Consider the following 57671-nt stretch of genomic DNA (forward strand, 5'->3'; position numbering starts at 1 on the left):
AGGCTAAAAGCTGGGTGGGATGAAAAATATTTATCAAAACTTTTACAGGATAATGATTTTTAATGCGTCTGCCCTGTGTAGTGAACAGGCCTGTGCACTGTAGTGGAACGATTGGTATGCTCTTTCAAAGATACGACATTATTAGGTGAAAAACAAGTAATTAACTAGTTGTTTGCATGAAAGAAATAGCTAGATGTTTTGTAAGATAAGCTTGGTGGATAAATAGGAGAATAGCTGTAACTGACTATGAGAAATACCCTGAAATAGTATGAGAAATAGCGTTTTTTTGAAGAAAATCGATGAGGGCAGTATGAGAAATGCCTATTTTAAAAACGTTTCTCATAATGTACTTCTTTGATTATATGTGCTTTATCTTAAATCTATGAGAATATGAGAAATGAAATTGAAAAATCTTTTCTAGTAGAGAGGTGTAGTAAGTATTTCCGGAAAAGTTGTTTGTATGTAATATTTACAGTATCTTTGTATCATAATAATCGCCCTACAAACACATGCAGGACAAATAAATGAAGTAATGAGAATAACACTGGTAAGAGACGATGGCAAGGTGAACACTATGCGTACGTTAAGAATTGAACAGCTCGTGGAGCAAATGAAAGTGGAAACCAAAGCACAGCCTGTCTCAAAAATGAGAGAAGTCCTGTCTTTTATGCTTCCGGGTGATAAAAATGACTATGTACAGAATGTACCGAAGTTGATACCCGCAGCCGCCTTTTTTCGCAAAGGTGGTATCACGACGATGAGTGAATACAACGGAATTGTGATGATTCAGGTCAACAACTTGTCCGGGCACATGGAGGCGGATGAAGTGAAAGAACGGGTAAAGGAACTTCCGCAGACTTACTTAGCTTTCACCGGTTCTTCCGGAAAGTCTGTGAAAGTATGGGTACGTTTTACTTATCCCAATGATCTTCTGCCGACAACTAGTGAGGAAGCAGAGCTTTTTCATGCGCATGCCTATCGGTTGGCAGTGAAATATTATCAGCCACAACTCCCTTATGATATTGAACTGAAAGTGCCTTCGTTGGAGCAATATTGTCGTTTAACTTTTGACCCGAACTTGTATTTTAATCCCAATGCAATGCCTATTTATATGAAGCAGCCTGCGGCTATGCCGGGTGAGGTGACTTATCGCGAACGGGTGCAAACGGAAACTTCGCCGTTGCAACGGCTTGCGCCGGGATATGAAAAATGTAATGCGCTTTCTGTACTTTTCGAAGCTGCTTTTGCACGTGCGCTGGATGAAGAGACTGATTATCAATCGGAAGGAGACAAACAATCGCTTTTGATTAACCTTGCGGGACATTGTTTCCGTGCCGGTATTCCTGAAGAAGATACAGTACGATGGTCTCGTGCCCATTATCGCTTGCCGAAGGACGATACATTGGTTCGGGAAACCGTACGAAATGTATACCGCACTTGTGAGGGATTTGCGAGTAAGAGTAGTCTCTTGCCGGAACAATTATTTGTCATGCAGATGGACGAGTTTATGAAACGGCGTTATGATTTTCGTTTCAACCAACTGACATCACAAGTGGAATGTCGCGAACGGAATAGCTTTAATTTTTATTTTCGTCCGGTGGATAAACGGTTGATGGCAAGCATTACAATGAATGCACAATATGAGGGACTTAAACTTTGGGATAAAGATGTCGTGCGTTACCTGAATTCGGATCATGTGCCGCTCTATCAGCCAGTCGAAGAATTTCTTTATGACCTTCCTCGCTGGAACGGCAAAGATTATATTGGTAATCTTGCCAAACGGGTTCCTTGTGATCATCCTTATTGGACTCAATTGTTTCGTCGCTGGTTTCTTAGTATGGTTGCACACTGGCGTGGGATGGGTAAGAATCACGCGAACAGTACTTCGCCAATATTAATCGGTCCGCAAGCCTATCGTAAATCTACATTTTGCCGATTGATCTTGCCCCCGTGTTTGCAGGCGTATTATACGGACAGTATTGATTTCAGCCGGAAACGGGATGCCGAACTGTATTTGAATCGTTTTCTATTGATTAATATGGATGAGTTTGATCAGATTGGCATCAATCAGCAGTCTTTTCTCAAGCATATTCTGCAAAAGCCTGTTGTCAATACGCGACGTCCGAATGCTTCGGCAGTGGAGGAGCTTCGCCGGTACGCTTCTTTTATAGGTACGAGTAATCATAAAGATTTGCTGACGGATACTTCCGGCAGTCGTCGTTTTATCGGTGTCGAGGTGACGGGAGTGATTGATGTGGTCCACCCTATTGATTATGAACAATTGTATGCGCAGGCAATGGCACTGCTGCGTAGTAATGAACGCTACTGGTTTGATGAGAAGGAAGAGGCTATCATGACGGAAGCTAATCGGGAATTTGAACAGTCTCCGGTGATTGAACAATTGTTTCAGGTATATTACCGGGCAGCGGAAGAGGAAGAAGAGGGAGAGTGGTTGCTTGCTGCAGATATCCTTCAGCGGATACAAAAAGCAAGTAAAATGAAATTTTCTTCCGGGCAAGTTAATTATTTCGGGCGTATCTTGCAGAGATTGGGAGTAAAGTCGTTCAGGAAAACGCGCGGGGTTTATTATCATGTGGTGCCTGTTGAGTAAGGATGATGATGAAATAATGTATAGTAGATAGCTTTTATTATTTTATAATAATTATCTTTGCGTAATAACGTGAGATGTATGAAGACTATGATAAGGAATCCTTTTATAACAAGCGGATATGTCTCTGCTGATTATTTTTGCGATCGCCGTTTTGAGAGCGAACAGTTGGTGCGCGAGGTGATGAATGGGAATAATTTGGCTCTTGTCTCTACCCGGCGAATGGGAAAGACAGGGCTGATCCGTCATTGCTTTCAGTTTCCTGAAATTAAACAGGGTTACTATACCTTTTTTATTGATATATATGATAGCCGTTCATTGCGTGATTTGGTCTTTGCACTTAGTAAGGAGATTCTGGAAGTGCTGAAACCTGTGGGGAAGAAAGCTTTGCAGAGCTTTTGGGAATGTGTGAAATCTTTGCAAGCCAGTATCTCTTTTGATGTGAATGGTATGCCTTCTTTGAATTTGGGGCTAGGGGATATACAAGCTCCGGCTACTACACTCGATGAAATCTTTCGGTATTTGGAACAGGCGGATAAGCCTTGTCTGGTTGCAATTGATGAATTCCAGCAGATTTCCGGATATGTAGAGAAAAATGTGGAAGCTACTCTTCGGACCTATGTGCAACATTGTAATAATGCACGTTTCATTTTTGCAGGGAGTCAGCGGCATGTGATGGGAAATATGTTTTTAACGCCTTCCCGGCCTTTTTATCAAAGTGTATCAATGATGCATTTGGAAAGTATTCCTTTAGAAGAATATATTCGTTTTGCAGGTACTCATTTCAAGCGTGCGGGCAAAGAAATAGAAGAAAACGCTATTATTTCGATTTATCAACAGTTTGAGGGAATCACATGGTATATACAAAAAGTGTTGAATACGCTTTATGACATGACTCCGGAACAGGGAGTCTGTAGCGTTGAAATGGTACCAGGCGCTATTCGGCAGATTATTGATTCATTCAGATATACTTATTCGGAGATTCTTTTTCGTTTGCCGGAAAAACAAAAGGAGTTGCTGATTGCTATCACTAAAGAGGGAAAGGCTAAAGCTGTCACTTCCGGTGCTTTCATTAGAAAATACAGACTGGCTTCTGCTAGTTCAGTCCAAGCAGCACTAAAAGGGTTACTGGAAAAGGATTTCGTGACTCAGGAAATGGGAATCTGTCAGATATATGATCGTTTTTTGGGAATTTGGCTGAAAGAGAGTTATTAAGTCATTTTTCATTTATTGAAGTGAAGAACGCTTTTCGATAAATCGCGTTAATAATTAGCTGAAACTGCTGTCTGTTAATCAGTTTTATTGTATCTTTGCGGTCTTAACTTTTTTAATGGTAAATAATGAAGGAATTTCTACAACTAATGCGACGTTTTGTGTCGCCTTATAAGAAGTATATCGGCTGGGCTGTTTTGCTGAATATTTTGTCTGCTGTATTCAATGTATTCTCATTTACTTTTTTGATTCCTATCTTGAGTATTCTGTTTAAAACAGAAGGAGCGGATAAAGTGTACCATTTTATGGAATGGGGTAGTGGAGATTTAGCGGATGTTGCCAAGAATAACTTCTATTATTACATATCTCAGATGATCGTGGATAATGGTCCCACTATGGCTCTTATATTCTTGGGACTGTTCCTGATGGTAATGACATTGTTTAAAACTGGTTGTTACTTTGCTTCTTCAGCCGTGATGATTCCATTGCGTACAGGAGTGGTACGTGATATTCGTATTATGGTGTATGCTAAGGTTATGCGTCTGCCGATGTCTTTCTTTTCGGAAGAAAGAAAGGGAGATATTATAGCTCGTATGAGTGGTGATGTGGGGGAAGTGGAAAATTCCATCACTAGCTCATTGGATATGTTGATGAAAAGTCCAATTCTGATTATTATATATTTTGTGACATTGGTTACGGTTAGTTGGCAGTTGACACTCTTTACTATCGTTGTATTGCCGGGAATGGGTTGGCTGATGGGAGTAGTCGGAAGAAAACTGAAACGCCAGTCATTGGAGGCGCAGTCGAAATGGAGTGATACGATGTCGCAATTGGAAGAAACACTGGGAGGCTTGCGCATCATCAAGGCTTTTATTGCGGAAGATAAAATGATTAACCGCTTCACCAAATGTAGCAACGAGCTCCGGGATGCGACAAACAAGGTTGCCATACGTCAGGCTATGGCTCATCCGATGAGTGAGTTTTTAGGAACAATCCTGATTGTAGCCGTATTGTGGTTTGGAGGTACATTGATTTTGGGACAGAATGCAAGCATCGATGCTCCTACATTCATCTTCTATATGGTTATCTTATATAGTGTAATCAATCCGTTGAAAGATTTTGCAAAAGCTGGATACAACATTCCGAAAGGTTTGGCTTCCATGGAACGTGTTGATAAAATCCTGAAGGCAGAGAATAAGATTAAGGAAATTCCGAATCCGAAACCGTTGAAAGGTTTGTTTGATAAAATAGAATTTAAAGATATCTCTTTCAGCTATGATGGTAAGAGAGAGGTGCTGAAACATGTAAACCTGACAGTTCCTAAAGGGAAGACGATTGCACTGGTTGGACAATCGGGATCCGGTAAATCCACATTAGTCGATTTGTTGCCGCGTTATCACGATGTGCAGGAGGGTGATATTACCATTGACGGAACAAGTATTCGTGATGTACGTATTGCAGATTTGCGCAGTTTGATTGGTAATGTAAACCAGGAGGCTATTCTGTTTAATGATACATTCTTCAATAACATTGCTTTTGGTGTGGAGAATGCGACAATGGAACAAGTTGTAGAAGCGGCAAAGATAGCCAATGCGCATGATTTCATCATGGAGAAACCGGAAGGATATAATATGAATATCGGTGACCGTGGTGGAAAATTGTCCGGTGGCCAGCGCCAGCGTATCAGTATCGCGCGTGCTATTCTGAAGAATCCTCCGATTCTGATTCTTGATGAGGCTACTTCTGCTTTGGATACCGAATCAGAACGTCTTGTGCAGGAAGCGTTGGAACGTTTGATGAAAACACGTACGACGATTGCTATTGCCCACCGTCTTTCTACAATTAAGAATGCAGATGAAATCTGTGTGCTGTATGAGGGTGAGATTGTGGAACGTGGTAAGCATGAAGAACTCATTGAGTTAAACGGTTACTATAAACGTCTGCATGATATGCAGCAGTTGTAATTCTTGATATTGCAATGATATTATTAAGTTTTGATACGGAAGAATTTGATGTACCTCGTGAGCATGGTGTAGACTTTCCGCTGGATGAAGCAATGAAAGTGTCAGTCTATGGTACGAACCGGATACTGGACTGCCTGAAAAACAACGGGGTGAAAGCTACTTTCTTTTGTACAAGCAATTTTGCAGAAAATGCGCCGGAAGTGATGCGGCGCATTATGGACGAGGGACATGAAGTTGCTGCGCACGGATGTGACCATTGGCGGCCACAGGCTTCGGATGTCAGTCGTTCAAAAGAAATTCTGGAACGCCTTACCGGCAGGACGATACAAGGCTATCGCCAGCCGCGTATGTTCCCCGTATCAGATACGGAACTTGAACGGATGGGGTATGTATATAACTCCTCATTGAATCCCGCATTTATCCCCGGAAGATATATGCATTTGTCGGAGCCGCGTACCTGCTTTATGACGGGTAAGTTACTTCAAATCCCGGCTTCTGTAACTCCGTGGATTCGCTTCCCGCTATTTTGGTTGTCTTGTCATAATCTGCCGATGTGGCTGTATCAACTCTTGGTAAACCGGGTATTGAAGCATGACGGATATTTTGTGACTTATTTCCACCCGTGGGAATTCTACCCGTTGGGTGAACATCCTGAATTTAAGATGCCTTTTATTATCCGCAATCATTCCGGTAAGGGAATGGAGGAACGTCTGGATAGGCTGATCCGCAAACTGAAAGAAAAAGGATATGCTTTTATGACTTACTCGGAATTTGCACAGATAAAACTGGCTGAACTGAATAAACCGGACGAAAAATGATAAAATTGGCTATTGTATCCCCCTGCTATAATGAGGAGGAAGTGTTGGAAGATTCGGCCGCCCGTTTGACAGCCTTGTTTGATGAACTGGTGGCGAAAGAGAAGATCAGTGCCGACAGCTTTGTGCTCTTTGTAAATGATGGCAGTAAAGATCGTACATGGAGCATCATTAAGAAACTGCACGGGACGAATCCTTATATAAAAGGAATGAATCTGGCACGGAACGTAGGACATCAGTATGCAATCATGGCGGGTATGATGACCGCTAAAGACTGGAGTGATGCCGTTATTACCATGGATGCCGATTTGCAGGATGATCTGAATGCGATTGAGGAGATGATCGATGCCTATACGGAAGGATATGATGTAGTATATGGGGTGAAAGTATCCCGTCAGGCAGACCCGATGCTGAAACGTCTTTCCGCAACTGCTTTTTATAAACTACAGCACCGGATGGGAGTAGAGACTATCTACAATCATGCGGATTTTCGTTTTCTAAGCCGGAGAGTGCTGGAACAGTTGTCTCATTATCAGGAACGCAATGTCTATCTGCGTGGTATTATCCCGTTGCTCGGCTTCCCTTCTACTACGGTAGATGATGTGATCCGGGAACGGACAGCCGGAACTTCCAAATATACAGTGAGAAAGATGTTCAGTCTGGCTTTGGACGGGATAACCTCTTTCTCGGTAAAGCCTATTTACGGAATTGTTTATCTGGGAGGTATCTTTGTTTTTATCAGTATTTTGATTGGAATCTATGTTCTTTACGCATTGATTTCGGGTACTGCGGAACATGGCTGGGCTTCTTTGATGTTATCAATCTGGTTTGTAGGCGGAGTTGTTTTATTATCCATAGGAGCTGTCGGACTGTATATTGGCAAGATTTATAAAGAGGTAAAACGTCGTCCGCTCTATAACGTGGAAGAAGTGTTGTACGATGATCAGAATAAGTAAGGCTATACTTGAGAAGCACCCGGATTGGCGGGATAAGTTCTGGCAGTTTGTTCGTTTTGGAGTTGTCGGCACTATATCTTCGGCCATTCATTACGGCGTATATTGCCTGGTCTTGTTGGTTGCGAATGCCAATATCTCCTTTACGGCCGGTTATGCTGTGGGATTTGTCTGCAACTACTTCCTGACAACTTTCTTTACCTTTCGTTCCAAGCCATCCTCGCATAATGCGATTGGCTTTGGTTTTAGTCATCTGATTAATTACCTGCTTGAGATCGGTTTGCTGAATCTCTTCCTTTGGATAGGCGCGGGTGAACTGCTTGCACCGATACTGGTAATGATTATCGTGGTGCCTGTCAATTTCCTGATTCTTCATTTCGTTTATATCTATAAAGGGAGGAAATAACACTATTCAACCCCTTTTATTTAATTCATAAAAAGAAAAGGCTATTATGAAACGTTTTCTAAATCTTGTTGTATATATACTTGCCATACATGTTTCGGCTTTGCTGGTCGCAGGACTGTTTCGCCTGGTACTTTTCATCTCATCTTATCATCAGTTGACCTCTGAAGCCTTGTCGGATAAGACACTTTCGATACTTGCTTTTGTGCATGGTGTCTGGTTTGACAATGTGATAGGCTGTTACATACTTCTGTTGCCTCTGGTAGTTGCAGTGGTGTGTGGAGTTTGCAACTATTATGGGAAAGCGTTGTTCCGTTTCTTTACGATCTTTTTCAGTGTCTTTTATGGATTGGTTTATTTAATCAGTGCGTCAGACATTCCTTATTTTGCCTATTTCTTTAAACATATCAATTCTTCCATATTCGAATGGTTCGGTTATGCGGGAACTACCGCCGGAATGATATTGGGTGAAAGTGCCTATTATCTGTCCATCGGATTATTTCTTCTCCTTCTGGGCGGATTCGTAGCTTGGCTTATCTATCTGGCGCGTTATTTCCATCATCGTAGCCTTACCATTTCCGCTCCGTTTCCTTATTGGAAGCGAGGAGGGGCGGTTCTGATCGGAGCCTGTTTAATCGGACTCTGCATCTTTGGAATCCGGGGACGTACAGGGTATAATCCGATCAAAGTGAGTGCGGCATATTTCTGTCAGGACGCTTTTCTCAATCAACTGGGAGTAAGCCCTACCTTTAATCTGCTGACAAGCGTGATGGATGATATGCGGCCTGAAAATAAATACTTGCATCTGATGGATGAACAGGAAGCAATCACTAAGGCGCAGGCTCTGCTCAACCGGCCGGGGGAAGCGAATGTGTCACCGCTGGCTGTTTATAGGCATCCTTCGATGACGGATAGCGTACAACGGCACCGTCCTAATGTTGTATTGATTATGATGGAGTCTATGTCCTGCAAGTTTATGAAGCATTTCGGGCAATCGGAGACCTTGACTCCTTTCCTGGATAGCCTGTATACCCGTTCTATCAGTTTCCGCAATTTCTATTCCGCAGGAATCCATACGAACCACGGTTTGTATGCTACCTTGTATTCTTTTCCCGCTATGATGAAACGGAACCTGATGAAAGGCTCTGTCATTCCCCGCTATTCGGGACTGCCTACCGTATTGAAAGAAAACGGCTATTACAACCTTTTCTTTATGACGCATGAAGGGCAGTATGATAATATGAACGCTTTCTTCCGGACAAACGGCTATGATGAAGTGTTCTCACAAGAAAACTATCCGGCTGATAAGGTGGTGAATAGCTTTGGAGTGCAGGATGATTTCTTGTATGACTACGCAATTCCGGTATTGAATCAGCGGGCTGCTACCGGACAACCGTTTTTTGCTACGTTACTGTCCATCAGTAATCATCCGCCGTATGTGATACCTCCTTTCTTCCATCCGAAAACAAGTGAACCGGAGACGCAGATCGTTGAGTATGCGGATTGGGCTTTGCGCCAGTTCTTTGAAGAGGCGCGTAAACAACCCTGGTTTGATAATACGATATTCGTATTGGAAGGGGATCATGGCAAACTGGTGGGAGACGCCGAATGTGAATTGCCGGAGTCTTATAACCATATTCCGCTGATGATTTACTCCAGCCGTATTCAGCCGGAAGAGAAAACTACATTTGGCGGTCAGGTAGATATACAGCCAACGATATTAGGGTTGTTGAATATTGATTATTTACAGAATAATTTTGGGGTAGACTTGTTGAAGGAAGAACGTCCCTGTATGTTCTATACTGCTGACAATATGGTGGTGGGACGCAATGATACGTTACTCTATCTTTATAATTACGAGACTCAGCAGGAACTTACTTATCATATAGGTAACGGCAAATTGAATGCTGTTCCGATGGATGATAGCTTTTTGCCTTTGAAAGAATATAGTTTTTCCATGCTCCAATCGGCGGAGTTCCTTGTGAAGCATGGAAAAACGCTTAATTCTATACCTTTCACTCAACAATAGGAGTAGTCGTTTCGGTATTTTCAGGCTGTTGTTTTTTAACGAACTTGTATACCTTGGCTATTTGCCGGAGTACTCGTTTGGGAGATTCATACACCTGCTCAAACTGATACCCTTCTTTCTCGAATTCGGGAAGATATTTCTCTGCATCATTCGTGCCGATTAACAAGAAACCTTCCGAAGGACGTTTCCGGTAGAAGTTGTCGAGACGGTTGCGCAGATAGAAGTTGAGTTCGAAGTAATGTACGGGGTCACCTGCTGCATGCAGACTTTCTTCAATGAACTCATACATAGTCCCTTCGTTTTCCGGCGCAACCTTTTCTATTTCTGCAGCGATGAATTTCACCGATTTCGAATTTAATGCCGCCGGTTGGTAAGCACCGTCCAGTGCAAGGTATAATCCCATTGTTAGCACAACGAGGGCATACAGGAAGCGGTTGCTTAATGCATTTTTCCGTTGATAGAACCACCAGTAGATACCGAGAATGGTAGGAATGGCAATCAGTATCAAGGCTCTTGCTCCGTTGATATTCTGTATGGCACGCATGAAATTAATGTTGTCTTGTGCGTGGCGACCGTGGAAAATCGTTTCGGGGATGAGTCCGCATTTTAATACGATGAAGCAGGTGAACAGTAACAGGCTGATTACTGCAAGAATACTTCCGTATACCTTGATGACTTTGGATTGCTTCTTAACCAGATAGAATAGATATTTGGCAAGGAAATAAGCAATGAAAGGATAGATCGGCATCAGATATACACTACGTTTGCTCTGCGGGATACAGTAGAAGACGAAGATTACGACGATGCTGGTGAAAGAGAATAAATCCACCGGGTCCATATTCTTTATCCATGTGGTGAAACGTTTCCACCACGCGGCAGGTTGGATGCTGAATTTATGGTAAGTCAGGCTGAACAGGGAGAGCACGACTAACAGTGTCCAGGGAACGTATCCGGCAAACAAGGTCACAAAATTATAATGCCAGGGGTTCACACATGAATCATAACTCATGGTATTGGTCATACGACCGAGATTTTCTTCCATAACCAATGCCAGAAATTCTTCTCCGCCTTGTTGGTAAGCAGCGACATACCAACAGAAAGGCAGGATGAGTGAAAGAATGGCCCAGGCGGAAAGTAACAGGAATGCTTTGAAGAAGTTGACACCCCGGAGTAATAAAAAGATGCCTACAACCAAACATGGAATGATAGTACCTACCGGCCCTTTAGTCAGTGTGCCGCAACTCATCAGGAGAATGGCCAGCCAGGGAATACCTTTAAGCCCCTTCTCATACCATTTGTAGAGACAATAAAGAGCGCCAACGGTGAGAGCTGTCAATACCATGTCTACCCGGCAGTTTGCTCCGGCCCGATGCAGTTCAAAATTAGTCAGGGTAATAAAGGCGGCTAACAGCGCCAGTTCCACTCCTTTTCTTTTGGCAAAGAACAGAAAGCCGCAGAGAGTCATGGCAATCAAGGCGATGGCAGACGGCAAGCGGGAGGTCATTTCTGTGACTTGCCCTCCGTTTACTGCTGCCGAGACAGCAGCAATGCTCCAGTGGAAGAAAGGCGGTTTGTAAGCCATTTCTCCTCCGTTGTTTCTGGGTAAAATCCAGTTTCCGCTATCCAGCATGGAGTAGGAGACGATAGATTCGCGAGGCTCCCCTTTGGTGTGGTACTCCGATAAACCGAGGAAAGGCAGGATGGTAACTACGCAAATGACTAGTAACAGCCAGAAAGCTTTGCTTGAAGTCAATGTTTTCATCTTTTTCTTATATTGAAATTTATGTTCTTTTATTTTCTGCCGAAGTCGGCCGGAATCTCTCCCCATTCTTTGGTTTCCCATTTCAGGATACGAGTAGTATACGTGTTTCCTTGCAACCATTTCTCCGCCCGTTCAATTAGTAGAAACAGTTCTTCTGTTTCCGGAGTCCGGGGAAGTTTGGTCTTGCACTTTTTCTGTCGCACCCAGCTGATGGCATTCACGCTGTCGCTGTAAATGGGCATATCGAAACCTTTCTTCTTCAACAAAGCCAAGCCGTGTACGATGGCTAGAAACTCACCGATATTATTTGTTCCCTTCATCGGGCCGAAATGAAAAATCTCCTGACGGCTGGCAATGTGTACGCCGCGATATTCCATCGGTCCCGGATTACCGCTACAGGCCGCATCGACAGCCAGGCTATTGTCGATCACACAAGAAGGTAAAGTATCTGAAGAAGGTTTGGGACCTCCTGATTTAGCCTTTGCGTTCTTGCCGATATAAGCATAGGGAGACATTGTCAACGCGCGTTCCGCTTCTTCGCGCGTGTCAAATGATTTGTATTTGGCAGCTTCATATCCTTTGATTTGAAGTTGGCAGTCTGTCCAGGAAGTATAAACTCCGGGTGTGACACCTTCCCATACTACATAAAATTTCTGTTTAGCCATTTTTTCCGACGATAATTTTAGATAGTCAATGAATTGACGCTGCGAAGGTACAAATATATTCTCTAACTGAACAAGTTAGGGGGGCTACTTGTTATAAAAAAAAGAGAGTTTTAAGAATATAAAATAAGAAAGGAACCATGATGGAAAGATCTTTTAGTGAAGCTTTGAAACAACGTCGAACTTACTATTCAATTACTAATCAGTCACCTATATCCGATCAGGAGATCGAATGTATCGTTAATATGACTGTGCGCCACGTGCCGTCGGCATTTAATTCGCAATCTACCCGTGTGGTACTTCTATTGGGAGAATCGCATCAGAAATTGTGGCAGATCGTGAAGGATGCATTGAAGAAGATTGTGCCGGCCGAAGCGTTTGTCAAGACAGAAGAGAAGATAGATCATTCGTTTGCCTGTGGTTATGGCACTGTGTTGTTTTTTGAGGATCAGAAGGTTGTGAAAGGGCTTCAGGAGGCTTTCCCGTCTTATCAGGAGAATTTCCCGGGATGGTCATTGCAGACTTCTGCCATGCACCAGTTAGCTATCTGGGTAATGCTTGAAGATGTAGGTTTCGGAGCATCGCTACAACACTATAACCCGTTGATTGATGAAGAAGTGCGCCGTGCATGGGATTTGCCGGAACATTGGCATCTGATTGCGGAAATGCCGTTCGGACTTCCTGTCGGCAAACCGGGTGAAAAAGAATTCCAGCCGCTTGAAGAACGGGTGAGAATCTTTAAATAAATCGGAAATAAAGAAGGAATAATGAAGAATTGGATGACATAATGGCTAAAATTCTTTATTCTTCATTCTTCATTCTTCATTAAATGATTAATTTTGTGAGCAAAATTAATCATTTATGGTTCGTATCTTCCTTACCGGCTATATGGGTGCCGGAAAAACGACGTTGGGTAAGGCTTTTGCCCGACATATGGATATACCGTTCATTGATCTGGACTGGTATATTGAAGAGCGTTTTCACAAAACCGTTGGAGAATTATTCATTGAACGAGGCGAAACAGGATTCAGAGAGCTGGAGAGAAATATGCTCCATGAAGTAGCCGAGTTTGAGAATGTGGTAATCTCGACGGGAGGTGGAGCGCCTTGTTTTTATGATAATATGGAGTTTATGAACCGGACCGGAAAGACGGTTTTTCTCGATGTGCATCCGGATGTGCTTTTCAGGCGTTTGCGTGTGGCTAAGCAGCAACGTCCTATTCTTCAAGGGAAAGAGGATGAAGAACTGAAAGCGTTTATTATTCAGGCACTGGAGAAGCGGGCTCCTTTTTATCACCAGGCTCAATATATCTTTAATGCAGACGAATTGGAAGACCGTTGGCAGATTGAAACATCGGTGCAACGGTTACGACAACTTTTGGAATTATAAAATAGGCACGGATTACACGGATTTCACGGTTCCTCTAAATATCTGTATGATAGAGTAACAGTGCAGTCCGCGTAATCCGTGCCTAAATAGTATATCAGTCTTATCTTTTTTAAGACTCTTGTTTGTGCATTCGGTCAATATTTGTACCTTGCACTCGTTATGAGATTTTTATTGACTAGTGACACAAAATTAAGGTAAAGTCTATATCATGAAAACTTTAAAAGAGAAATTTGGGGAGTTATCCGCTAAAATTAAAGCATCCGGACAACCTGCAAGGGGATGGTTTCCGCAGTATACACCGGCTTCATTATTAAGTGCGGAAAACTGGTGGGAAGCATTGGCTGTATGTGAATATGCTTTGGACACAAAAGAAGACGAGAAATTAACAGAAGATTTTTTTGAACTGATATTCAGTGCTTTTGACTGTAACGTAGAGGTCGGTCTCAATGCGGAAGAATATGAATTCTGGTGGGAAAAGGTGATGCAGGTATGCGACCGTGTAGCAGAGTTTAGCGGTGCGGGATGGGCGCAGAAAGGTGCACAATATTCTGAAGCCCGTTATGGAAAGCGGGATATGAGTTATTTGTTTCCATACTACGAGAAAGCTGCCGATATGGGGTGGGCTGAAGCGGAAGCAACTGTTGCCTATTGGCGATACATGGGATTTTATTGTGAACAAGATAAAGAAGAGGGGGAACGGCGTTTTGCCGCTCTCACTTCTCCCGAAGCTATTTGGTGGGGAAAGCATTATCGTGCTTTTGTCGAAGAATTTACAGGAGATAAAGCAAAGGCATTACAGATACGGAATGACCTGCTTGCCGAATTGCCTGAAGGTGAACGTTTGCGTGCTCATGTATATGCATCGTTGGGAGATGCGCTCGACAGGGCGGAAGGTAACGTGGCAGAGGAAGCTGCTTACTACGAAAAAGCTCTGGAAATTGTTCCCAATCTTTATAGTCTTAAAAATCTGGCTACGCTTTATTTCCGTTATCCGGAACTGAATAAACCGAAAGAACTGAGCTTCGAACTTTGGGAAAAGGCCTGGCATGCCGGTGTGTGGTCTGCCGCCAATTTCCTGGGATATAACTATCAGGAAGAGGAATGGCTGGATATGCCTAAGGCGATTGAGTGGCTGGAAAAGGGCATGCTTTATTGTGAACCATACAGTGCGTATGAACTGTCATTGATCTACCTGTATAATGATGAATATAAGGACGTGGAACGTGGACTGATGTGTCTGAACCGCTGCGTGGAGGATGATTACATACAAGGTATCGAAGGACTGGCCAATATCTATTTCAACGGTGATTTGGTGCCGGAAGACATGAATCGCGCGAAAGAGTTGTTGGAGAAAGCCATTGAATTGGGTTCGGGAAGTGCAGCTTATCGTTTGGGCTGGATGTATGAACGTGGCTTCTTGTCTGAAGAACCGGATTATGTGAAGGCATTGGAGTATTATGAAAAGGCGGCTTCGCTGAATAATGCCGATGGGTATTGCCGTGTGGCTCTTTATCTGGCTAATGGATATAGTGGTGTGAAGGACCCTGTAAAATCAAGGGAATATTATGAAAAAGCGGCCGAACTGGGTGCTTGCTTTGCCCTTGTGGAACTGGCATTCTTATATGAGAATGGCGATGGAGTGGAGAAGAACTATGAAAAGTCTTTTGAACTGATTAGCAAGGCGGCCGAACAGGGTTATCCTTATGCAATGTTCCGTGTAGGACTTTATATGGAAAAGGGTGTTCTTGGCGAAGTGAAACCGGAAGAGGCTTTCGCTTGGTATACAAAGGCGGCTGAAGCGGACGATAATGATGCGATCTTTGCTTTGGGACGTTGCTATAGAGAAGGTATCGGGACGGAAGAAAACTGGGATAAGGCACTCGAATGGTTTAGTAAAGGGGCGGAAAAGAATGAAGCCCGTTGTCTGACCGAATTGGGGATGGCTTATGAGAACGGCAATGGCGTGGAAGAGAATCCTCAAAAGGCAGTGGAATATATGATGAAGGCTGCCGAGCAGGACTATGGTTATGCGCAGTTTAAGATGGGAGATTATTATTTCTTCGGTTGCGGTCCCTGTCTGGAAGATAATAAAACGGCTGTGGAATGGTATGACAAGGCGGTGGCTAATGAGATTCCGATGGCTATGTTGCGTATGGGTGAGTATTATCTGTATGATTATGACAGCCTGAATGAGTCGGAAAAGGCTTTTGCTTATTTCAAGAAAGCTGCCGAGTATGAATGGTACAGTGAAGGACTGGGTATCTGTTATGAAATGGGTATCGGAGTGGAAGATAATGAAACGGAGGCTTTTAAATATTATACACTGGCTGCGGATAATGGGAATACGATGAGTATGTATCGTACCGGACTTTGCTATTATAACGGAGTAGGTGTGAAGCAGAATTATGCCGAAGCTTATCGCTGGTTTACGGATGCGGCGGGGCATGAGAATATCGCTGCGACTTATTATCTGGGTAAGATGATGATGTATGGCGAAGGTTGTAACCCTGATCCGGAAGCTGCGGTGCAATGGTTGCTGAAAGCTGCCGAGAAAAACAACGATAAAGCACAATTTGAACTTGGAAATGCCTATCTGACAGGAAATGGTGTGGAAGAAAACGATGAAATAGCCATGGAGTGGTTCGAAAAGGCCGCAGAGAATGGCAATGAGAAAGCTCTTAAAATCACCGGAAGGAGGAGGAAGTAGAAGAGGAACATGGAAAAAGAAGGAAATAATCTGTTTCAGGTCAATCTTAAAGGTATGATTGCCCTGTTATCAGAGCACATTTATAGTAATCCGAATACTTTTGTTCGCGAACTGTTGCAGAATTGTGTAGATGCCATCACGGCACTACGCAATATTGACGAGAATTACAAAGGTCGCATCGATGTCTTTCTGAATGAGGACAAGACAGTGGTATTCCGGGATAATGGTATCGGACTGAAAGAGGAGGAAGTTTATCGTTTTCTGACTGTTATCGGGGAGAGTTCAAAGCGGGATACTCCCGATGCGGACGATTTTATCGGAAGGTTCGGTATCGGATTGTTGTCTTGTTTTGTGGTGACTAATGAAATCACCGTAGAGAGCCGTTCGGCAATGGGCGGACAACCTGTTTGCTGGTGTGGAAAAGTGGATGGGACGTATCAGTTGACTTTATCAGACGAAGAACGGCCCATCGGGTCGCAGGTGGTATTGCACCCGAAAGGAGACTGGATGCATCTTTTTGAATATGAAACGTTTAAGAAGATACTGGTGAGTTACGGGGAAGTGTTGCCGTATCCTATCTATCTGCATTATCAGGGGGAGGAGGAGTTGGTAAATACGCCTTCACCTGTATGGCTTGACCCGAAGGCGACTCGTAAGGAGTTGCTGGATTATGGGGCGAAAGTGTTTCAGTCGTCTGCTCTCGATGCTTTCCGGATCTATACTGAAAGCGGCAAAGTGGAAGGGGTGCTTTATGTCCTGCCTTTCCGTACGCAATTTTCAGTGCGTAACTCTCATAAGGTCTATCTCAAGCGTATGCTGTTGAGCGAGGATGATTGCAATCTGTTGCCGTCATGGGCTTTCTTTATCCGTTGTCTGGTGAATGCGGACGGGTTGCTGTCTACTGCTTCCCGGGAGTCTTTGGTGAGTAATGACCAGCTGAAGGATGCCCGAAAAGAAATCGGGGTGGCTATCAAGGATTATCTGCGGGGATTGGTGCAGAATGACCGTGCCATGTTCAACCGGATTCTGGATGTTCATCACTTTCATATCAAGGCGATTGCTTCGGAGGATAATGAATTGCTCCGTTTGTTTATGGATTACCTTCCTTTTGAAACCAATAAGGGGTTGCGTAGCTTTGGAAATATTCGTTCGGCAAGCAATGTGATATGTTATACCAAGAATCTGGAGGATTTCCGGCAAGTGCGGCGTATAGCCGGAGCACAGGGTTGGCTGGTCGTGAATGCTGCTTATACGTTTGATGAAACTTTGTTGAAAAAGTATGTCCGTCTGAATCCGGAACTTACTTTGGATGAAATATCTCCTTCACGGTTGCTGGAGCAGTTTGGTGAAGTGGAGGCGAACCAGGAATCTCAGGCTTTTGAGGTGAAAGCGAACGAACTGTTGAAACGGTTTGGCTGTATCTGTCGTCTGAAGCATTTTACTCCGGTAGATATTCCGGTTATTTTTGTGGCGGAGGAAAAGGAGAATGCCGCTAAAAGTGCTAATAACCCGTTGGCGGCTGTGTTGGGGGCTGTGAATACTGCAAAGCAGATTCCGCCGACACTCACTTTCAATGCGGATAATGAAATGGTGCAGACCTTATTGCAAATACAAGGAGACAATAAACTGTTCCGGCATGTGGTGCATATATTGTATGTACAGTCGCTTCTGCAAGGTAAATATCCGGTAAACAGCGAAGAAATGGAGCTTTTCAACCATTCGCTAAGTGAACTGATGACTTCGAAAATGAATGATTTTATAAATTTCCTGAATTAAAGAAAGAGAATGAGATACACACTTGAAATACAAAAATTGCTGTTGCAGACACAGAATAAGAACCTGCATCCCCGCGAAAAAGCCAATCTGTTGAAAGAAGCCATCCGTATCGCTGATGAGAACGAAGATGTGGAATGGGCTACGGAGATGAGACTGGATCTTATTTATGAACTGAATCTTCTCTCGGCGGATGCTGAGGAGATTACCGTGTTCTCTAAAATTCTGGATGATTACGAGAATCACAAGGATGTGATCAAGGAAGATGACTTGTTGTGGAAATATAAGTGGATATGGGCTTGTACGTTCGATCTTCCGGAGATTCCGATGGAACAGGTGCAGGCAGTCGGGGAGGATTATAAAACCCGTATCCTCCGGAACGGATATTCTTTGCGGAGCTATTATCACCGCTGGTCTGTGGAATGTGTCTGGATGCGGCAGTATGACAAGGCGAAAGAATACATTGATAAAATGTTGAATGAGAAGATAGACGATCAGTCGTGTGAGGCTTGTGAATTGAACTTTATGCTGGATTATTATCTGGAAACAGGACAGTTTGATGAGGCTTACAGCCGCGCGCAACCGTTGATTAATAAGCAGGTCACTTGTTATGAGGCTAATCTGCGGGCCTACTTGAAACTTTCTTATTATGCGCAGAAAGCAGGTAAACCGGAAATTGCCGCTGATATGTGTGCACGTGCCGAAGAAGCGTTGGTGGGAAGGGAGAAGGATGAATATCTTTTGCTCTATCTGGGATTGTTTATTGCCTATTATATGATGACGAAGCCGGAAAGGGCTTGGGAATATGTCGAACGGTGTATCGGTTGGAGTTTGCGTACGAATACGTTGAAGAGTTATCGTTTCTCCTGTGATATGGTAGAGGCTTTGAAGTATGAAACTCGTCCGGAAGTCTCGTTGTCTTTGCCGGAAGAGTTTCCTCTTTATCGTCCGGATGGAATTTATCAGGTAAACGAACTTCGCAATTATTTCTATCAACAGGCAGAGGAGCTGGCACATCGCTATGACGCCCGTAACGGAAATAGTGGTTATCTGGACCGTTTGAAAGATTTAATGTCTAATTAATTGCCAACATGTAGATTAATCCGTATTTTTGCCGTCCAATTATTTACTAAAAACACTGAATAACAGAAAATGAGAAAGTGGCGTATTGAAGATTCTGAGGAACTCTACAACATCACAGGTTGGGGCACCTCGTACTTTGGTATTAATGACAAGGGTCATGTTGTTGTTACACCTCGTAGAGACGGGGTGTCTGTCGATTTGAAAGAACTGGTCGATGAGTTACAATTGCGTGATGTGGCAGCTCCCATGCTGGTGCGTTTTCCGGATATTTTGGACAACCGTATTGAGAAGATGTCGTCCTGCTTTAAACAGGCAGCCGAGGAGTATGGTTATAAAGCCGAGAACTTTATTATCTATCCGATTAAAGTCAACCAGATGCGCCCCGTGGTGGAAGAGATTATCAGCCATGGAAAGAAGTTCAATCTCGGACTGGAAGCCGGTTCCAAACCGGAACTCCATGCGGTGATTGCTGTCAATACGGATTCTGACTCATTAATTGTATGTAACGGATATAAAGACGAAAGCTATATTGAACTGGCTTTGCTTGCCCAGAAAATGGGTAAACGTATTTTCCTCGTTGTAGAGAAGATGAACGAACTGAAGCTGATTGCAAAGATGGCAAAACAGCTGAATGTGCAGCCTAACATCGGCATACGTATCAAACTCGCTTCTTCCGGGAGCGGAAAGTGGGAAGAGTCGGGAGGGGATGCCAGCAAATTCGGCTTGACTTCCAGTGAACTTCTCGAAGCACTCGACTTTTTGGATAGCAAAGGGCTGAAGGATTGTCTGAAACTGATTCATTTCCATATCGGCAGTCAAGTGACAAAGATACGTCGTATCAAAACGGCTTTGCGTGAGGCTTCACAATTCTATGTGCAGCTGCATTCGATGGGATTCAACGTCGAATTTGTCGATATTGGTGGTGGACTGGGAGTGGATTATGACGGAACCCGTTCGTCTAATAGTGAAGGTAGCGTGAATTATTCCATTCAGGAATATGTAAACGACTCTATTTCTACTCTGGTGGACGTGAGCGATAAAAATGGCATCCCACACCCGAATATCATAACGGAGAGTGGACGTGCACTGACGGCACATCATTCCGTTCTTATCTTTGAGGTACTTGAAACTGCTACCTTGCCCGAATGGGATGACGAGGAAGAGATTGCTCCGGATGCTCATGAACTGGTGCAGGAACTGTATGGTATCTGGGATACACTGAATCAGAACAAGATGTTGGAAGCATGGCATGATGCGCAGCAGATCAGGGAGGAAGCGCTGGACTTGTTCAGTCATGGAATCGTAGATCTGAAAACCCGTGCACAAATTGAGCGTCTGTATTGGTCTATTACGCGTGAGATTAATCAGATTGCCGGTGGTTTGAAGCACGCGCCCGATGAATTCCGCGGACTGTCTAAATTGCTTGCCGATAAATATTTCTGTAACTTCTCGCTCTTTCAGTCGCTTCCCGACTCTTGGGCGATCGACCAGATATTCCCGATCATGCCTATCCAGCGACTGGATGAGAAACCGGAACGTTCGGCTACTTTGCAGGATATTACCTGTGATTCGGACGGTAAAATTGCTAATTTTATTTCTACCCGTAACGTTTCCCATTATCTGCCCGTACATACACTGAAAAAAACGGAGCCCTACTATGTAGCTGTGTTCCTGGTCGGTGCTTATCAGGAGATTCTGGGAGATATGCACAATTTGTTCGGTGATACGAATGCCGTGCATGTTTCGGTGAATGAGAAAGGATATAATATCGAACAGATTATTGACGGAGAAACGGTAGCGGAGGTGTTGGACTATGTACAGTACAATCCGAAGAAACTGGTACGTACACTCGAAACCTGGGTGACGAAGTCTGTGAAAGAGGGAAAGATTTCTTTGGAAGAAGGAAAAGAATTCCTCTCCAACTATCGTTCAGGGCTTTACGGATATACTTATTTGGAATAGATAAGTAGGCACGGATTACACGGATTTCACGGTTTTAGTTGTGTGAGAACGTAAAGCCACCGTGAAATTATGCGAAGCCACCGTGAAATCCGTGTAATCCGTGCCTAAAAATAAGAATAGGAAATGAGAGAAAAACTAACAGTTATTAAGGTGGGTGGCAAAATCGTAGAAGAGGAAGCCACCCTTCGTCAGTTGTTAAATGACTTTGCCGCTATCGCTGGGCATAAAGTATTGGTTCACGGCGGCGGCCGTTCGGCTACAAAGATTGCCGCACAACTGGGTATTGAAAGCAAAATGGTAAATGGTCGTCGGATTACCGATGCCGAAACCTTGAAGGTCGTAACGATGGTATACGGCGGATTAGTGAATAAAAATATTGTGGCAGGCCTGCAAGCGCGCGGAGTCAATGCACTCGGATTGACCGGAGCGGATATGAACGTGATCCGTTCGGTGAAACGCCCGGTGAAAGAGGTGGACTATGGTTTTGTGGGTGATGTGGAAAAGGTGGATGCTACTTTGTTGTCGGATTTGATACATAAGGGAGTGGTTCCGGTAATGGCTCCATTGACACATGACGGACACGGTAATATGCTGAACACGAATGCAGATACCATTGCCGGGGAGACAGCGAAAGCGTTGTCCACGCTGTTTGATGTGACATTGGTATATTGTTTTGAGAAGAAAGGCGTGTTGCGTGACGAGAATGATGATGACAGTGTGATTCCCCAAATCACCCGTGCCGAATTTGAACAATATGTAGCTGATGGCGTTATTCAGGGAGGTATGATTCCCAAGTTGGAGAATTCTTTTGAAGCAATAAATGCAGGAGTCTCTGAAGTGGTAATCACCTTAGCGTCAGCGATTAACGATACTGGTGGAACAAGAATAAAAAAATAATTCAAAAAAAAGTAGTGGGCGACTGTAACTTTTCATATCCTAGCCCGTCATTATTATAGAGATGCAAGAAATCAGCTTCCGAAACGATATTTTGCCGTTGAAGGATAAACTCTTTCGATTGGCTCTCAGAATCACCCTGGATAGGGCCGAAGCCGAGGATGTCGTTCAGGACACCATGATAAGAGTGTGGAAGATGCGTGATGAGTGGTCTCAAATTGAATCGGTCGAAGCTTATTGCCTGACAGTGGCAAAGAATCTGGCGATAGATCGAAGTCAAAAGAAAGAGGCTCAAAACGTGGAACTCACCCCCGAGATGGAGGAAGAACCTGATGCAAACAGTCCGTATGACCAGATGATTCATGATGAGAGAATGAACATTATTAATAGACTGGTAAACGAACTTCCCGAAAAACAGCGGCTTATCATGCAACTGAGGGACATTGAAGGTGAAAGCTATAAGAAAATTGCAGGGTTGCTGAATCTGACAGAGGAACAAGTCAAAGTGAACCTCTTCAGAGCCAGACAAAAAGTAAAACAAAGGTACTTAGAAATTGACGAATATGGATTATAAGGATATAGAACAGCTCCTGGAGCGATACTGGCAATGCGAAACTTCCGTTGAGGAGGAAGCAACATTGCGCGACTTCTTCGCAAAGGAGGAAGTTCCGGCTCATTTGCTTCGCTATAAAAACCTGTTTGTTTATCAACAGGTTCAGCAGGAAGTAGGACTGGGCGAAGACTTTGATGCACGTATTCTGGCAGAGGTGGAGCCTACGGTTGTAAAAGCGAAACGCTTGACGCTGGCCGGTCGTTTTATTCCTCTGTTCAAAGCCGCTGCCGTGATTGCAATCATCCTTTCTTTGGGGAATGTGGCACAACATTCTTTCTCCGGAGATGACGGAAGTGTATTGGCAACGGATACCATTGGTAAACAAGTAACTGCGCCGTCGGTCGCTATCTCGAATGATGTGAAAGCGGAACAGGTTTTAGCCGATAGTTTGGCGAAGATCAACCACAAGGTGCAAGTTATAAACGAATAGACATTTTCATTTGCTTTAAACATATAATATAGTTAGTGTGCTTAATTAAAACAACAACGAAGGCGAAACTGTGAAGTTTTCAATTCTCTCAAATTTTTAGATTAAAACTAACTAAATAAATGGGCTACCGCGCGATGCAGTAGCCCTTTTATGTGTTTTAGACTGTCTTTATTTGATTTGCCGTATGTTTTTCCGTGGAGCATCCACTTCTTGTGGATTGCCTTTATAGGCAATATCGCCACTTCCTTTCACGCGGGCAACCAGCTTCTGACTTGCATGGCAACTGATGTTTCCGGATCCACTGATGCTTGCATCCGTATTTTCTGCTTCTAAATCTGCAGCCTGAATGTTTCCCGATCCGCTAATAGAATATTTTGCTTGAATGGCTTTGCCTTTAAGATTGATGTTGCCCGAACCGGAAATTCCTGCCTGACATTCCTGACTCTCAATTTGTTGCAGTCTTACATCTCCCGATCCATTAATTGAAACAGCCATTCTTCGGCAGTTAAGTCCTTCTCCCTGAATGTTTCCCGAGCCGTTTATATGGAACTCGATATCTTTAGGAGTTTGTATTCCATTGATTAATTTTATATTTCCCGAACCATTGATCGTTAGCTTATTCAGTTCCGGAGCAAAAACTTTTATTTCCAGTTTCCCTTTCCGGATACTGACATTCTTCTTGAATTTAATAATTAATGTATTGCCGTCTACATACGTTTCTACAAGTGGTATAATGTTATCGGAGCCATGTATCTCAACGTGGCTGAGTGTATCTTGGTGATAACTGATATTGGCACTTCCCAATAGTTTGATTTCATTGAAGTGGTCGGCTTTTACTTCTTGGGAGATGTAGTTCTTGCTGCCTACTACGTGTTTTCCCTGCAAGCAAGAGCCGGCAGTAAGTACTAGAGACAATCCGGTGACTAATACGAGCAATAAACTTGTTTTCATAATTATGTTTTTCTATGATTGATATGGCAGTTAGACGGAAGAGTCTGATATAAAGTTGCATCTTACGCGAAGTTTTTCATTAGAATCTTCTTTTTTATTACTTTTGTGCCTGTTGATAGGAGGATTATAATGGATAAGATCATAGAAGATGACGAATTGGGACGTCTGATAGTGCGCGTCAATTCACGTGCGAGGAGTCTTGTATTCCGTACAAAGAGTGATGCTGTTTATGTTTCGGTTCCTCCCGGCACTACATTGAAAGAAGTGAAGCAGGCGGTCGAGAATCTGCGTGGTAAACTTCTGGCCTCCCGACAAAAACTAGCCCGGCCGTTGATTGATCTGAATTATAAAATTGATGCGGAGCACTTTAAACTATCCTTGGTTTCCGGTGAAAAAGATCAGTTTCTGGCTAATTCCCGGTTGGGAGTTATGGAAATAGTTTGTCCGCCTCATGCGGATTTTACGGATGAGAAACTGCAAAGCTGGTTGCATAAGGTAATCGAAGAATCGTTGAGGCGGAATGCGAAAAGTATCCTTCCTTCACGTTTGGCCTCCTTGTCCAAGCAATGCGGACTTCCCTATTCAAGTGTGAAAATAAACTCCAGTCAAGGCAGGTGGGGAAGTTGTTCGGCTCGAAAAGATATTAATTTATCCTATTATCTGATTTTACTGCCTTCTCATTTAATAGACTATGTGTTGTTGCACGAATTATGTCATACGCGTGAGATGAATCATAGCGAACGATTTTGGGCGTTGCTAAATCAGCTTACAGAAGGAAAAGCATTGGCTTTAAGGGGAGAATTAAGAAAGTACCGTACGGAAATTTAGAATGTTTCATTGCCGGATTAGTGGCATCGTATTGTCACACTTGTGCCACCACGTTGGCACAGTCGTGCCAATGCGATGGCATAGTTGTGCCAACGTGGTGGCACAAACTTAGTTAATATGCCCTTATTGTTTGGCTAATTGTTTAATTCCGTCTGATTCTTTTTCGAACTGATAAGTCCCTCCTTTTTCACTAAGATCAAACGTAGACACTAATTCTGTGTTATTATCTACAATCAGCAAGGCGCTCTGTTCGGCAAAACGTCCCACTTCTACTGTGTAAGGTTCTTCCGACATGGTTTTGTTGGAGATCAGACTGTCATTGACAAACAAAGAGATGGAATCTCCGGCAAACCCCTTTACCAGACTGATTGTATAGCTCTCGATAAAATGACGTTCTTCCTGCTTTTCCCGTTGTAGTCGCATGCTCATATAGACAAAAATAACTACGACAAAAATGACGGCAAAAGCAAGCAGCCCGTTACCTACCATGAACTGTTTATTTGTGTTGAGACGATGTGCCATAGTCGTTATTTTTTGAATTACGGCGTAAAGATACGAATATAGCACTGTTAATTCATACTTTTTTTCTTTAATGTTTTGTAGTCGAACAGATTATTTATATCTTTGCAACCGAAAACGGATGAAAGGTGGAGGGGCAATTAAGCTCCTTTTTTTGTTCTTATATAGCTAATAAATGATAGAAAAGAAAACTGTTTGTCAGATTGTAGAAGAGTGGCTGGAAGGAAAAGACTACTTTTTAGTAGAGGTAACCGTGAGCCCGGATGACAAGATTGTGGTTGAAATAGACCATGCAGAAGGTGTTTGGATCGAAGATTGCGTGGAGCTTAGCCGCTTCATAGAGTCGAAACTGAACCGCGAAGAGGAAGATTATGAACTGGAAGTAGGGTCGGCTGGGATCGGACAACCCTTTAAAGTTCTGCAACAGTATTATATCCACATCGGACAAGAGGTGGAAGTGCTGACCGGAGACGGACGGAAGTTGGCCGGCATACTGAAAGATGCCGATGAAGAGAAGTTTACGGTAGGCGTACAAAAGAAAGTAAAACCCGAAGGATCAAAGCGTCCGAAACTGGTAGAAGAGGACGAAACCTTCACTTATGAGCAAATAAAATATACTAAATACTTAATTAGCTTTAAATAGTTATGGCCAAAAAAGAAGAAACAATCAGCTTGATTGATACATTTTCGGAATTTAAGGAACTGAAGAATATCGATAGAACGACGATGGTTAGCGTACTCGAAGAGTCGTTCCGTAGCGTAATCGCGAAAATGTTTGGCACCGATGAAAATTACGACGTGATCGTGAACCCGGACAAGGGTGACTTCGAGATATGGCGTAACCGTGAAGTTGTGGCCGATGAAGATCTGACTAACCCGAATATGCAGATCTCGTTGAGCGAGGCACAGAAAATTGATGCTTCTTACGAAGAAGGTGAAGAGGTGACTGACGAGGTGATCTTTGCCAAGTTCGGACGTCGTGCGATCCTGAATCTTCGCCAGACGCTGGCTTCCAAGATTCTGGAACTCGAAAAAGACAGTATTTATAATAAATATATAGATAAGGTAGGTACTATCATCAATGCGGAAGTATATCAGATCTGGAAAAAAGAGATGTTGCTTTTAGACGATGAAGGAAACGAATTGCTGTTACCTAAGACCGAACAAATCCCGAGCGACTTTTATCGTAAAGGTGAGACGGCCCGTGCAGTAGTTGCCCGCGTGGATAACAAGAATAATAATCCTAAGATTATCTTGTCACGTACTTCTCCCGTTTTCCTGCAACGCCTGTTCGAGATGGAAGTACCCGAAATTAATGATGGTTTGATTACCATCAAGAAGATTGCCCGTATCCCCGGCGAACGTGCCAAGATCGCGGTGGAATCTTACGATGACAGAATCGACCCTGTAGGAGCCTGTGTAGGTGTAAAGGGAAGTCGTATTCATGGCATTGTTCGTGAACTTCGCAATGAGAACATCGACGTAATCAATTACACATCGAACATCTCATTGTTTATACAGCGCGCTTTAAGCCCGGCTAAGATTTCTTCTATTCGTCTGAACGAGGAAGAGAAGAAAGCAGAGGTATTCCTCAAACCGGAAGAAGTTTCGCTGGCTATCGGTAAAGGCGGTTTGAATATCAAACTGGCCAGTATGTTGACTGAGTACACTATCGACGTGTTCCGTGAGTTGGATGAGAATGTAGCTGACGAAGATATCTATCTCGACGAGTTCAGAGACGAAATCGACGGATGGGTGATCGACGCTATCAAAGCTATCGGCATCGATACAGCGAAGGCTGTGTTGAATGCTCCTCGTGAGATGTTGATTGAAAAGACGGACTTGGAAGAAGAGACAGTGGACGAGGTAATACGCATTTTGAAATCGGAGTTTGAAGAAGAAGATCCTTCTTCAATTGAAAATTAAAAATTAAAAATTAAAAATTTGCGATGCAATACAACGCAGCAGACTTTTATTTTTTAATTCTCAATTCTCAATTTTCAATTAAACAAGCTCCATTTATTCATTAATTTTAAAATATGACGATAAGGTTAAACAAAGTTACAAGAGATTTGAACGTAGGAATCGCGACGGTAGTTGAGTTCCTGCAAAAGAAAGGGCATACCGTTGAGGCTAATCCTAATACCAAAATTAGCGAGGAGCAATACGCTATACTCGTAAAGGAGTTTAGTACAGATAAGAACCTTAGACTTGAATCGGAGCGTTTCATACAGGAACGTCAGAATAAGGAACGTAATAAGGCGTCGGTATCGATTGAAGGCTTCGAAAAGCAGCCCGAAAAGCCGAAGTCGGAAGATGTGATTAAGACAGTCGTACCTGAGGATGCACGTCCGAAGTTTAAACCTGTCGGAAAAATTGATTTGGATAAATTGAACGGTCGTAAACCTGAAAAGGTGGAGAAAGCACCGGAACAGAAACAGGAAGAACCTGTTGTAGAACGGCCTGTCGTTAAACCCGAAGTGGAAAAGGAGCCCGAGAAGAGAGAACCCGAGGTGAAGAAGGAAGAGGTGGTGACACCTCCTGTTTCTGTTGTAGAGCCTGCTCCAGTGGTGGTTGAGCCCGTAGTAGTGCCGGAACCTGTAGTGGAGACGAAGCCGGTAGAAGTTGAAAAAGTAGTGGAAGTAGTGAAAAAAGAAGAGCCGAAGGTAGTAGCAACTGCACCTGTGAAGGCGGAAGAACATAAAGAAGAAAAAAAGGTGGAAACTGCACAGGCTGAAGTAACCCCGGTAGCGGAAAAGGCTCCGGAGGATGATGGTGTTTTCAAAATCCGTCAACCGGAATTAGGCGCAAAGATTAATGTGATCGGTCAGATCGACCTGGCTGCATTGAATCAGTCTACTCGCCCCAAGAAGAAATCGAAGGAAGAGAAACGTCGCGAACGTGAAGAAAAGGAAAAAATCCGTCAGGATCAGAAGAAGTTGATGAAGGAAGCTATCATCAAGGAAATCCGTAAGGATGATTCTAAATTGGCGAAGAGCGGACCTAAGGACAGTGCGGAAGCAGCTGCAAACAAGAAGAAACGGAACCGTATCAATAAAGAGAAGGTGGACGTTAACAATGTTGCAACTTCCAACTTTGCTGCTCCGAGACCTAATGTACAGGGTAAAGGCGGCAATGGTAACGGTCAGGGCGGTCAGGCCAACGGACAGGGAAATAACAACAGAAGAAATAACAACAATAAAGATCGCTTCAAGAAGCCGGTTATCAAACAGGAAGTGAGCGAGGAAGACGTAGCAAAACAGGTAAAAGAAACCCTTGCACGTCTGACAACCAAAGGTAAGAATAAAACGTCCAAATACCGTAAAGAGAAACGTGAAATGGCTTCCAACCGTATGCAGGAACTGGAAGATCAGGAAATGGCAGACAGCAAGGTATTGAAGTTGACCGAGTTCGTTACGGCTAACGAATTGGCAACGATGATGGATGTTTCGGTTAATCAGGTTATCGCTACTTGTATGAGTATTGGTATCATGGTTTCCATCAACCAGCGTTTGGATGCGGAAACCATCAATCTGGTGGCTGAAGAATTCGGATTCAAGACTGAATATGTAAGTGCGGAAGTGGCACAAGCTATTGTTGAAGAAGAAGATGCTCCGGAAGATTTGCAACCGCGTGCTCCGATTGTAACGGTGATGGGACACGTTGACCACGGTAAGACTTCTTTGCTCGACTATATCCGTAAGGCGAATGTAATTGCCGGTGAGGCCGGAGGTATTACCCAGCATATCGGTGCTTATAACGTGCAACTGGAAGACGGTCGTCGTATTACATTCCTCGATACTCCGGGTCACGAAGCGTTTACCGCTATGCGTGCTCGTGGTGCCAAAGTAACGGATATTGCTATCATTATTGTGGCTGCCGATGATAACGTGATGCCACAAACGAAAGAAGCGATCAATCACGCGATGGCTGCCGGTGTACCTATTGTATTTGCAATCAATAAGGTCGATAAACCGACTGCAAATCCGGATAAGATTAAAGAAGAACTGGCTGCGATGAATTACCTTGTTGAAGAATGGGGTGGTAAATATCAGTCACAAGATATCTCTGCCAAGAAAGGTATGGGTGTGGAAGACTTGCTGGAAAAAGTATTGCTCGAAGCAGAAATGCTCGACCTGAAGGCAAATCCGAACCGTAATGCTACGGGGTCCATCATCGAATCTTCACTGGATAAGGGACGTGGATATGTAGCTACTGTATTGGTATCTAACGGTACTCTGAAAGTGGGAGACATCGTATTGGCGGGAACCAGCTATGGACGTGTGAAGGCTATGTTCAACGAACGTAACCAACGCGTCAAGGAAGCAGGACCTTCCGAACCGGCATTGATCCTGGGATTGAATGGTGCTCCTGCTGCAGGTGACACATTCCATGTAGTCGAAAGCGATCAGGAAGCTCGTGAAATCACTAATAAACGTGAACAGCTGGCTCGTGAACAAGGTTTGCGTACGCAGAAGATCCTTACATTGGATGAGTTGGGTCGTCGTATCGCTTTGGGTAACTTCCAGGAATTGAACATCATCGTTAAGGGTGACGTGGATGGCTCTGTGGAAGCATTGAGCGATTCGTTGATTAAGTTGTCTACGGAACAAATTCAGGTAAATGTTATCCATAAGGGTGTAGGAGCTATTTCTGAATCTGATGTTTCTTTGGCTGCCGCTTCGGATGCGATTATTGTCGGATTCCAGGTACGTCCTTCGGGTGCTGCCGGTAAGATGGCCGATCAAGAGGGTGTTGACATCCGTAAGTATTCTGTCATCTACGATGCAATCGAAGAGGTAAAGGCTGCTATGGAAGGTATGTTGGCTCCGGAAGTAAAGGAACAGATTACTGCAACCATCGAAATCCGCGAAGTATTCAATATCACGAAAGTCGGTCTGGTAGCCGGAGCGATGGTGAAGACCGGAAAGGTGAAACGCAGCGACAAGGCTCGTTTGATCCGCGATGGTATCGTAATCTTTACCGGAAATATCAACGCATTGAAACGTTTCAAGGACGATGTGAAGGAAGTAGGTACAAACTTCGAGTGTGGTATCAGTCTGGTGAACTGCAACGACATGAAGGTAGGCGATATGATCGAGACATTCGAAGAAATAGAAGTGAAACAGACACTGTAATAGGCAGTGCTGAATCAATATCAGGCACGGATTACGCGGATTTCACGGTTCTTTAATAAATCCGTGTAATCCGTGAAATCCGTGCCTGAATTATATCATAGAATAGAAGAATATGGCAACGATTGATATAATTATCCTTATTGTAATAGGCGCCGGAGCGATTGTAGGTTTTGTAAAAGGCTTCATTCGTCAGTTGGCTTCTATTTTGGGGTTGATAGTCGGTCTGATGGCAGCGAAAGCCCTGTATGCCTCTTTGGCGGAGAAGCTTTGCCCGACAGTGACGGATTCAATGACAGTTGCGCAAGTGTTGGCTTTTATCATGATCTGGATTGCCGTACCATTGATCTTTGTATTGATCGCCTCGCTATTGACAAAAGCAATGCAGGCTATTTCGCTGAACTGGCTGAATCGCTGGTTAGGAAGTGGGCTGGGAGCACTTAAGTTTCTGTTGTTAACGAGTGTAGTGATTGGTGCGATAGAGTTTGTGGACAGCGATAATAAGTTAATTAGTGCAACAAAAAAGGAGGAATCTTTGTTATATTATCCGATGGAAACGTTTGCGGGGATCTTTTTCCCTGCTGCGAAGAATATGACGCAACAATATATATTAGAGAATAAAGATAAAGATGCAACAAGAACCCAATAAAATGAAACCCAATCAGAAAGACGAACTTGAAAAGAAGACTGATAATGAGTTTGTCCGGAAATTTGCGGAGGAGAAATATAAATACGGCTTCACCACAGAGGTGCATACGGACATCATTGAGCGTGGACTTAATGAAGATGTCATTCGTCTGATTTCATCGAAAAAAGACGAACCGGAGTGGTTGCTGGAGTTTCGACTGAAAGCGTATCGCCATTGGCTGACGCTGGAAATGCCTACCTGGGCACATCTCCGTATCCCTGAAATTGATTATCAGGCAATTTCTTATTATGCCGATCCGACAAAGAAGAAAGAAGGACCGAAGAGCATGGAGGAAGTCGATCCTGAACTGATAAAGACGTTTAATAAACTGGGAATTCCTTTGGAAGAGCAAATGGCTCTTAGTGGAATGGCAGTGGATGCCGTTATGGATTCTGTTTCCGTAAAGACTACCTTCAAGGAAACGCTGATGGAGAAAGGAATTATATTCTGTTCGTTCAGTGAAGCCGTGCGGGAGCATCCGGATCTGGTGAAGAAATATATGGGCTCGGTAGTAGGTTATCGGGACAATTTCTTTGCAGCGTTGAATTCCGCAGTGTTCTCTGACGGCTCTTTCGTGTATATTCCGAAAGGAGTGCGTTGCCCGATGGAGCTTTCCACTTATTTCCGTATCAATGCCCGTAATACGGGACAGTTTGAGCGTACGCTGATTGTAGCGGATGATGATTCGTATGTTTCTTATCTGGAAGGATGTACGGCTCCGATGCGGGATGAAAATCAGTTGCATGCCGCTATCGTTGAGATCATTGTGCACGACCGTGCAGAAGTAAAATACAGTACCGTTCAGAACTGGTATCCGGGAGATGCGGAAGGCAAGGGCGGTGTATACAACTTTGTGACCAAACGCGGTAACTGTAAAGGAGTGGACAGTAAATTATCCTGGACACAAGTGGAAACCGGTTCGGCAATCACCTGGAAATATCCTTCCTGTATCCTGACGGGCGATAACTCGACTGCTGAATTCTATTCCGTAGCTGTAACGAACAACTATCAGCAGGCAGATACCGGAACGAAGATGATTCATCTGGGTAAGAACACCCGTAGTACGATTGTAAGTAAAGGTATTTCCGCCGGACATAGTGAGAACTCCTATCGTGGGTTGGTACGCGTGGCCGAGAAAGCGGATAATGCCCGTAATTATAGCCAGTGTGACTCTCTGTTATTGGGAGATAAGTGTGGTGCACATACCTTCCCGTATATGGATATTCACAATGAGACGGCAGTGGTAGAGCATGAAGCTACGACGAGCAAGATCAGTGAAGACCAGATATTCTATTGCAACCAGCGCGGTATTCCGACAGAAGATGCTATCGGACTTATTGTGAACGGATATGCAAAGGAAGTGTTGAATAAACTTCCGATGGAGTTTGCGGTAGAAGCACAGAAGCTGCTTACCATCTCATTGGAAGGAAGCGTGGGGTGATTTACTATTTGACAATTTACGATTTACTATTTGGCTGTGTGCTTATTGGAGGTAAATTGTCGGTAGTATAGGTTTTTAATAGTAAATAGTAAATGAAAAAATAGTAAATATAATCATGTTAGAAATAAAAGACCTGCATGCCAGTATTAATGGCAAAGAGATATTGAAAGGTATTAACCTGACGGTGAATCCCGGTGAGGTGCACGCTATTATGGGACCGAATGGTTCCGGTAAAAGTACGCTTTCCTCCGTATTGGTGGGTAATCCGGCTTTTGAGGTAACAAAAGGTTCGGTCACTTTTTATGGAAAGGATCTATTGGAGTTGAGCCCCGAAGATCGTAGCCATGAAGGAATCTTCCTTAGTTTCCAGTATCCCGTAGAAATTCCGGGTGTGAGCATGGTGAACTTTATGCGTGCTGCTGTGAATGAGCAACGCAAATATAAAGGTCTGCCTGCACTGACCGCCAGTGAGTTCCTGAAGCTGATGCGTGAGAAACGTGCGGTGGTGGAGTTGGATAATAAACTGGCTAACCGTTCGGTGAATGAAGGCTTTTCCGGTGGTGAGAAGAAACGGAACGAGATTTTCCAGATGGCTATGCTGGAACCGCGTTTGAGCATCCTCGATGAGACAGATTCCGGTTTGGATATTGATGCACTCCGTATTGTTGCGGAAGGGGTGAACAAGCTGAAAACTCCTGAAACAAGTACAATCGTTATTACCCACTACCAACGTTTGCTCGATTATATCAAGCCTGATATTGTGCATGTCCTTTATAAAGGTCGTATCGTAAAAACTGCCGGACCGGAACTTGCTCTGGAACTGGAAGAAAAAGGATATGATTGGATCAAGAAAGAAGTAGGAGAATAATTTTAGGCACGGATTACACGGATAACGCGGTTTTGCTCATGTATTTTAAACTGTGAAATCCGTGTAATCCGTGCCTGTAAATAAAAAAATATAAGCTATGATGGTTGAACAACAATATATAGAACTTTTCTCACAGACGGAAGCGATGATCTGCAAGCATAGTGCCGAAGTGCTGAATGCGCCTCGTGCATCAGCATTTGCCGATTTTGAGCGACTCGGATTTCCGACCCGTAAGATGGAGAAGTACAAATATACGGATGTGAGCAAGTACTTTGAACCGGATTTCGGTTTGAACTTGAATCGTTTGGCTATTCCGGTCAATCCGTATGAGGTGTTTAAGTGTGATGTGCCGAATATGAGTACCTCCTTGTATTTTGTGGTAAATGACACATTTTATAATAGAGCACTTCCCACAGGAAATCTGCCGGAAGGTGTGATTTTCGGCAGCCTGAAAGAAGTGGCCGAGCAACACCCGGAGTTGGTGAAGAAGTATTACGGTCAACTGGCAGATACTTCCAAGGATGGTGTGACTGCTTTCAATACCGCTTTTGCACAAGATGGCGTTGTCTTTTATGTGCCGAAGAACGTGGTGGTGGAAAAAACGATCCAGTTGGTAAATATCCTGCGTGCAGATGTTAACTTTATGGTGAACCGTCGCGTACTGATTATTCTGGAGGATGGCGCGCAAGCCCGTTTGCTGATTTGTGACCATGCAATGGATAATGTGAACTTTCTGGCGACACAAGTCATTGAAGTGTTTGCAGGTGAGAATGCGGTATTCGATATGTATGAACTGGAAGAAACACATACAAGCACAGTTCGTATCAGTAACCTGTATGTAAAGCAAGAGGCCAACAGCAATGTATTGCTCAACGGAATGACTTTGCATAATGGTACTACCCGCAACACGACCGAAGTGCTGCTGGCAGGAGAAGGAGCCGAAATAAATCTTTGTGGTATGGCGATTGCCGACAAGAACCAGCATGTAGACAATCATACAAGTATTGACCATGCCGTACCGAACTGTACCAGCAATGAGCTGTTCAAGTATGTGCTCGACGACCAGTCGGTAGGTGCGTTTGCCGGATTGGTACTCGTGCGTCCCGATGCACAACATACGAATTCCCAACAGACTAACCGGAATCTGTGTGCTACGCGTGATGCAAGAATGTATACACAACCTCAATTGGAAATTTATGCGGATGATGTTAAATGTTCGCATGGAGCAACAGTAGGTCAGTTGGATGAAGGCGCATTATTCTACATGCGTTCGCGTGGTATTGCAGAGAAAGAAGCCCGTCTGCTGCTGATGTTCGCATTTGTCAACGAAGTGATCGATACCATTCGTTTGGAAGCGCTGAAAGATCGTTTGCATCTATTGGTAGAGAAACGTTTCCGTGGCGAGTTGAATAGATGTCAGGGTTGTGCCATTTGTAAGTAACCACTAAAAAATAATGAACGTGGATATTCAAAAGATACGTGAAGATTTTCCGATATTGAGCCGTACGGTTTACGGTAAACCTTTGGTTTATTTCGACAACGGTGCGACAACACAGAAACCCCGTCTGGTGGTTGATGCGCTGGTGGATGAATATTATTCCGTCAATGCCAATGTGCATCGCGGCGTACATTATCTTTCCCAGCAAGCTACGGAACTGCATGAGGCTTCCCGTGAAACGGTACGTCAGTTCATCAATGCCCGTAGCACGAATGAAGTTGTCTTTACACGCGGAACAACAGAAAGTATCAACCTGCTTGTTTCCAGCTTTGGCGACGAGTTTATGGAAGAAGGGGATGAAGTGATTGTTTCCGTGATGGAACATCATAGTAACATCGTTCCCTGGCAACTGTTGGCTGCCCGCAAAGGGATTGCCATAAAAGTGATTCCGATGAATGATAAAGGTGAGCTTCTGCTGGATGAATATGAAAAACTATTTTCCGAACGTACGAAAATAGTCAGTGTGGTTCATGTATCGAACGTACTGGGTACAGTGAATCCAGTGAAGGAGATGATCGCAACAGCTCATGCGCATGGTGTACCTTGCCTGATAGATGCTGCACAGTCTATTCCTCACATGAAAGTGGATGTACAGGAGTTGGATGCCGATTTTCTGGTATTCTCCGCCCATAAGATATATGGTCCGACAGGTGTCGGAGTGCTTTACGGAAAAGAAGAATGGTTAGATCGCCTTCCACCTTATCAGGGAGGAGGAGAGATGATTCAGCATGTCTCTTTCGAGAAGACCATTTTTAATGAACTTCCTTTCAAGTTTGAAGCGGGTACGCCCGACTATATCGGAACTACCGGATTGGCAAAAGCCCTTGATTATGTGAACGGACATGGCATTGAACAGATAGCCGCCCATGAGCATGAACTGACAACTTACGCTTTGCAACGCTTGAAAGAAATCCCCCATATGCGTATATTCGGTGAAGCAGCCGAACGGGGAGCAGTCATTTCCTTCCTGGTGGGAGATATCCATCATTTCGATCTTGGTACGTTGCTGGATCGTTTAGGTATTGCCGTGAGAACGGGGCATCATTGTGCACAACCTCTCATGCAACGTCTTGGCATAGAGGGAACTGTACGTGCTTCGTTTGCCATGTACAATACCAAATCGGAAATAGACACATTGGTGGCAGGGATTGAACGTGTCAGCAAGATGTTTTAAAGATATGAGCTGCTATTCCTGCGGAGTAGCGGCTTTTTTATTCTTTAACTAAAAAAGATGCAGTCAAGTGCAGTGATTGGGACTTTCGTGCGTCTAATAAGTAAAGAAACAAAATGTTCATTGAATATCAGGAGGGTCGTGAGACCATGCTTATATTATATTAAATTCTCTCTCTTTAACATTAATCGCAGCTATATCGTAAAAAAATACGGTGTAGCTGCAACTTTTTTAGGGGACTTCCCCGTCTAATGGAATAGTTGTAACCATTGAAACAGCTGTTACGATTGAAGATGAATTGAATATTATTGTGTGTAAAAAGAAAGGGGAAACGCTCATAACAGCGAATCCCCTTTTTTATTGATTACTTCATTTCTTTTTATTCGGCAGTCAGCTCAATTACGCGGCTGAAAGCCTGATTTGTCGTGAAAGCATTGATCCCCACTTTCATCAGATAATCTCCTGAATAAGTATTCTCATTGGCAGCCAGATTCGATTTGGAATTCGGCATCAGGTTGATTTCTTTCACCTTATACATTTTCTTCACATCCAGTCCCTGAAGTTTTACCGGGAGCAGTTTCTCACCGAAACGTGGGTGGATATCGTAGGTATAAAGTACAGCCTTGTTCTTATCCGGTGAGGTATACATGAGAGACATGTGATTGCCATCGTAGGGAGAAACCAATCTGTATTGATCGCCGTCCAGAATCACTTTTTTCAGACGCGTCCAGTTGGCAACCGCATTCTGGCAATAAGTCTGTTCATCTGCATTCAGTTCCTTCAGTCCGAGGTCAAAGCCCAGTTTGCACATACTTGCCACATCCGTACGGAACTTCACGCTTGTCTTCTTGTTCCAGCTGGTTACGTGTGCACACATGGCCTTTGCCGGGAAGATTTGTGAGAATCCCCACTGGATAAACAGACGTTCTATCGGGTCTGTGTTGTCGCTGCACCAGAATTCTGTGTAATATTTCAGAGCTTCATAGTCGCAACGGGCGCCACCGCCGGAGCAGAGCATCATTGGCACGTTCGGATATTTGTCTTTGACACGTTTCAATACATTGTATATACCACGTACATGGTCGATATAAAGTTGTCCCTGCTTATTTTTTAAATATGGAGAATAAATATTCGTAATTGGAGAGTTACAGTCCCATTTAAAGAAAGCCACTTCCGGATTCTCTGTCAGGATCTTATCCACTACGCCATATACAAAGTCCTGTACTTTCGGATTGCTAAGATCGAGTACCAGCTGGTTACGGTAATAGTATGTTTCGCGGTTAGGCAGCTGGATAGCCCAGTCGGGATGCTTTTCGAACAACTCACTTTTAGGGTTGACCATTTCGGGCTCAATCCAGATACCAAATTTCACTCCGGCTTTTTTGGCAGACTGTACAAGGGCAGGAATACCGCCCGGCAGTTTGGATCTCATCACTTCCCAGTCACCCAGTCCGGCATTGTCACTGTTGCGTGGGTGCTTGTTGCCAAACCAGCCGTCATCCAACAAGAACATATCTACACCAAGATGTTTAGCTTCTTTCATCAATTCGGCAAGCAGTTCCTCATTGAATTTGAAGTAAGTATTTTCCCAGTTGTTTAATAAAGTCATGCGGTCGCCTTGTCCGTCTTTCAGCTGGTAGTTGCGTGCCCATGCGTGAAGGTTACGGCTGGCTTCGCCCGTGCCGTTGTTGCTGAAAGTAAAGATGAATTCAGGAGTTGTAAACACTTCATTCGGCTTCAGTTCATAATCAGATGCATAAGGATTGATGGCAGGGATTACACGGAGATTACCTACGTTGTCCACTTCGAAAGTGAACTGGAAGTTTCCTGTCCATCCGATAGTACCTAGCATGGCACGTCCCTGTGCTTCCTGTGCCGGTTGTTCAAAACCAAGCTCGAAGAACGGGTGGGTGTGCATGGCAGCACGGCTTCCCAATTTGGTGTCGATCACCTTTTTACCAAACAACAGAGGTTGTGTGCTCATTTGTGCTTCTTTTGCCCAATCGCTACTGAATTCTGTCAGGTAATATTCGTTTCCGGAGAAATAAAGCATTGTGGAAGCATAACGCCATAAGGTCACAGGCTTTTTTTCTGCATGTTTGATTTCACTCCACGTCTTGATGACGTTTTCTTTCGGATAAGCGATGTAATGCAGTGTGACTTCCACCGGGTATTGATCGTCTTTTAGTTGAATGATCGTTTCCGTTCCGCCCGCCACTGCCTTCTGCTCGGATGATATATAGCGGAGAATCGTACTCGGGTTCCCGTCATTGTGCGTGATGGCTACAGCCGGTTCAAAATAATCTTCGGCGCCGGAGCCCGGATATACTTCCCATCCGCGGGTGGATACGCTACCGTCACTTCCTCCTTTTACGTAAGGAGAAAAGTTGTTGATGTCTTTCTCGTTCAGTAACTTATCGCCCAGATAAGCCTGATAGAGTCGTCCGTTAGGAGCTACTTGGAGAATTAAGTCAGTGTTGTCCGTTGCGATGCGGATAACGTTCTTTTCTTGGGCGTCCACTTGCGCCAGGGTAAACAATGCCATAAGTAATACGAAAAGTTTCTTCATGGTTTTTTAATAATTAATCAGGTATTAGTTAGTTTGTGGGCATAGAATGCCGCAAAGATAATTATAATGGCATAGAAATGAATCATTTCGCCACAGATTATTTCTTTCCTCTGTATACTCGGTGTCCTCTGTGGTGAAATAGAAATGTTCATAACCAGTGCGGAAATAAGGGATAAAGTAAATAACCACAGCATGTTCATTTGTTTAAAGAGATGTATAAAAGATAGAATGATTCAGCTTTATAAATTCTTTCTTTTTTACTTGCTTATTTCGTTTGATTTCCATACTTTTAGCCTTCGTAAACCCTTTAAAAATTGATCCTATGGACAACATTCTTTTCTGGCTGGTTCCAGTCGCTTCCGTGTTAGCCCTCTGCTTTGCTTATTACTTTCATAAGCAAATGATGAAAGAGAGCGAAGGTACACCCCAAATGATAAAGATAGCTGCTGCTGTGCGCAAAGGAGCTATGTCTTATCTGAAACAGCAATACAAAATAGTAGGCTGGGTATTCTTGGGGTTGGTTATTCTGTTTTCAATTATGGCCTATGGCTTTCATGTACAGAATGCATGGGTTCCCATTGCTTTTCTTACAGGCGGATTTTTCTCCGGACTTTCCGGATTTCTAGGGATGAAGACGGCGACTTATGCATCGGCTCGTACCGCTAATGCTGCCCGCACTTCTCTGAATGCAGGGTTGAGGATTGCTTTCCGAAGCGGCGCGGTGATGGGATTAGTTGTAGTTGGTCTGGGATTGCTCGATATATCTTTCTGGTATCTGTTGTTGAATGCAGTGATTCCTGCTGATGCGCTGACACCTACTCATAAACTCTGTGTAATTACTACTACCATGCTGACTTTCGGTATGGGTGCTTCTACGCAAGCACTCTTTGCCCGTGTAGGCGGTGGTATCTATACGAAGGCAGCCGATGTTGGAGCCGACTTGGTAGGTAAAGTAGAAGCCGGAATTCCGGAAGATGACCCTCGTAATCCTGCCACCATTGCCGATAATGTCGGTGACAATGTCGGTGACGTAGCCGGTATGGGAGCCGACTTATATGAATCTTACTGTGGCTCGATTCTGGCAACAGCTGCACTGGGTGCTGCTGCTTTTATCCATTCGGCAGATACAGTGATGCAATTCAAGGCGGTTATTGCTCCGATGTTGATTGCAGCTGTTGGTATTATCCTTTCTATTATAGGTATATTTGCTGTCCGTACTAAAGAGAATGCAACTATGAAAGATTTGCTCGGTTCGTTGGCTTTCGGTACGAACCTTAGCTCCGTGCTTATTGTTGCAGCTACATTCTTAATCCTGTGGTTCTTGCAGCTTGATAACTGGATTTTGATTTCTTGTGCCGTAGTAGTCGGATTGTTGGTAGGTATTGTCATCGGACGTTCTACGGAATATTACACTTCCCAATCCTATCGCCCTACCCAAAAACTAAGTGAAAGCGGTAAGACTGGACCTGCTACCGTTATTATTTCCGGTATTGGTTTGGGTATGCTTTCAACGGCTATTCCTGTGATCGCAGTGGTTGTCGGTATCATAGCTTCCTATTTGTTAGCTTCCGCAGGTGATTTTGCCAATGTCGGTATGGGACTGTATGGTATCGGTATTGCAGCTGTCGGTATGCTTTCTACCTTAGGTATCACATTGGCAACGGATGCTTACGGGCCGATTGCGGATAATGCGGGAGGTAATGCGGAAATGTCCGGCCTGGGTGCTGAAGTTCGCAAACGTACTGATGCGCTCGATTCATTGGGTAATACAACTGCCGCCACGGGAAAAGGTTTTGCTATAGGTTCCGCTGCACTGACAGGTTTGGCTTTGCTGGCTTCTTATATTGAAGAAATCCGAATCGGTCTGACACGTCTTGGTAATGTGGACCTGACTTTTGCAGATGGAAGTTCTATCAGCGTAGCAAATGCCACTTTTATCGACTTCATGGATTATTACGAAGTACACTTGATGAATCCGAAAGTACTTTCGGGCATGTTCCTCGGTTCAATGATGGCTTTCCTGTTTTGTGGTTTGACAATGAATGCAGTAGGACGTGCGGCAGGACACATGGTTGACGAAGTGCGCCGCCAGTTCCGTGACATAAAGGGTATTCTGACTGGAGAGGCCGAGCCGGATTACGAACGTTGTGTTGAAATATCGACAAAGGGTGCGCAGCGTGAGATGGTTATTCCTTCCTTGATTGCTATTGTTGCTCCGATTCTTACAGGATTTATCTTTGGTGTTCCCGGCGTACTCGGTCTGCTGATTGGTGGCTTGAGCAGTGGTTTCGTATTGGCTATCTTTATGGCTAACGCCGGAGGTGCATGGGATAACGCAAAGAAATATGTGGAAGAAGGTAACTTTGGTGGAAAAGGCGGTGAAGTGCATAAAGCAACCGTAGTAGGAGATACAGTAGGTGATCCGTTTAAAGATACCTCCGGTCCGAGCTTGAATATTTTGATAAAGCTTATGAGTATGGTCGCCATTGTGATGGCAGGACTTACTGTTGCTTGGAGTTTATTCTAAAAAAGCAGAAGAGAAATAAGAAAAAGGAGACAAAACAAGTCTCCTTTTTCTTATTTGAATTACCTTTGTGTCAAAATAGAAGCAATAAATATGTTATTACCTTATTTGAACGAGAATCTGATTGAGGCCGGATGTGATGAGGCCGGTCGTGGGTGTTTGGCGGGAGCGGTATATGCTGCTGCAGTTATTCTTCCGAAGGATTTTAAGAATGAACTGTTGAATGATTCCAAACAACTGACGGAAAAGCAACGTTATGCATTACGTGAGGTAATAGAGAAAGAAGCGATTGCTTGGGCGGTTGGCATTGTGTCACCGGAAGAAATTGATGAAATAAATATCCTGCGGGCTTCTTTTCTGGCGATGCATCGTGCAGTGGACCAGTTGTCCACCCGTCCCCAACATTTACTGATCGACGGTAATCGTTTCACTAAATACCCCGGTGTTCCTCATACTACAGTAGTGAAAGGAGACGGGAAATATCTTTCAATAGCAGCAGCTTCTATTTTAGCCAAAACATATCGAGACGATTATATGAACCGCCTTCACGAAGAATTTCCGTATTATGATTGGGACCACAATAAAGGTTATCCAACTAAGAAACATCGTGCCGCCATTGCCGAACGTGGCACTACTCCTTACCATCGCATGACGTTCAACCTGTTGGGAGATGGACAGTTGACTTTGAACTTCTAAGGTCGCTTTATTTCATTTTGCACATATTTTCTACATTTTTTTGCAGAATAAGCACGATTTTGTTACGGATAACCGTGAAATTGTTCCGTTTAGGCTAAAAAAGTGTTGCCTAGTGCTTTTATTTGTTATTGAAATGCTATATCTTTGCGAACAATAATAAGAATTAAAAAGTTTAAAATCATGGCAACGAACAAGCTATTATGGTCTTCTAAGCTCATTGGGGTATTTTTTATTATGTTGGTTTGCACTCTTTCTGCAAATGCACAGTTTTTACGTACTTCCTATTTCATGGAAGGTACTCACTATCGTCAACAACTGAATCCGGCTTTAACACCGACTAAAGGTTACTTCAATCTTCCGGTGATCGGTGCTGTCAATGCAACGGTTGGTTCTACTTCGTTAGGTTATCAGGATATCATTGACATTATTGATGATGGCGATGATTTCTACACTAAACCGGATTTCATGAATCGTCTGAAAGATAATAATAAACTGAATGTAAACTTCAGTACAGAAATTCTTTCTGCAGGATGGTATAAAGGAAAAAACTTCTGGTCATTCAATATTGGTCTTCGTACAGATATTGGTGCTAACCTGACAAAGAATATGTTTACCTTCTTGAATGAGATGGAAACAGTTGAAGAAAACTGGAGAAATAGTAACTATGATATTAGTGGTCAGCAATTGAATATCAATGCTTATACTGAAGTTGGTTTAGGACTTTCACGTCAGATTAATAACCGTTTGACGGTTGGTGCTAGAGTGAAAGCTTTATTGGGTATTGGCAACATGGAGTTGAAACTTAATAAAGTTGCGATGAATGCTAATTTGCCTAGTGATGCCCGTATTAATCAATTACAGGATCCAGCATATTTATCTAGTTTGGGTGTTGACGATATTACGAAGTTAAGAAGTGAAATTGAGGGCTACCATGCTAATCTGGCAGTAGATGCTCATTTGGAAAGTTCTTTCAAAGGATTGAATTTGAAAAAGGAAGATGGACAGGATTATATTAGTGATTTCGAATTTGAGAGCAAAGACATGGGAATCGCAGGTTACGGCTTCGGTATTGACTTGGGAGCGTCTTACAAGATTATGGATAATCTGACTGTATCTGCTTCTATTTTGGACTTGGGGTTTATATCATGGTCGAAAAGTAGCACTCAAATAGCTAATGCTAAAGCAGCAGGCATTGATATGAAGGGAAGTGACTACACATCAGGTATTGATCCTAATAATATCCCTGGAAGTATTACTGCTATTGAAAATAACATAAAGGATTTGCAGACGGATGCTAATGGATATATGGAGCGTGTTAGTGGCGGTGACGTACTTGACTATGAAATGTTGCAACTTAGAACGGAAGAAGCAAGCAAGTCCCGTAAATCTCGTCTTGCTTCTACCCTAGTATTAGGTGCAGAATATGGATTCTTCAATAACAAATTAGCAGTAGGTGTATTGTCAACAACTCGTTTTGTACAGCCTGATGCTCTTACAGAATTAACATTCTCTGCAAACTACCGTCCGAAAAGCTGGTTCAATGTAGCACTTAGCTACTCAGCTATCCAGTCAGCAGGTAAATCTTTCGGTCTGGGTCTGAAATTAGGTCCTCTGTTTGTCGGAACTGACTATATGTTCTTAGGTAAGAACTCTAACTCTGTGAACGGATTCGTTGGAGTTTCTATTCCGTTGGGCGGAAGAAAAGCAAATAAAGAAGGATAAGATATTTTAATTTCTCTCTCTAAACATTCTCTTTTAATTAATTCTCTATCGAATAAAAAACGTATAATTTACAGCTTACCGTCTTAGAGTCCTCTAAAGGATCACAGATGGTGAGCTGTTTTTTTGTATTAGAACCATTTTATCTTCCGGAATATCACAAATGCAAGAGTTGACAATCCAATGGAGAAGAGTACAATCAAAGAGAAAGCGAAGGGTACCTCTTCCAGATGAATATCCACATTCATACCATAGAAACTGGCAATCAATGTCGGGAGCATCAGGACGATGGATAAACTTGTCATACGTTTCATGATCGTATTCACGTTATTGGAGATAATAGAGGCAAAAGCATCCATTGTTCCCGTGAGAATATCACTGTAAATATTCACCGTGTTAAGTGCCTGTTTCAATTCGATAATAACATCCTCCACAAGTTCTGTGTCCAGATAATCCGTATCCTGGAAGATAGTTCTTAACTTTCCTATCATTACTTCATTTCCGCGGATGGAAGTGTTGAAGTAGACAAGTGTTTTCTGCAGTCTCATCAGCCGGAGCAGGTCCTCGTTGCGGATGCTTCGCTCCAGTTCCTTTTCTGCGGCGCTGATGTCTATGTTTATCTGCTTTAGATACTTCAGGAACCACACGGCAGAAGAATAGATGATCCGGAGAATCAGATCCAGTTTGTTGCGCACAACAATCCCTTTTCGGCGGGTGTGTTCAATAAAATCCGGTAATAGATCAGTGTTATGATAACAGACGGACACAATGATCTCATTGTTGGTGATGATACCAATTGGTACGGTGCTGAAAGGCAGAGTGCTGTTTTGCGCAATCTGTACAGGGATACGAAGAATGGTCAATAGCCAGTTACCTTCCGTATCCGTACGCGGACGTTCGTCCGTATCGGCTATGTCATTAAGAAATGATTCGGGTACGTTGAGAGTTTGAGTTAGAAATTCAAAGTCATCGTTATTCGGGCATACTACATTTACCCAGCTGTTAGGAAGCCATTGAGCTTTTTCCACAAAGCCAGCTTCACAATAAAGATACGTTCTCATCTTATTGCCTCCTTTCGTTTGTTTGACACGAGCAGAGGCATCAGGTTTCAATGACTCTGTTCGCTTTAATTAATACTAGTTGTGCACGTTCGCGGGTTTGAATCGTCCATATTTCTATGATTTTATTTTTAAAGCGATGCAAAGGTACGGAAAAATGAAGTAGGTTCCGCCTTTTGTATCGTGTTTTTCGATCAATATATTGAAAGTACTTTTACAAAGTAAGAAAAACATCCATAGCCTGGTGCACTTCTGCCCTGTAACTTAACATAGATTAAACGTTTACGTAACCATCTTTTTTGTACCTTTGCGCCCGAAAATCAGAGTGATAATTTAAATATTGAAATATTATGAGTAAGAAAGCCCTTTTAATGATCCTCGATGGTTGGGGATTAGGTGACCAAAAGAAAGACGACGTAATCTTCAACACGCCCACTCCTTACTGGGATTATCTGATGACTACTTATCCTCACTCTCAACTTCAGGCAAGCGGTGAAAACGTAGGTTTGCCCGACGGACAGATGGGTAACTCGGAAGTAGGTCACTTGAATATCGGTGCCGGACGCGTGGTTTATCAGGATTTGGTAAAAATCAATCGTGCATGTGCTGATAATAGCATCCTGAAAAATCCTGAAGTCGTTTCTGCTTTCTCTTATGCGAAAGAAAACGGAAAGAGTGTTCACTTTATGGGGCTGACTTCTAACGGTGGCGTACACAGCTCACTCGTTCATCTCTTCAAACTTTGCGATATCGCTAAAGAATATAACATCGACAATACATTTATCCACTGCTTCATGGATGGTCGTGACACTGACCCGAAGAGCGGTAAAGGCTTTATCGAAGAACTTTCTGCACACTGTGAGAAATCTGCAGGCAAGATTGCTTCTATCATCGGCCGTTATTACGCTATGGACCGTGACAAACGCTGGGAACGTGTAAAAGAAGCTTATGACCTGCTTGTAAACGGCATAGGTGAGAAAGCTACCGATATGGTTCAGGCCATGCAGGACTCTTATAATGCAGGTGTTACAGATGAATTCATCAAACCGATTGTGAATGCCAACTGCGACGGAACAATCAAAGAAGGTGATGTGGTTATCTTCTTCAACTACCGTAATGACCGTGCCAAAGAGTTGACTGTTGTATTGACTCAACAAGATATGCCGGAAGCCGGTATGCACACTATCCCGGGCCTGCAATATTACTGTATGACTCCGTACGATGCTTCTTTCAAGGGTGTTCATATCCTGTTTGACAAAGATAATGTATCTAATACATTGGGCGAATATCTTGCTTCTAAAGGCTTGAGCCAACTTCATATCGCTGAAACAGAAAAGTATGCACACGTAACATTCTTCTTCAATGGTGGACGTGAAACTCCGTTTGACAAAGAAGATCGTATTCTTGTTCCTTCTCCCAAAGTGGCTACTTACGACTTGAAGCCGGAAATGAGCGCTTTCGAAGTAAAAGACAAACTGGTGGCTGCCATCAACGAGAACAAATATGATTTCATCGTAGTGAACTTCGCTAATGGTGACATGGTAGGTCATACCGGTATTTATGAAGCAATCGAGAAAGCTGTTATTGCTGTAGATGCTTGCGTGAAAGATGTAATTGAAGCTGCCAAAGCACAGGATTACGAAGCAATTATCATTGCTGATCATGGTAACGCTGACCACGCTTTGAACGAAGACGGTACTCCGAACACTGCTCACTCTTTGAACCCTGTTCCTTGTGTTTACGTAACTGAGAACAAAGCTGCGAAAGTAGAAAACGGTCGTCTGGCAGATGTTGCTCCGACTATTCTCAAGATTATGGGGCTGGCTGTTCCGGCTGAAATGGACGGAAAAGTGTTGATAAATTGAGAATTGAGAATTAAAAATTAAAAAATGATAGCTAAGAATAATGCTATTCATGTTAAATCGTATGCGTTTGCTATTCGTATAGTAAACGCATACAAGTTTTTAGTAGGATCTGAAAAAGAGTTTGTTTTATCAAAACATTTATTTCTCAATTTTTAATTCTCAATTTAAGATGATACAAATAGGTGATGTAGTAGTATCTCTTGATGTATTTCAGGAGAAGTTTCTTTGCGATCTGGGTGCCTGTAAGGGTGCTTGTTGCATTGAAGGTGATGCCGGTGCTCCGGTAGAGCTGGATGAGGTGATGGAGTTGGAAGAAGTTTTGCCGGTTATCTGGGACGAACTGGCTCCGGAGGCACGTGCGGTGATTGAAAAGCAAGGGGTGGTATATACGGATCAGGAAGGTGATTTTGTGACTTCTATTGTCAATAATAAGGACTGTGTGTTTACTTGTTATGATGAGAACGGTTGTTGTTATTGCGCAATCGAAAAGGCCTATCGAGCGGGAAAGACTGCTTTCTATAAACCGGTGTCCTGCCATCTTTACCCTATCCGGATTGGAGATTACGGACCTTATAAAGCGGTGAATTATAATCGTTGGGACATATGCAAAGCAGCGGTTTTGCTGGGAAAAAAAGAGAATCTTCCCGTATATCAGTTTCTGAAAGAGCCTTTAATCCGTAAGTTCGGTGAAGAATGGTACAAAGAACTGGTTACTGTTGCCGAAGAACTGAAAAAGCAACAATATATTTAAATTCTCTTCCGGTTCTTGCGTATGCAATATACTTGATATAGTAAAATACACAATGCGATTATTATTCCGCATGCCGGTATCATCCATACTTCCGGATGAATAATAATCAAGAAGATACAAGTGGCGATCACACAGGAAGTCAATACAATAAGAAACAACCTGATCTTTGCAAATAACGGATTAGGAGCAGTAGTTTTCATTTTCATAGTTATGTTTTCTTTGCTTTTTATGCAAGATAGTGATTTTGTATGGAAAACGTTTCTGCTGTTAGCTTTTATTAAGAGATAGGCAGTTGAACTATTCGAACATAAAGAGCCTTTGGGCAAAAGAAAAACGCCGATCGAAGGATGTTCCTTCGCCATCGGCGTTTCCTCGTTGTAAGATGTGAGGTTGGTTTATAAAACGTAATTATTTAAATTATGTGTCGATATTTGCATACGTTGCATTTTCTTCAATAAACTCGCGGCGTGGTCCTACATCTTCACCCATTAACATAGAGAAGATATAATCGGCTTCTGCAGCGTTGTCAATATTTACTTGTTTCAACATACGGTTTTCGGGGTCCATAGTTGTTTCCCACAATTGCTGTGCGTTCATTTCACCCAAACCTTTGTAGCGCTGTGTATGAACAGCACTTTCCGAACCGCCACCGTAAGTATCGATAAACTTCTGGCGTTGTGCATCTGTCCAGCAATACTCTTCTACTTTACCTTTTTTGCAGAGGTAGAGCGGGGGAGTAGCGATGTATAAATAGCCATTCTGAATAATCTGTGGCATATAGCGGAAGAAGAACGTCATGATCAGTGTGTCGATGTGAGAACCATCGACGTCGGCATCGGTCATGATGATGATCTTGTGATAGCGCAGCTTTTGGATATTCGCTTCTTTGCTGTCCTCGTCAGTTCCGATAGTAACACCGAGGGCTGTGTAGATGTTACGGATTTCATCACTTTCCAAAGCCTTGTGATACATGGCTTTCTCTACGTTCAGAATCTTACCGCGCAATGGGAGGATAGCCTGGAACATACGGTTACGTCCCTGCTTGGCAGTACCACCTGCCGAATCTCCCTCGACGAGGAATAATTCACATTTCGTTGCATCCTTATCCGAACAGTCAGCCAATTTACCTGGTAGACCGCCTCCTGACATTGGGGACTTGCGTTGTACCATTTCACGGGCTTTTCTTGCTGCATGACGTGCGGTAGCGGCGAGAATCACCTTGTCTACAATCGTTTTTGCTTCCTTCGGATGCTCTTCCAGATAATATGCCAATACTTCCCCCACTGCCTGGTCGACAGCACCCATCACTTCGTTGTTACCCAACTTCGTTTTAGTCTGTCCTTCAAACTGTGGCTCTTGCACTTTTACGGAGATAACGGCAGTCAAACCCTCGCGGAAGTCATCTCCCGAGATTTCAACCTTCACTTTTTCCAGCATCTTGCTGTCTTCGGCATATTTCTTCAACGTACGGGTCAGCGCACGGCGGAAACCTGCCAGGTGTGTACCACCTTCAATGGTGTTGATATTGTTAACGTATGAGTGAACGTTTTCGGAGAATCCGGTATTGTACATGATAGCCACCTCAATAGGGATTCCCTGTTTTTCCGAGTTCAGATAGATAACGTCGTTAATCAAGTGCTCGCGTGAAGACTCGATAAAACGTACAAACTCTCTCAAGCCTTCTTCTGAATAGAACTGCTCACCCTTGAAGCTTCCGTCTTCGTTCACAACTCGACGGTCGGTCAGGGAAATACGGAGACCAGCGTTCAGATAAGCTAATTCACGCAGGCGTGAAGCCAGAATCTTGTAATCGTATACCGTTTCTGTAAAGATGGTATTGTCCGGCCAGAATTGTTGGCGGGTTCCCGTGATGTCGGCTGTACCGACTTCTTTTACAGAGTAAAGCGGTTTACCGATCTCGTACTCCTGCTGGTAGATTTTGCCATTACGGAATACTTGCGTAGTCATGTGGGTAGACAGCGCATTTACGCAAGACATACCTACACCGTGCAAACCTCCGGATACCTTGTAAGATCCTTTGTCGAATTTACCTCCGGCGTGCAGTACAGTCATGGCAACTTCCAGTGCCGACTTCTTTTCTTTCTCGTGATAGTCCACCGGAATACCGCGTCCGTTGTCCTGTACTGTGATTGAATTGTCTTCGTTGATTATTACTTCGATATGGTCGCAATATCCGGCCAATGCTTCGTCGATAGAGTTGTCAACGATTTCGTATACCAAATGGTGAAGTCCCTTGACGCTGATGTCACCAATGTACATCGCAGGGCGTTTTCTTACTGCTTCAAGACCTTCCAATACCTGGATACTATCCGCAGAATAAGACCCGTTATTGGGAGTGATTTGTTCTTCGCTCATAATTGCCTTTCTAACTTTAATAACAGAGCAAATATAGTGAAAATTGTCGACTTGACGAAGAATAATCAGTGAAAAATAAAGAATGTGAGTGGATTCTCCGCTATCTTGATAAGTTTGATATTCAATGGGTTCTAAACAAGAAAGGCCGAACTTAAAAGTTCAGCCTGGATGCTATGTAGAATTATAAAATTCTTTCTATTAAGCGAGCTTGTTGATGTAAAGAGCTAACTTAGATTTCAGATTGCTGGCTTTGTTCTTGTGAATAATATTCACCTTAGCCAACTTATCCAACATCTTTGTAATGCCTGGGTACATTGCAACTGCTTCTGCTTTATCAGTAGTTGCACGAAGCTTTCTAACAGCATTTCTCATGGTCTTGCCATAATATCTGTTGTGAAGTCTTCTAGTCTCTTCTTGTCTGATTCTTTTCAGTGATGATTTATGATTTGCCATCTCGACTAATCTATTTTTTTAGTTCTTTATTCTTTTAACTTGTAGCCCGTGGGGGAATCGAACCCCCCTTTCAAGAATGAAAATCTTGCGTCCTAACCGATAGACGAACGGGCCATCCTATTGTTGCATTTCTGCGTTTTGCTTTCTCGAATCTGTGTTTGTTTCTCGATTGCGGATGCAAAGGTAGGAACTTTTTTGAAACTGACAAATGATTCATAGGAAAATTTTCGTGGAATATGCGTTTTTTTCAAATTGACCATTCTTTTATCTTGATATTCAATGAAATAGAATGCTTTACTTTTTATAAAAAAACTTCTTTCCGGTAAAAAAACTGGAAGGTGTCCTCTTTCATATACCTTATTATATTATAATGAACTAAAAAGGCTACTTATTTGTGATTTCTCTTGTAACAAAAAAAAAGTGCATTCTCTCCTCGCTTGGACAGAATGCACGAAACACAAACAAAACAAACAATTTTAATAAAACGATATTTTCTTTGAAAAATCGTTTTATTAAGATGCTACATGTAGTGGGAAACATTACATGAGCAGAGGGCAAAAGAGCCCGCTAGGGTACTTCGCAGTAGCCTTTGTAAATACATCTCACCTAAATATTGTTCACATACTATTTCGCCATACGTTTTTAAGACTCCAGTTCAGAGTTGTTCAGGCGTATAATCCATCCGTTAACTTGCATTCTTGGGCATATCTTCGGAATCCCGGTATCCGATGACTGGATAAAGAACAAAAGCGTATATGAGTCCTGACGGTCGAGATACTCCTGGTCACTCATTTCACCTATATCATTGTAGATTTTGGATAACAACAGATATTGGGTGAGTGGGAGACGAAGAATGTTCTGGCCGCTTGGTATATGTTTGATCGATAAGGTTGTCTGATCCCCTTTCATGATACGTAATGTATTTAATCTCGCATGAATGACCGGAGTTTGCTCGGACATTACAGCCACTTCCTTCTGATATGGAAGATAGTAGACTGGAGTTGTACCGACCGGTGTGTTTGTGTAGTCTATTATTCCGTTGCCAGATTCTAGCGTAAAGGAAAAGTCCTCTTGGCGTAGAGGAGCATTTGCTTCATCTTGAAGAATGCATGAGAAATAATTAGTATCTTTCACTAAATTGGCGGTAATAACCTGATATTTTTGACTAATAGTAATATTTTCAAGGCTACTGTAAAAGAGTGCATTCAGTTTCCTGTCCGACTGGTTCTTATTGTCGCATGCCAGTGATATATTCAGGGACCTTCGTTCCGTTTGTCCGGCTTTGAGATTAGGGAGCTGGTACATATGGTTGGATGTCCCTCCCCATATAAGCAGACGATAAGTTCCTTCGGGAAATGGTACTTTTACCATACAGTAGCCTTGATGTAATGTAATGCTGTCTACGTCCACTCGATCCACATATTTATCATCCTTGTCGAAAGCAAGGATGGTAATATCGCTTACTTGTGTGGAGGCAGCGTCCACATCTAGTATATTATAGGTATACGAGATTTTCAGCCAAGTCCCGGAAGGGCAGTCTGACAAGTCGTCGTTCACCCAGTCACAGGATGAGAACAAGGCGATGGCACTGATAATATAGAGTAAAAATGGACGCATTTATAATAAATTTAGTTCGGGTGGCCAATACTTATTCAAGTTCTACATCTTGATTACGTACGGCCCACGGAAAAACATTGAAATTGATGTCTAGTTCGGCTTTATATTCATCCGGCTGATCCGGGTCGATGAAAGGTTCGCCGCTACCGAGTCCTGCAATTTTGTTGACTGACAATCTGTATATATTGTTGCGTACGATACCGAATTCCATAACACCCATTTCCGGAGAATTATTATCAAGGTGTTTGATCCAGTAATTGTAATAACAAGAGTAGTTTTCCGTTTTCTTGAAACGTTTGATACTATATCGGGCTAGTTCTTCTGTTGTCGAGTTGTCAGTGACATCATTGGGCAAATTATTAAGGACTAGTTTACGGATTGCATCTACGCTGGTATAAAAGTTGTAATTGAAGTAGAACATATTAGTCGGCCAGTTGGACTGATTGCTAACTACATCGCCATTTTCATTGAAAACGCGGTCGGGGGCAATATCCATGTTGGCTTTGAACATAACTCCCGTGCTGTATGCATTCAGTTGGGCGTCAAGGAACATACAGTTTTCCAGGCAGTAGATATGTGACCAACTGTTAGCTTGCGCCATACCTGCCCAGTTGCCGTCGTTGATATCCAACTGTACTAGAGCTTGTGCAAAGAAACCATCGGCGTTTGTAAAGTCCCCGGCATTCTCCACTGTTTTCTTGAAGAAATAGGGATCGATAACATAACCATTGTTGTCGTTGATATCACCGAAGTTTTCATCAGTATATGAATCTGGTTCCTGGAAACTGTTCAGTACCGCTGTATGGCGGAAAGTATAGAACTGGGTTGCCAGGTTCAACATTCTGAAATTGTTCAGTTTGATTGTACAGTAGGTCTTTCCGGCTGGGTCTGTTAGCGGGAAAATTTCCTGTGTTTGAGTCAGTTCGACTTTGGCAACCACGCGTTCGAGACCAATAGATACACTGGTCACTTTATCGGAATCTGTAGGTTTCTTCACTTCAACGTTCAGATTGGCAGCTCCACGATTGGTCATAACGAAACCGTTTTCGGGTACGCTTGGAATTTTTCCTGCACTGTAAGTAACGGCATCAACTGCATTCAGAAAAGCCTCTTGTGTGCTGATATTTCCAGTGATTGCTTTTCCGTTAGCTATGGCAAAGATGTTATAAGTTCCCGGATTTACAGTGATTTTGTCAGCGGTGTACTGTATGTTTTGACCGCTCGTAATTGTCCGGTTGATGTTCTTCAGTTCCTGCTGATCTTTGAGCGTTTTTGTGGTCGAGTCAAATAGATAAACTGTGAGACTCTTTACCGCATATTCTTCTTTCGAACCTTCGGTGGTAACGCCGGATGATTCGGCACTTCGGCTGGTAGCAACGTTTGGAATCTCGAAGAACAAGGCGAGATTACCATTTGACTCTGAATGAGTGTCATCGGCGATGACCACATCTGCATCATTGATGCAACTGTACTGTGTGACTGCCGCGAATAAAAGCAGTGACATTAATTTACTGAATCTTTTCATTTTACATTTGATTTTAATGAGTATTTATTTTAATTCAAGGACTAATTGCAGATTATTATCCGCTTGTGATAGTCCTGCTTTTTGAGCTTGTCTGAATAAGTACTCTGCTTCCTCATAGTTATTTTTGAGAAAGCATAGAACTCCTTTTGCTAATATTGTTTCCGGTACTTCCGGAGCTTTTTCCAGATAAGTGGCAGCTGTTTGGACGTCTCTTTGCATCAAGGCTATACAGGCGGCATTCAAGTTGGCTGTGGGATTATCGGGAAATAGTTGTACGGCAGTCATGAAAATCTGATTATAAGTTTCGCTTCCAGGTGTACTGGCAAGTGCGAGACGAAACATTTCTTCAAGACTCAAATTTTTAGGGTTTGTAGTAAAGACTTTCCGGGATTCTGCAAGAGTAAACGGGCGTACACGATATTCAATAGTGTAGTCGGAATGTCTAAGTAGAGTAAACCAATGCTTCAGGACAAAATCGTAGAATGCAGGGAAGTGTTTTTTTAACTTTCTCTCCTTGCTGTCGGGGTGAATGTCGCTTGTTATGGTTTTTATTATCGCTTCTTTCTCTTGAAAAGTCGTATCACAGAGAAGAGCTTCAAATCCTTCCCAATCTTCGGGAGTATAGTCTGTCCGGATATGCGCTCCGTCGAATGCATATAGCTGATTTACATACTCTTTCACAGATTGAGTACGTTCACGGGCCAACTTCTCATTGAGTCGGTAAGGTCCGTCGGGTGAAGCGTAGCCGTGAATGCTGATGTGTGTGATGGTAACGTTGGTGTCATTTTTAATGGTGTTGATTGTTTCAATAATTTTATTCAGTTCTACTGTATTGTTGCTGTATGTTTCGTATATAGCAGTCACATTGACAGGAAAATCAATAAACGCACACCCTTTTTCTTCTCTGATTTTCGAGGTTTCCACTTGGGGAGTCAGGAATACGAGTTGTGGAATAGGGGTTGGCTGTGGGTGTAAACGGGCGATACAAGTGAAATTTTCTTCACCCGGAATCCCACAGCCACAGCTTTTCTCAACGAGTGAGAGAGTGGCATGATTCATCCAACTTTCGAAAGGTACAGATTGCAGATAATGTATTGTCTGCCGACTTCCGTTTTTTCTTTGCAATGCTTCGGCTTCTTTTTCCTTCTTGCCGGCTTCGCGCAAAAATATGATGTGTTGTTTTCGGCTGTTGATATAGATCGGTGGTAATTCCAACCGGTGTTCCAGACTGTCACTGACAACAGGTATCAATGTCATTGATTCATTGGGCAGGAAGTCACGAGTGACTTCTATTCCAATAGAAACCAGTAATTCTTTCCCGGCCTTGTGCAGGCTGGAGGAAGTGGCTCGAACAGTGCCATCATCTCCTGCTACAGGTGTCTGTGCCTGAAGAGAAAGAGATAAGATGGCTGCAATGATAAAAGTTCCTCCTGTTTTCATATTTTTATAACTAAATGACTCCTTATCCGTAACAAAAGCAATCATAACTCACCATGGATAAATTCGTGAAATGATTCCTTGCTGCTGCAATGCTTTCAATATCTTCATGTCCTTTATTGATCTGCTGATGCCTCCATGTCCTAGATAATATACTCTCCATGGGGTAGAACGGCATTGACGTGCTATTCGTATGTAGATACTTCTTTTTCTGGAGAACCAGACTTTCCATAAACTTTTCATCCTGTTTTATTTTAAAATAGATAAACTAAACTTATTGAAGCCTTACTAGGCCCTATGTAATGATAATCACCTTTGTCCCGTAATCCGGCGCATTTCTTGACGCAGTTGTATTGCTTGTAGCGGATAAAATCGTATCCTACTCCCAGACTTGTTTCTATATTCCAATGATCATTCAGCATCCAGTGATATCCGGCACTGATACCTCCGCCTGCCAGCCATCCTTCATATCTGTACTTTTTCAACCCGGCGAATATACCGAAAGGCAGTTTTTTCCCTCCGATATTGAATTGTGCCCCATTGAGGTAAGTACCCCAGAAAAAGCCGTTAAACTTCTGGCAAGTCCAGTATTTATATTCTGGTTGTATCAGCCAATAGCGGTTCACATATTTCTCTTCCCGTTTCCATGGTCGCAGACTGCCGGTCAGTTCAACTGTGCTTTTATTTCCGATGGCATATGAGACTCCGACCTCGAGAGCCCCATCTATTGCAGGAAGCGCATTCACCCTGACTGCTACTTTCTGTGAGTGACAGTGGAGCCAACCAACTGATAAGAACAGGAATAAGAATAAGAAATATTTCATTGTATCTGCTCGTTAAGGACGTTTATTATTTTCAAAAAATACATTCAGATTGTAAGAAGCCTCTTCTGACCCTTCTGTCTTAGCGGCCTTTAACATACGAATGCCTTCGTATGTGTTTCCAGTCATTAGCTCATATACACCCCGGCAATTCTTGTAAGCAAGGTTGTCATGAGGAGCCATCGATAAAAACTTGCTTATTGATTGAGTATTTCCTTGTTCGATGGCGGCAGCGGCAGCGTTCAGGTTGGCGATGGGGTGTACAGGATACAGTTTGACACTGATGTTAATAATTTGGTAAAACTTGGCTTTGTTATCTGCATACGACAGAGCTACGGTATAGAGTTCGCGGAGCGACAACATTTGTGGATTGACGTCAGCCATAATCTTAGCCTCTTCAAGATTAAAATTCAACTCTTTCTGATTTCGTATATCTACATCATCCGTAGCCGGAGAAACATACGAACCTTTATATTTCATTTTTGTGGTTGTCGTATCGGCCTGAGACGTGTTTTCTGCTGTTGACGTAGCCTCGTCCGGATTCTTTTGGAGGGATGGGAGTGCAGCAGGTTGAGATGTAATGAGTAAAGTGTCTTTCAACGCTTGTTCGCTTTCAGGACGGATGATTGTTCTCCGAAGGAGGAGAGTTGCGTGGTTCATCCAATCTTCTGCGGGCAACGAAGTCCGGTAAGCGATGGTGCGGGAATGACTTTCGCCGATACCGGCAACGAGGTAGGTTGCATCCTCTTCTTTATGCCCGCTTTTTTTTCGTAATATCTGGTTGCGCAGATATAATTTCTGTTTTTGTTTGCCGTTCAATAGGATGGAAGGCAGTAAGATTTTCTTTTCCTGTCCGGTTAAGATGGGCGTTAGTCTGACGGCATTTTTAGACTCCATATTTTCTATTTCTACCGATACATCCATGGAGAGTAGTAATGAATCTGCCCGCACTCCGAGAAAGTGTGGAGTAATATCCAGTTTAATGTTTTGTGCCGGGAGTAGATTGCATATCAATAAGCTGAAAAATATGAATGCTTTCGTTTTCATTTTATGTGGTTATTATTAGGTTGATTTATCGGATGAAATATATGATTGATATCCCTGCTTGTGTAGGTCCCCAGTAGTTGCAGCTTGATTTTTCCAATAGGGCTGCACCTTCAGACTGTCCGTAGCGTTTATAATTAAGGTGTGCATATCCGAGTGAGATTCCTGCTTCCAGGTTCCATTGAGGGCTGATCATCCATTGATAACCGTAGGAAATGCCAAAACCCGCCAGATTGCCTTGATATCTGTTATGAGCAATCTGCCTGTTCTCAATACCCAGCATTTTCCCATCGCTGAATCCCCAAGGGAGCATTCCTCCATAATTGAACAAAGCATAGTGTAGCTGAAAGCCGATAAAATTTCCTGTGAATGCTTCATTAAACCATTTACGGTATTCCGGCTGCAACAGGAAATGCTTCATCTTTTTGTTCCCTCCGAAGTCCCAGGGATTGTAATTGAGAGAAAGGCTGATGGTATGTGTATCGTCACATCGCACTTCTCCTCCCATGTTGAGAGTAGTGGTTAGATCGTAAAGCAGATTGCTTTTAAGGGCTATATTTTGTCCGCAAAGGTTTGAAGCAGGCAGAATACATGTAACAAAGGCAATGATGGCTAGCCCATGTTTAATGTTTGCCGCATATCTCCACCTGTTGCTGGCAGCAGGCCTTTCATTTTTACTGATATCGGGTTTGTGTGTCATAATTATTTGTTTATGTGTATCTGTTACTTCTTAGGTAACGGAACTCCTGTTTAATGACAGGAGCACATGGGGGAAAAGTAAAAAAGACAGTGGTCTTTTATTGATATACGTCTCTGGAAGCTTTCGGACAGAAAAAACGGTCCGATGATTGGCAATAG

At 43.2% G+C, this 57671-nt stretch carries 46 protein-coding genes and 1 tRNA gene; 30 read left to right on the forward strand and 17 right to left on the reverse strand.

The annotated features are described in order from the left end of the window. Positions 1–532 precede the first annotated feature (532 nt). The 7 genes from AAHJ11_RS20795 (at position 533) to AAHJ11_RS20825 (ending at position 9984) form a co-directional block, all read left to right on the forward strand. The gene (locus AAHJ11_RS20795; protein ID WP_320974343.1) at positions 533–2611 is read left to right on the forward strand and encodes a BT4734/BF3469 family protein; all 2079 of its coding nucleotides are present in this window, start codon (positions 533–535) and stop codon (positions 2609–2611) included. A gap of 78 nt (positions 2612–2689) precedes the next feature. Continuing rightward, entirely contained in the window at positions 2690–3823 is a 1134-nt protein-coding gene (locus tag AAHJ11_RS20800) for an ATPase (protein WP_320974344.1), read from the forward strand. A 125-nt stretch (positions 3824–3948) separates the two neighbouring features. Further along, positions 3949–5784 carry an ABC transporter ATP-binding protein gene (locus tag AAHJ11_RS20805; RefSeq protein ID WP_148364182.1) on the forward strand — a complete coding sequence of 612 codons (1836 nt, stop codon included), beginning with the start codon at positions 3949–3951 and terminating at the stop codon, positions 5782–5784. A gap of 14 nt (positions 5785–5798) precedes the next feature. After that, positions 5799–6602 (forward strand): polysaccharide deacetylase family protein, encoded by an 804-nt coding sequence (locus tag AAHJ11_RS20810; RefSeq protein ID WP_217722642.1) that lies wholly within the window; start codon positions 5799–5801, stop codon positions 6600–6602. Next, entirely contained in the window at positions 6599–7555 is a 957-nt protein-coding gene (locus AAHJ11_RS20815) for a glycosyltransferase family 2 protein (RefSeq protein ID WP_148364180.1), read from the forward strand. Before AAHJ11_RS20810 ends, AAHJ11_RS20815 begins: the two co-directional genes overlap by 4 nt. Next, positions 7539–7958 (forward strand): GtrA family protein, encoded by a 420-nt coding sequence (locus tag AAHJ11_RS20820; RefSeq protein WP_148364179.1) that lies wholly within the window; start codon positions 7539–7541, stop codon positions 7956–7958. The genes AAHJ11_RS20815 and AAHJ11_RS20820 overlap by 17 nt, the downstream gene beginning before the upstream one ends. A gap of 46 nt (positions 7959–8004) precedes the next feature. Continuing rightward, the gene (locus AAHJ11_RS20825) at positions 8005–9984 is read left to right on the forward strand and encodes an LTA synthase family protein (RefSeq protein ID WP_320974345.1); all 1980 of its coding nucleotides are present in this window, start codon (positions 8005–8007) and stop codon (positions 9982–9984) included. Here the strand turns inward: AAHJ11_RS20825 and AAHJ11_RS20830 are convergent. Further along, positions 9971–11746, reverse strand: a complete 1776-nt coding sequence (locus AAHJ11_RS20830; RefSeq protein WP_148364177.1) for an ArnT family glycosyltransferase — start codon at positions 11744–11746, stop codon at positions 9971–9973. The two genes, AAHJ11_RS20825 and AAHJ11_RS20830, sit on opposite strands and share 14 nt — an antisense overlap. Positions 11747–11775: 29 nt before the next feature. Continuing rightward, positions 11776–12411 carry a viroplasmin family protein gene (locus AAHJ11_RS20835; protein WP_148364176.1) on the reverse strand — a complete coding sequence of 212 codons (636 nt, stop codon included), beginning with the start codon at positions 12409–12411 and terminating at the stop codon, positions 11776–11778. Positions 12412–12551: 140 nt separating this feature from the next. On the opposite strand from AAHJ11_RS20835, the gene AAHJ11_RS20840 reads away from it, so the two are divergent. The 9 genes from AAHJ11_RS20840 to AAHJ11_RS20880 all read left to right on the forward strand — a co-directional run bounded on the left by AAHJ11_RS20840 (position 12552) and on the right by AAHJ11_RS20880 (position 23259). Continuing rightward, entirely contained in the window at positions 12552–13154 is a 603-nt protein-coding gene (locus AAHJ11_RS20840) for a nitroreductase family protein (RefSeq protein ID WP_148364260.1), read from the forward strand. Between the two features lie 115 nt (positions 13155–13269). After that, positions 13270–13797 carry a shikimate kinase gene (locus AAHJ11_RS20845; protein WP_320974346.1) on the forward strand — a complete coding sequence of 176 codons (528 nt, stop codon included), beginning with the start codon at positions 13270–13272 and terminating at the stop codon, positions 13795–13797. Between the two features lie 208 nt (positions 13798–14005). Then, a complete protein-coding gene (locus AAHJ11_RS20850; protein WP_320974347.1) occupies positions 14006–16504 on the forward strand; it encodes a hypothetical protein in 2499 nt (832 codons plus the stop codon). 9 nt (positions 16505–16513) lie between these two features. After that, a complete protein-coding gene (locus tag AAHJ11_RS20855; RefSeq protein ID WP_148364174.1) occupies positions 16514–18280 on the forward strand; it encodes an HSP90 family protein in 1767 nt (588 codons plus the stop codon). 9 nt (positions 18281–18289) lie between these two features. Then, complete coding sequence (locus AAHJ11_RS20860) at positions 18290–19360, forward strand: hypothetical protein (protein ID WP_320974348.1); 1071 nt, start codon at positions 18290–18292, stop codon at positions 19358–19360. A gap of 69 nt (positions 19361–19429) precedes the next feature. Beyond that, positions 19430–21322 (forward strand): biosynthetic arginine decarboxylase, encoded by a 1893-nt coding sequence (speA, locus tag AAHJ11_RS20865; protein WP_074558252.1) that lies wholly within the window; start codon positions 19430–19432, stop codon positions 21320–21322. A gap of 123 nt (positions 21323–21445) precedes the next feature. Continuing rightward, the gene (argB, locus tag AAHJ11_RS20870) at positions 21446–22219 is read left to right on the forward strand and encodes an acetylglutamate kinase (protein WP_148364172.1); all 774 of its coding nucleotides are present in this window, start codon (positions 21446–21448) and stop codon (positions 22217–22219) included. Positions 22220–22280: 61 nt separating this feature from the next. Beyond that, positions 22281–22790: an RNA polymerase sigma factor gene (locus AAHJ11_RS20875; RefSeq protein WP_148364171.1), complete on the forward strand. Its 510-nt coding sequence runs from the start codon at positions 22281–22283 to the stop codon at positions 22788–22790. After that, positions 22780–23259, forward strand: coding sequence for a hypothetical protein (locus AAHJ11_RS20880; protein ID WP_148364170.1), 480 nt, complete (start codon positions 22780–22782; stop codon positions 23257–23259). The genes AAHJ11_RS20875 and AAHJ11_RS20880 overlap by 11 nt, the downstream gene beginning before the upstream one ends. Positions 23260–23427: 168 nt before the next feature. On the opposite strand, the gene AAHJ11_RS20885 is transcribed toward AAHJ11_RS20880, so the two are convergent. Next, positions 23428–24210 carry a head GIN domain-containing protein gene (locus AAHJ11_RS20885; RefSeq protein WP_320974349.1) on the reverse strand — a complete coding sequence of 261 codons (783 nt, stop codon included), beginning with the start codon at positions 24208–24210 and terminating at the stop codon, positions 23428–23430. A gap of 129 nt (positions 24211–24339) precedes the next feature. Between AAHJ11_RS20885 and AAHJ11_RS20890 the strand changes: the two genes are divergently transcribed. Then, positions 24340–25038, forward strand: a complete 699-nt coding sequence (locus AAHJ11_RS20890) for a SprT family zinc-dependent metalloprotease (protein ID WP_148364168.1) — start codon at positions 24340–24342, stop codon at positions 25036–25038. A 123-nt stretch (positions 25039–25161) separates the two neighbouring features. Here AAHJ11_RS20890 and AAHJ11_RS20895 read toward each other — a convergent pair whose 3' ends face one another. Continuing rightward, entirely contained in the window at positions 25162–25560 is a 399-nt protein-coding gene (locus AAHJ11_RS20895) for a hypothetical protein (RefSeq protein ID WP_148364167.1), read from the reverse strand. Positions 25561–25732: 172 nt separating this feature from the next. Here AAHJ11_RS20895 and rimP point away from each other — a divergent pair, with 172 nt between their 5' ends. From rimP to AAHJ11_RS20935, 8 genes are all read left to right on the forward strand, one after another. Beyond that, a complete protein-coding gene (gene rimP, locus AAHJ11_RS20900; protein ID WP_148364166.1) occupies positions 25733–26200 on the forward strand; it encodes a ribosome assembly cofactor RimP in 468 nt (155 codons plus the stop codon). A 2-nt stretch (positions 26201–26202) separates the two neighbouring features. Next, positions 26203–27483, forward strand: a complete 1281-nt coding sequence (nusA, locus tag AAHJ11_RS20905; protein WP_117932414.1) for a transcription termination factor NusA — start codon at positions 26203–26205, stop codon at positions 27481–27483. A 113-nt stretch (positions 27484–27596) separates the two neighbouring features. Continuing rightward, positions 27597–30695 (forward strand): translation initiation factor IF-2, encoded by a 3099-nt coding sequence (gene infB, locus AAHJ11_RS20910; protein WP_320974350.1) that lies wholly within the window; start codon positions 27597–27599, stop codon positions 30693–30695. 112 nt (positions 30696–30807) lie between these two features. After that, on the forward strand, positions 30808–31341 hold the full coding sequence (locus AAHJ11_RS20915) for a CvpA family protein (RefSeq protein WP_148364164.1): 534 nt from the start codon (positions 30808–30810) through the stop codon (positions 31339–31341). 1 nt (position 31342) lies between these two features. Continuing rightward, a complete protein-coding gene (sufB, locus tag AAHJ11_RS20920; protein ID WP_004307399.1) occupies positions 31343–32821 on the forward strand; it encodes a Fe-S cluster assembly protein SufB in 1479 nt (492 codons plus the stop codon). A 115-nt stretch (positions 32822–32936) separates the two neighbouring features. Then, positions 32937–33689, forward strand: a complete 753-nt coding sequence (gene sufC / locus AAHJ11_RS20925; RefSeq protein ID WP_004298251.1) for a Fe-S cluster assembly ATPase SufC — start codon at positions 32937–32939, stop codon at positions 33687–33689. 97 nt (positions 33690–33786) lie between these two features. Then, on the forward strand, positions 33787–35130 hold the full coding sequence (gene sufD, locus AAHJ11_RS20930) for a Fe-S cluster assembly protein SufD (RefSeq protein WP_004298250.1): 1344 nt from the start codon (positions 33787–33789) through the stop codon (positions 35128–35130). 19 nt (positions 35131–35149) lie between these two features. Further along, the gene (locus AAHJ11_RS20935) at positions 35150–36361 is read left to right on the forward strand and encodes an aminotransferase class V-fold PLP-dependent enzyme (RefSeq protein ID WP_195648974.1); all 1212 of its coding nucleotides are present in this window, start codon (positions 35150–35152) and stop codon (positions 36359–36361) included. 376 nt (positions 36362–36737) lie between these two features. Here the strand turns inward: AAHJ11_RS20935 and AAHJ11_RS20940 are convergent, their stop codons facing one another. Continuing rightward, a complete protein-coding gene (locus AAHJ11_RS20940; protein WP_320974351.1) occupies positions 36738–38927 on the reverse strand; it encodes an alpha-galactosidase in 2190 nt (729 codons plus the stop codon). A gap of 322 nt (positions 38928–39249) precedes the next feature. On the opposite strand from AAHJ11_RS20940, the gene AAHJ11_RS20945 reads away from it, so the two are divergent. From AAHJ11_RS20945 to AAHJ11_RS20955, 3 genes are all read left to right on the forward strand, one after another. Continuing rightward, positions 39250–41454 carry a sodium-translocating pyrophosphatase gene (locus tag AAHJ11_RS20945; protein ID WP_234131640.1) on the forward strand — a complete coding sequence of 735 codons (2205 nt, stop codon included), beginning with the start codon at positions 39250–39252 and terminating at the stop codon, positions 41452–41454. 90 nt (positions 41455–41544) lie between these two features. After that, positions 41545–42147: a ribonuclease HII gene (locus AAHJ11_RS20950; RefSeq protein ID WP_074558286.1), complete on the forward strand. Its 603-nt coding sequence runs from the start codon at positions 41545–41547 to the stop codon at positions 42145–42147. 180 nt (positions 42148–42327) lie between these two features. Further along, positions 42328–43869 carry a DUF5723 family protein gene (locus tag AAHJ11_RS20955; RefSeq protein ID WP_008649185.1) on the forward strand — a complete coding sequence of 514 codons (1542 nt, stop codon included), beginning with the start codon at positions 42328–42330 and terminating at the stop codon, positions 43867–43869. A gap of 128 nt (positions 43870–43997) precedes the next feature. Here AAHJ11_RS20955 and AAHJ11_RS20960 read toward each other — a convergent pair whose 3' ends face one another. Beyond that, the gene (locus AAHJ11_RS20960; RefSeq protein ID WP_008649186.1) at positions 43998–44927 is read right to left on the reverse strand and encodes a magnesium transporter CorA family protein; all 930 of its coding nucleotides are present in this window, start codon (positions 44925–44927) and stop codon (positions 43998–44000) included. A 347-nt stretch (positions 44928–45274) separates the two neighbouring features. On the opposite strand from AAHJ11_RS20960, the gene gpmI reads away from it, so the two are divergent. Beyond that, positions 45275–46789, forward strand: coding sequence for a 2,3-bisphosphoglycerate-independent phosphoglycerate mutase (gene gpmI, locus AAHJ11_RS20965; RefSeq protein ID WP_148364161.1), 1515 nt, complete (start codon positions 45275–45277; stop codon positions 46787–46789). A 169-nt stretch (positions 46790–46958) separates the two neighbouring features. Continuing rightward, positions 46959–47540 (forward strand): DUF3109 family protein, encoded by a 582-nt coding sequence (locus tag AAHJ11_RS20970; protein WP_320974352.1) that lies wholly within the window; start codon positions 46959–46961, stop codon positions 47538–47540. Here AAHJ11_RS20970 and AAHJ11_RS20975 read toward each other — a convergent pair. The 11 genes from AAHJ11_RS20975 to AAHJ11_RS21025 all read right to left on the reverse strand — a co-directional run bounded on the left by AAHJ11_RS20975 (position 47537) and on the right by AAHJ11_RS21025 (position 57513). Then, positions 47537–47746 carry a hypothetical protein gene (locus AAHJ11_RS20975; protein WP_004298238.1) on the reverse strand — a complete coding sequence of 70 codons (210 nt, stop codon included), beginning with the start codon at positions 47744–47746 and terminating at the stop codon, positions 47537–47539. The genes AAHJ11_RS20970 and AAHJ11_RS20975 overlap by 4 nt on opposite strands. A gap of 211 nt (positions 47747–47957) precedes the next feature. Further along, entirely contained in the window at positions 47958–49916 is a 1959-nt protein-coding gene (gyrB, locus tag AAHJ11_RS20980) for a DNA topoisomerase (ATP-hydrolyzing) subunit B (RefSeq protein ID WP_074558273.1), read from the reverse strand. 198 nt (positions 49917–50114) lie between these two features. After that, complete coding sequence (gene rpsT, locus AAHJ11_RS20985; protein ID WP_004298235.1) at positions 50115–50369, reverse strand: 30S ribosomal protein S20; 255 nt, start codon at positions 50367–50369, stop codon at positions 50115–50117. 42 nt (positions 50370–50411) lie between these two features. Then, positions 50412–50483, reverse strand: a tRNA-Glu gene (locus AAHJ11_RS20990). 528 nt (positions 50484–51011) lie between these two features. Beyond that, positions 51012–51986 (reverse strand): FimB/Mfa2 family fimbrial subunit, encoded by a 975-nt coding sequence (locus AAHJ11_RS20995; protein ID WP_148364160.1) that lies wholly within the window; start codon positions 51984–51986, stop codon positions 51012–51014. Between the two features lie 31 nt (positions 51987–52017). After that, positions 52018–53511 carry an Mfa1 family fimbria major subunit gene (locus AAHJ11_RS21000; RefSeq protein ID WP_320974353.1) on the reverse strand — a complete coding sequence of 498 codons (1494 nt, stop codon included), beginning with the start codon at positions 53509–53511 and terminating at the stop codon, positions 52018–52020. A 24-nt stretch (positions 53512–53535) separates the two neighbouring features. After that, positions 53536–54951 carry a DUF3868 domain-containing protein gene (locus AAHJ11_RS21005; RefSeq protein WP_120080754.1) on the reverse strand — a complete coding sequence of 472 codons (1416 nt, stop codon included), beginning with the start codon at positions 54949–54951 and terminating at the stop codon, positions 53536–53538. A 48-nt stretch (positions 54952–54999) separates the two neighbouring features. After that, positions 55000–55191, reverse strand: coding sequence for a hypothetical protein (locus tag AAHJ11_RS21010; protein ID WP_165863283.1), 192 nt, complete (start codon positions 55189–55191; stop codon positions 55000–55002). A gap of 11 nt (positions 55192–55202) precedes the next feature. Further along, positions 55203–55772: a DUF3575 domain-containing protein gene (locus AAHJ11_RS21015; protein WP_195648912.1), complete on the reverse strand. Its 570-nt coding sequence runs from the start codon at positions 55770–55772 to the stop codon at positions 55203–55205. Positions 55773–55784: 12 nt separating this feature from the next. Then, entirely contained in the window at positions 55785–56816 is a 1032-nt protein-coding gene (locus AAHJ11_RS21020) for a DUF3868 domain-containing protein (protein ID WP_320974354.1), read from the reverse strand. Positions 56817–56841: 25 nt separating this feature from the next. Continuing rightward, complete coding sequence (locus AAHJ11_RS21025) at positions 56842–57513, reverse strand: DUF3575 domain-containing protein (protein ID WP_320974355.1); 672 nt, start codon at positions 57511–57513, stop codon at positions 56842–56844. Positions 57514–57671 lie beyond the last annotated feature (158 nt).

The organism is Bacteroides sp. 90-K9/2 (assembly GCF_047310725.1).
GTDB classification, from domain to species: Bacteria; Bacteroidota; Bacteroidia; order Bacteroidales; family Bacteroidaceae; genus Bacteroides; species Bacteroides vicugnae.

Coding starts and splice junctions, on each gene's coding strand:
- AAHJ11_RS20795 (WP_320974343.1), top strand. CDS start 533: ATGAGAATAACACTGGTAAGAGACGATGGCAAGGTGAACACTATGCGT.
- AAHJ11_RS20800 (WP_320974344.1), top strand. CDS start 2,690: ATGAAGACTATGATAAGGAATCCTTTTATAACAAGCGGATATGTCTCT.
- AAHJ11_RS20805 (WP_148364182.1), top strand. CDS start 3,949: ATGAAGGAATTTCTACAACTAATGCGACGTTTTGTGTCGCCTTATAAG.
- AAHJ11_RS20810 (WP_217722642.1), top strand. CDS start 5,799: ATGATATTATTAAGTTTTGATACGGAAGAATTTGATGTACCTCGTGAG.
- AAHJ11_RS20815 (WP_148364180.1), top strand. CDS start 6,599: ATGATAAAATTGGCTATTGTATCCCCCTGCTATAATGAGGAGGAAGTG.
- AAHJ11_RS20820 (WP_148364179.1), top strand. CDS start 7,539: ATGATCAGAATAAGTAAGGCTATACTTGAGAAGCACCCGGATTGGCGG.
- AAHJ11_RS20825 (WP_320974345.1), top strand. CDS start 8,005: ATGAAACGTTTTCTAAATCTTGTTGTATATATACTTGCCATACATGTT.
- AAHJ11_RS20830 (WP_148364177.1), bottom strand. CDS start 11,746: ATGAAAACATTGACTTCAAGCAAAGCTTTCTGGCTGTTACTAGTCATT.
- AAHJ11_RS20835 (WP_148364176.1), bottom strand. CDS start 12,411: ATGGCTAAACAGAAATTTTATGTAGTATGGGAAGGTGTCACACCCGGA.
- AAHJ11_RS20840 (WP_148364260.1), top strand. CDS start 12,552: ATGGAAAGATCTTTTAGTGAAGCTTTGAAACAACGTCGAACTTACTAT.
- AAHJ11_RS20845 (WP_320974346.1), top strand. CDS start 13,270: ATGGTTCGTATCTTCCTTACCGGCTATATGGGTGCCGGAAAAACGACG.
- AAHJ11_RS20850 (WP_320974347.1), top strand. CDS start 14,006: ATGAAAACTTTAAAAGAGAAATTTGGGGAGTTATCCGCTAAAATTAAA.
- AAHJ11_RS20855 (WP_148364174.1), top strand. CDS start 16,514: ATGGAAAAAGAAGGAAATAATCTGTTTCAGGTCAATCTTAAAGGTATG.
- AAHJ11_RS20860 (WP_320974348.1), top strand. CDS start 18,290: ATGAGATACACACTTGAAATACAAAAATTGCTGTTGCAGACACAGAAT.
- speA (WP_074558252.1), top strand. CDS start 19,430: ATGAGAAAGTGGCGTATTGAAGATTCTGAGGAACTCTACAACATCACA.
- argB (WP_148364172.1), top strand. CDS start 21,446: ATGAGAGAAAAACTAACAGTTATTAAGGTGGGTGGCAAAATCGTAGAA.
- AAHJ11_RS20875 (WP_148364171.1), top strand. CDS start 22,281: ATGCAAGAAATCAGCTTCCGAAACGATATTTTGCCGTTGAAGGATAAA.
- AAHJ11_RS20880 (WP_148364170.1), top strand. CDS start 22,780: ATGGATTATAAGGATATAGAACAGCTCCTGGAGCGATACTGGCAATGC.
- AAHJ11_RS20885 (WP_320974349.1), bottom strand. CDS start 24,210: ATGAAAACAAGTTTATTGCTCGTATTAGTCACCGGATTGTCTCTAGTA.
- AAHJ11_RS20890 (WP_148364168.1), top strand. CDS start 24,340: ATGGATAAGATCATAGAAGATGACGAATTGGGACGTCTGATAGTGCGC.
- AAHJ11_RS20895 (WP_148364167.1), bottom strand. CDS start 25,560: ATGGCACATCGTCTCAACACAAATAAACAGTTCATGGTAGGTAACGGG.
- rimP (WP_148364166.1), top strand. CDS start 25,733: ATGATAGAAAAGAAAACTGTTTGTCAGATTGTAGAAGAGTGGCTGGAA.
- nusA (WP_117932414.1), top strand. CDS start 26,203: ATGGCCAAAAAAGAAGAAACAATCAGCTTGATTGATACATTTTCGGAA.
- infB (WP_320974350.1), top strand. CDS start 27,597: ATGACGATAAGGTTAAACAAAGTTACAAGAGATTTGAACGTAGGAATC.
- AAHJ11_RS20915 (WP_148364164.1), top strand. CDS start 30,808: ATGGCAACGATTGATATAATTATCCTTATTGTAATAGGCGCCGGAGCG.
- sufB (WP_004307399.1), top strand. CDS start 31,343: ATGAAACCCAATCAGAAAGACGAACTTGAAAAGAAGACTGATAATGAG.
- sufC (WP_004298251.1), top strand. CDS start 32,937: ATGTTAGAAATAAAAGACCTGCATGCCAGTATTAATGGCAAAGAGATA.
- sufD (WP_004298250.1), top strand. CDS start 33,787: ATGATGGTTGAACAACAATATATAGAACTTTTCTCACAGACGGAAGCG.
- AAHJ11_RS20940 (WP_320974351.1), bottom strand. CDS start 38,927: ATGAAGAAACTTTTCGTATTACTTATGGCATTGTTTACCCTGGCGCAA.
- AAHJ11_RS20945 (WP_234131640.1), top strand. CDS start 39,250: ATGGACAACATTCTTTTCTGGCTGGTTCCAGTCGCTTCCGTGTTAGCC.
- AAHJ11_RS20950 (WP_074558286.1), top strand. CDS start 41,545: ATGTTATTACCTTATTTGAACGAGAATCTGATTGAGGCCGGATGTGAT.
- AAHJ11_RS20955 (WP_008649185.1), top strand. CDS start 42,328: ATGGCAACGAACAAGCTATTATGGTCTTCTAAGCTCATTGGGGTATTT.
- AAHJ11_RS20960 (WP_008649186.1), bottom strand. CDS start 44,927: ATGAGAACGTATCTTTATTGTGAAGCTGGCTTTGTGGAAAAAGCTCAA.
- gpmI (WP_148364161.1), top strand. CDS start 45,275: ATGAGTAAGAAAGCCCTTTTAATGATCCTCGATGGTTGGGGATTAGGT.
- AAHJ11_RS20970 (WP_320974352.1), top strand. CDS start 46,959: ATGATACAAATAGGTGATGTAGTAGTATCTCTTGATGTATTTCAGGAG.
- AAHJ11_RS20975 (WP_004298238.1), bottom strand. CDS start 47,746: ATGAAAATGAAAACTACTGCTCCTAATCCGTTATTTGCAAAGATCAGG.
- gyrB (WP_074558273.1), bottom strand. CDS start 49,916: ATGAGCGAAGAACAAATCACTCCCAATAACGGGTCTTATTCTGCGGAT.
- rpsT (WP_004298235.1), bottom strand. CDS start 50,369: ATGGCAAATCATAAATCATCACTGAAAAGAATCAGACAAGAAGAGACT.
- AAHJ11_RS20995 (WP_148364160.1), bottom strand. CDS start 51,986: ATGCGTCCATTTTTACTCTATATTATCAGTGCCATCGCCTTGTTCTCA.
- AAHJ11_RS21000 (WP_320974353.1), bottom strand. CDS start 53,511: ATGAAAAGATTCAGTAAATTAATGTCACTGCTTTTATTCGCGGCAGTC.
- AAHJ11_RS21005 (WP_120080754.1), bottom strand. CDS start 54,951: ATGAAAACAGGAGGAACTTTTATCATTGCAGCCATCTTATCTCTTTCT.
- AAHJ11_RS21010 (WP_165863283.1), bottom strand. CDS start 55,191: ATGAAAAGTTTATGGAAAGTCTGGTTCTCCAGAAAAAGAAGTATCTAC.
- AAHJ11_RS21015 (WP_195648912.1), bottom strand. CDS start 55,772: ATGAAATATTTCTTATTCTTATTCCTGTTCTTATCAGTTGGTTGGCTC.
- AAHJ11_RS21020 (WP_320974354.1), bottom strand. CDS start 56,816: ATGAAAACGAAAGCATTCATATTTTTCAGCTTATTGATATGCAATCTA.
- AAHJ11_RS21025 (WP_320974355.1), bottom strand. CDS start 57,513: ATGACACACAAACCCGATATCAGTAAAAATGAAAGGCCTGCTGCCAGC.